Origin of the sequence: Fluviicola sp. (assembly GCF_029266855.1) — a bacterium.
GTDB lineage: Bacteria > Bacteroidota > Bacteroidia > Flavobacteriales_D > Crocinitomicaceae > Fluviicola.
The window spans coordinates 57,672-115,342 of the sequence record NZ_JAQSWB010000008.1; the positions used below are offsets into that span (position 1 = coordinate 57,672).

Sequence of the window (57,671 nt, forward strand, 5' to 3'; positions counted from 1 at the left end):
GTTCTACTACTTCAGCAGGAACTAAAATTCTTCCGCAATGTTCGCAAACGATTACTTTTCTGCGTGTATCGATATCCAATTGACGTTGAGGCGGGATCTTATTGAAACATCCTCCGCAAGAATCACGATCAACACCAACTACAGCTAATCCGTTTTTCGCATTTGTGCGTAAACGATCGTAAGCTGCAATTAATCGTGTATCGATCAATGCTTTTGCCTTTTCAGACTGAGCAATCAATGCCTCCTCTTCTTTTTGCGTTTCACCAACGATCTCGTTCAACTCATCTTGTTTCACTTTCAAATCGCCTTTACGCAATTCCAAACGCTCTTTTGCTTCGTCAAGTACTTCTTTTTTAGCAGTAATCTTGATTTTTGCTTCTTTCATGCGCTTGTCGTGCAACTTAATCTCTAACTCCTGGTATTCGATTTCTTTCGCCAACGATTCAAACTCACGATTATTTCGTACATTATTTTGTTGATCTTTGAACTTAACAATCGCAGCCTCAGCATCTTTTATTGCCATCTTGCGATCGGAAACTTCAGTATCCAATTCTTTCGCTTCGTCTTGCAGGTTCTTGATTCTAGTCTCTAGCCCTTCGATCTCATCCTCCAAATCCTGAACCTCTAAAGGCAATTCACCACGAACGGTTCTAATTTTATCGATTTGAGAATCAATCTTTTGCAACGCATATAATGCGTCCAACTTTTCAGCAACTGTTGTTTCTTTTGTACTTGCTTTTGCAGCCATACTTTAGAGATAATTTATCGGATTCGTATTTACACTCGTTAAACGAACCGCAAAATTAGTAAATTTTTTCTTCAATTGCGCTACTAACCACTCAGAAGTATATTGTTCTGACTCAAAATGACCGATATCAGCAATCATCAGGTGATTTTCAGCGTCGAAAAACTCGTGGTATTTGAAGTCACCAGTGATAAAAACGTCTGCTTTGGCCCGAATTGCATCTTTTAATAAAAAACTTCCGGCTCCGCCACAAACGGCAATTGTTTTTACAGGTGATTTGGTTGGATTGGTATAACGGATCGTTCCGCAATGAAATGTGAGCTTGACAAAATTCAGGAATTCCATGACTTCCATTCCTTCGGGCAGTGTTCCGATCATACCGCTTCCGATGTATTCATTGGTATTTGTCAGACCGATCAGATCGTACGCAATTTCTTCATACGGATGTGTTGCTTTCATTGCATGTAAAACAGCTGAGATTGCATGTTCGGAAACAATTACTTCGATCTTGATCTCTTCCACAACTTCCAGTTCACCTGGCTTTCCAAGAAAAGGACTTGCATCCTTATCCGGTTTGAATCTTCCTTCACCTTTTGAACTGAAGCTGCATGAATCATAAGAACCGATCATTCCCGCACCTGCTTTGGCCATGGCTTCTCTTAACAGATCTGCATGAGTTTGAGGCACAAAAACAGCCAGTTTATAATTGGTCGCCGCTTTCGGACTCAGTATTTTGAGATTGGTAAGTCCCAGCTTCTCTGAAATAATGTGGTTCACCCCAAAGTGTACATTATCCAGGTTGGTATGAATGGCAATCAGATTGATGTCGTTTTTGATAGCCTTCAAAACTGTTCGCTCCACATAATTTGAACCGGTGATTCGTTTCAAACCTTTGAAAATAATGGGATGATGGGTCAGGATGACGTTCGCCCCATGTAAAATTGCCTCATCAACAACTGTCTCAATACAATCCAAAGCAACCAGCACTCCCTTAACCGGAGCATTCGGGTCACCTACCAGTAATCCGGAATTATCATACGATTCCTGGTACGCAAATGGCGCAATGTGATTTAAATAAGATACGAGCTCTTTTACCTGCATTTTTCAAGGATTTGATGATCAAAGATACGAATTCTTAAGGGAAAGGCGAAGTGAGAATCCCTCATTATTGTTAATGAATTCATTACAAATCATAAAAAAACATTTTTGAGATGGTGGTTTTATAAAATCCCTTTAATTCTGATTCTGAAAAAAGAGTTGAATTTAAAATCTGTGCCTGATCGCAATTCGGTATCCTGTTCAATCCTGTCAGCGGATGCCCAAAAATACCATTAGGGAATTTTTCCGGTTCATGACTTACCCAAATAAACGGAATATTCTGCCCTATCAGCAATTTAGCGGTCAAACGTCCCTTCTGCCCGGTTCCGTTTACAACTAGCTGCTGTTTTGGATCCCAATCCAAAGCAATAAAACGATTGATCTTCAAAGAAAAAAATGCTTTCTGCTGATAGTTGGCACTTGTTTTTGAAGTCCGTAAATCGTGATCGCGCCACAAATGTGTTATCAAATCCAAGCCCTCAATAACATATCCTGCTTTATACCAGCGAAACAGCAGATCATAATCCTCCGGATAGTTCAATCCAGCAAAACCACCGCATTGTTCCAAATCCGATTTGAGTATCATCCAATTTCCGGAGGCAAGTGAACATTCACGGTAAATGTGAGAGTAAAAATCCTGGTGATCAACCCGGTCATTCAGCCATTTTTCATACGCCAGGTAACCCGGTGTAACAGATCCTGTCGCGGTGAAATACTTCACTTTTCCAGTTACAACATGAATCTTCTTATTTTCGAAAGCCTGAAGCATTTGTGCTAATTTAAATTCAGGCATTACATCATCGGCATCCATACGTGTGATGTATTTCCCGTTTGCCAGTTCAGAAGCCGTACACAATGCGTCCACAATTCCCTTTCCTTTGTTTTCAAGTAAAATGATTCTCGGATCCTTCAACAAATCGGCTAACGTTTCCTTTTCATTTTCCGCACTGTGATCATTTACCAGGATCCACTCCCAATCGGCATGTGTCTGAGCAAAAACAGACAAGGCCGTTTCCCGGATATAAGCTGAAGCATTGCGAAAAGGAGTCAAAATAGAAATGAGGGCCATGAGCGTAAATTTAAAAGATTCCCGAGTTTATCTCATACATCTTTCCCGATATAAATGAATATCAAAGAACTGATCCAGATCATATTTTATCCCGAAAGCCCCTCGTATTTTTGATTTATACGAATATCAGTAAAATTAAAAAACAATGGATGCAAGCAGGAATTGGTTTGAAAAACTGGACGGTTATAATTATGAAGTACTACTACTCCAAAATCATTTAGAAGAAGTTGCTGGCAGGAACAAACAAGAAGACGTTCAAATTGTAGTTGAAAAATTTCGAAGTCAACTAACCGGCTGCATAAAATCGATCAATGAGATCAAACATCAATTTACAGAAATTAATATTGTGCAGGACACAGTGGAAAATTCCCTTGCAGCACATCATCGAAGCGTTGAATTCCGGGAAGCTGAAGAGAAAGTTATAACTATTCTTGAGAAAGTTTTTCAGGAATTAAGCAGCGAATTCAGCCGTTTAATTTCCAAATAGACAGCATTCGGCAATTCCAGTAATTACCAGGTAACCGAAAAAGAATAATACCACTTCCCGTAACAGTTTGCATTAACTGAAATAAAGGATTTCCATTATCTTTACCTCCATGTATTCATGGCGGATTGTTTTACTCCCTTTCTCCTGGCTTTACGGCTTGGTTGTAAGTATTAGGAACTGGTTCTACAACATCGGGCTTTTTAAATCCCAGCCGATCCAGGGAGCATCCATCTGTATTGGAAATATTACCGTTGGCGGAACCGGTAAATCCCCGTTAACTGCTTACATTGCGAACTTATTCAAAGCAGAAAGACCGGTGATCCTATCACGCGGATACGGCAGAAAGACACAAGGTCTGCACATAGCAAACAGTCAAAGCACTGCCAGCGAGATCGGCGATGAGCCTATGATGTACTGGACAAACTTCAATCATCAAATTCCGGTGATAGTAGCTGAAAAACGGCAAATCGGGGTCGACTGGATCCGAAAAAACAACGAAGATTCTCTTATTCTATTGGATGACGCCTTTCAGCACAGAGCCGTAAAAGCAGGATTGAATATTTTACTCATGACCTATGACAGGCCTGTATTCTCGGACTTTGTTTTCCCAGCAGGAAATTTAAGAGAACCCAGAGCAGGGATGAAACGGGCAGATCTTGCACTTGTGACCAAATGTCCGGACGGATTAACTGAAAACGACAAACTGCCTTTTCGAAAAAAAATTCCCCTTGAACAGGATAGAATATTCTTTAGTGAGGTTGTTTACGGAACTTTAAAAGGCCTTTTCGGAGCAATTTGGGAACCCTTTGATCAAATTATATTGGTGACAGGAATTGCCCGGCCCGAACCGCTATATCGTTTTTTAGCTGAAAACCATCGGGTTGAAGCATTGAAATTCCCGGATCACCACAGCTTTACCCGTGAGGATATTCAACAAATTCAGCAAAAAGTTGCTACTTTTGCAAACCAACGTTGTGTGGTAGTTACAACCGAAAAAGATGCGGTGCGTTTTGCAGAGTGGAAAGAAGTGATTTTAGAAAGCAATATTCCATTTTTTGTACAAAGCATTTCGTTAAAAATAGACAGAGAAGAAGATTTTAAAGAATTACTCAAAAATTATGTTGTTAGAGCAAATGAAAGAAGCTGCTGATTATATCAACAGCAAAACACAGGTTAAACCAAGTATCGGGATCATCCTGGGAACCGGATTAGGCGGATTGGTTAAAGAAATTGAAGTGATTGATGAGATTTCCTACCAGGATATCCCACACTTCCCTGTTTCTACTGTGGAAAGTCATTCCGGGAAATTGATTTTCGGGAATTTAGGTGGAAAAAAAGTGGTTGCTATGCAGGGCCGTTTCCATTTTTACGAAGGTTACAACATGCAGCAGGTTACTTTTCCTGTTCGGGTAATGAAGTTATTGGGAATCGAACGTTTGTTCGTGAGTAATGCATCCGGTGGTGTAAACCCGGATTTCGTTGTTGGTGAGATCATGATTTTGAACGATCATATCAACCTGTTCCCTGCTCATCCTCTGATCGGTAAAAACATCGATGAATTAGGTCCCCGTTTCCCGGATATGAGCGAGCCTTATGATCATCAAATGATTGAAGTAGCCAAAAACATTGCTGCAGAAAACAATATTAAAGTTTCAGTAGGAACATACGCGGCTTTGACCGGACCAACATTGGAAACACCGGCTGAATATGGATACGTTCGTGCAATCGGAGCTGACGCTGTTGGAATGTCTACTATTCCTGAAGTCATTGTGGCCCGTCACATGGAAATTCCATGTTTTGCGATCTCGATTATTACAGATTTGGGGGTTCCCGGAAAAATTCAAAAGGTAAGTTTACAGGACGTAATCGATGTGGCAAGCAGACAAGAGCCGAAAATGACATTAATTATGCGTGAGTTGATTTCGAAAATATAAAAAGACTTAAGACTATAGACGCTAGACAAAAGACTTGATAAAAGCTTTGTCTAATGTCTTTGGTCTAATGTCTCAAGTCTATAAAAATGGATAAAGAAATAAGAGATAAATACGAAGTTGTCATTGGATTGGAAGTCCATGTGCAGTTGTTAACCAAAACAAAGGCCTATTCTTCCGACATCAATGAATACGGCTCACATCCGAACACCAATGTGAGTGTGATTACTTTGGGACATCCGGGAACATTGCCTGTGATGAACAAAAAAACCATTGAATTTGCAGTTAAACTTGGTTTAGCTTGCGGCAGTACCATTGCAGAACACCAGCATTTTGCACGCAAAAATTATTTCTACCCCGATCTTCCGAAAGGATACCAGATTACACAGGATACAACTCCTATCTGTACCGGTGGATCCATTGTGATTAAAACAGAAGATAACCAGGAGAAAACGATCGGTTTGACACGGATCCACATGGAAGAAGATGCAGGTAAATCGATTCACGATGTAGATTTGTATGACACATTGGTGGATTTGAACCGGGCCGGAACTCCCCTGCTGGAAATCGTTTCCGAACCGGAAATCCGTTCAAGCCAGGAAGCTTACAACTACGTGACTGAAGTCCGCAGATTGGTTCGTTACCTGGACATTTGTGATGGGAACATGGAGGAAGGCTCTATGCGCTGTGATGCGAATATTTCCGTTTGTCTGAAAGGTGCAGCGGAATTTGGCACAAAAGTCGAGGTGAAAAACATGAACTCAATCCGCAATGTACAGCGTGCCATCGAATTCGAAGTTGAGCGCCAGATAATTGCAGTGGAAAACGGTGAACGTATTTCACAGGAAACACGCAGTTTTGATGCTTTAAAAGGAATTACAATCTCCATGCGAAGCAAAGAAGCAGCGAATGATTACCGTTACTTCCCCGAACCGGATTTACAGCCATTGGTTGTTGATGCAACATATGTGAATCAGGTAAAAGCGAAAATGCCTGCTCTTCCAAGAGAATTGTATGCAAAATATACCCGCGATTTAAAGCTTTCCGATTACGATGCCGGAATTCTAACGGATTCCAAATCGATTGCCTTGTTCTTTGAGGAAGTTATCTCGAATACAAAAAATTACAAATCGGCTGCCAACTGGGTAATGGGTGAAGTAAAATCTTACCTGAACCAAAATGGTTTAGAAATCGAAGATTTACCTGTTTCCGCGAAGCAAATTGCCGGAATTATTAATCTGATCGAAAGCGGTAAAGTTTCCAACTCTGCTGCTGCACAGAAGCTTTTTCCTGCATTGATCGAAAATCCGGGTGCGGCTATCGATGAATTGGCGGTTTCTTTGAACATCATTCAGGAATCCAATGCTGACTCATTAAAAGAAGTTATTTTAGGAGTTTTCGAGCAACACCCTGGTGAAGTTTCCCGTTTTAAAGCAGGAGAGAATCAGTTAACCGGATTTTTTATGGGACAGATCATGAAAGCTTCCGGTGGCAAGGCAGATCCAAAAACAACAAACGCATTATTGCGCGAATTAATACAAACAGTTTGATGAATCGTTTTTCTTTTTTTAGTGTGCTTTTTTCGGGAATAGTTTTACTCGCTTCCTGCGGGGACAGTTCTGTGAACGAAGAAACCGGCCTGGTTAACAACTTTCATATCGAGGGTCAGATAAAAGGTGCCCCTAACCAGAAATTAAAAATAGAAGCACAATCCCAGCAAGGTGTTATTGAAGTTGCTCAAACTATGACGGATGCTTCCGGAAATTTTGAACTGGACGGAAATATTCCGGGAATGGGAATTTACTCTTTGTCTTTGGGCGAAAGCGGTAAAAATGCGGTTGTCATTCCAATGGATATCGATGACAAAGTGGTCTTGAATGCAACAAAGGAAACATTTGCGATCACCCCTTCTTTCTCCGGAACTAAATGGGCGAAGCCACTCACAAAATACATGGTGTTGTTCAGTGATTTTGCCAAAAAGCAAATGGAAGAGCTGCCTAAAATTAAGGACCAGGAAAAACAGCTGGCACGGTTTGCACAATTGAAAAAACCTATTGTGCGCTTTTCGCAACAACAAATCCGCAAGGATCCGGCGAACCCGGTAAACATTATTCTTGTCAATTTGATCATGCCGTCGCAGGAAACGGGATTTGCCGATTGGGACCCGGAGAACCTGGAAGATCTGAGAAAAATAGAAACTGCGTTTCAGCGAAATTATGCCGATTCACCCATTACCGGAATGTTATCGCAACAAGTGGCAGCAATAGATGCCCAGTATCAAAATTACCAGCAGTATAATTCCGGTACGATGGCTGCTCCTGAAATTGCGTTAAAAAATACCGGCGGAACAGAAATGCGTTTGTCCAATCTGAAAGGAAAAGTCGTTTTGATCGATTTTTGGGCATCCTGGTGCGCTCCTTGTCGCAAAGAAAACCCGAATGTGGTTCGTTTGTATAAAAAGTATAAAGGTCAGGGATTCGAGATATTCTCCGTTTCTCTTGACCAGGACCCGACTGCATGGAAAGCTGCCATCGACAAAGACGGACTACTTTGGCCGAATCATGTTTCCGATCTGATGGGCTGGCAAACACCGCTTGTTCAATCTTACGGGATTCAGGGCATTCCTCACACGGTTCTTTTAAACAGAGAAGGAAACATTGTGGGTGTCGGACTGAGAGGTCCACAATTGGAACAGAAATTGATAGAACAACTCGCAAAAAACTAAGAATCCGCAATAGTGGATGATCATTTATCTGCATTAACAAAAAGAATTAACTATGAAACACCTTATTCTTTGTTTAACACTTTTATCCGGCATTGCTTTCGGTCAAAATCCGGCTCAGGTTGAAGTCAGCGGAAATATATTCAATACCAATGGCGACAGTATTAAAATTTCTCAATACTACGGCTCACATTACATTGATTACATTAAAGGGAAACTCGATAAAAAAGGAAACTATACCTTAAAGGGTAAAGTTCCGGTTGCAGATTATTATGTTTTGCGTTTAGGACAGCAGCACATCAATATTATTTTGAAAGAAGGCTCTTCTATCCGTATCAATGCAGACGGTAACAACATTAACGCATTTCATACGATTAGCGGATCGGACGAAAGTATTGCCCTGAATGAATTTGTCGGTCAGATGCAGTATTTCAACCAGAAAAAAGATTCTGCAATCAATGCCATGAAAGCAACTCCTGAAAACCAGGAAGCGATCAATAAGTTTTACCAGACAGAATATTACAAGTTTTCAGCTTACAGGCAAAAATTCATTTCCGAACACGCGAATTCCGCTGCACTTTTACCGGTTATAAGCACATTGGACACAGACAAAGAAATTACCACTTACGAAGCTATTGTGAACCAGTTATTGGCTGCTTTCCCCTCTTCACCGAGTGTTCAAAATGCGAAAAACAGTTACGACCAGTTAAAAGCACAAAAAGACAAACAAAACTTCCTGGCTTCCGGTAAACCGGCTCCGAATTTCACTCAAAACGACGTGAACGGGAAACCCATTTCTTTAGCCGATCTGAAAGGAAAAGTTGTTCTGCTTGACTTCTGGGCTTCCTGGTGCGGACCTTGCAGAAAGGAAAATCCAAATGTGGTTGCATTATATAACAAATACAAAGATGCCGGATTTACAGTAATGAGTGTTTCTCTTGACAAAGACAAAGCTCCCTGGCTGGCAGCTATCGAAAAAGATAAACTAATCTGGCCAAATCATGTTTCCGACCTGAAATACTGGTCCAATGAAGTAGCGAAGCTTTACCAGGTTTCCTCGATTCCATTTACCGTATTAATTGATAAAGACGGAAACATTATCGACACAAAACTAAGAAGTGTAGAATTGGAGCAGGCACTTAAAACGATCTTCGGATTCTAATATGGAAGTTCCAAACGGAAAGAAAATATACTTTGCTTCTGATTTTCATTTAGGCGTACCGGTTGGAAAATCAAGTCTTGAGCGCGAAAAACGGATCATTGACTGGTTGAATCACATCCGGGAAGACGCTTTTGAGATCTACCTCGTTGGAGATATCTTTGATTTTTGGTTCGAATACAAGCACGCAATCCCGAAAGGTTTTGTCCGTATCCAGGGCAAAATAGCCGAACTGGTTGATTCCGGTATTCCCGTTTATTTCTTTACCGGCAACCACGACATGTGGATGTTTGATTACTTCGAGAAGGAACTGGGAGTGAAGATCTACCGTGAACCTATTTACAGGGTGTATAACGACAAAAAATTCGTAATCGGTCATGGAGATGGTTTAGGTCCCGGGGATCGCGGCTACAAGTTTATAAAGAAGGTTTTTGCGGCACGATGGTCACAATGGTTATTTGCGCGTTTGCATCCGAACTTTGGAATTGCTTTGGCAAATTATTTTTCTCGAAAAAGCAGAATTGCTACTGGAGATTCGGACAGTCAGTTTTTAGGAGAAGAAAAAGAATGGCTGGTTCAATACTGCAAAGAACAGGAAGCAATTGAAGCCCAGGATTATTACATCTTCGGTCACCGTCATCTTCCTATGACTATCCAGATCAATGAACGTGCAAGCTATATCAATTTGGGTGAATGGATCAACTACAACACCTATGCAGTATTTGACGGTTTTGAAACCAAATTGTTGGAATGGAAATAATAGTCCAAATTATATAAAAACGTAGGGGCGGAAAATTTTCCGCCCCTACGTTTTTATTCTCGATCATTCTCCCTCCTTCGGCTTTGTTTCCTCCGGTTTTGTTTCTTCTTTTTTCTTAGGCTCTTTCTTTTTCTTCTCTTTTTCCTTCTTGGTTGTTGGCATAGCATCGTCTTCTTTACCTGAAGTGGCAGCTCCGCCAAATGTCCGGATCTCTCTACCCTGTTCGTCAAACACGTGTTCTTCTATCAGGATGTCTTTTTTGTAGATTGCGCGGCTTTTTACTTTCCCATCCGGGAAACGGTCCTCAAATAAACCCTCACGCACTTCCGTTTTTGTCATTGATTTCAGTTCACTTACTACTGCGATATAATACAACTTCCCGGATTTAATGGGTTTGTTCACACCTTTTGCCAGGTTATTTCCTTTTAAAACCGCATGTTCACTAAGGGCTTCTCCTCTTAAATAGCTTACAACGATATTTGCATCCTTTAAGCTATCCAATGCCTCTGATTTCGGTTTTTTCTCATAAAGCATTTGTCCTAATGCCTCAGCTACTTCTTTGGTCGGGCAGGCATACAATTCAGCCGTTACATATTGATTTGGCTTCGGAGTAACTTTTTTGTAGTTCTCAATGGATTGCAGCGTCTGATCGTAGAACAGTGTTTTGAACTCTCCGTTCCGGGAATCCATATCCCAATTTTCAGTACGAAGCAATTTTCCATCATCGTAATAGTAATACTGAATCCCGTGTTTTTTACCTTCTTTATAATTCAATTCCTCAATAATATCTCCTTTTCGATTATACAGAAAAAACGGTCCTTCCAGCACACCTTTTACATAGTTTGCTTTTTTATTTCTAACTCCCTTGGAGTCGTAAGTAATTTTAGGTCCGTTTAAAACTCCCCCGGAATAATTTTCCAGTTTGACTGTATCTCCCCTCGAATTATAGGTCAACTGCGGACCTTCAAGCTGTCCCATTTCATAAGTTTTCTCCCAGGCAGGAATTTGTGTAGAATCGTTGAAATAAGTCCAGCGTCCGCTTTCAACTCCCTGAACATGAGAACGGATTACCATGATACATCCGGATTTGTAGTAAGTGGTATCGATTCCATTTGCAAATCCATCCACAAATGTGACTCTGCGCTCCAGAATCCCATTCATGTGGCAGGTTTCACATATTCCTGAGAAAGGCATTTTCTGGGAACTGGTTACCACTCTTTTTCCATCAGCACCCATTTCAAGTTTCTGATTACAATCCACCACCCCGGCAATCTTTCCGCATTCCCATTCGGTATAGCGTTGTTTCGAACGGTCTGCAGCTTTTTGATAACAAGGAACCGAATCTTTCCTTGAAACACCAAACTTCGGTTGAGCGGAAACCGCTAAGGAAAAAATACAAAATATTGCAAGTAGAATTCTCATTTTATTGGATTTTAAGATCTTAGGACTACAGGATTTTAGGACTTCGAATCGTTAAAACATTCAATCTAATCTTAAAATCTTAATACCTAAAGTCCTGATGTCTAATTTTTCAATCAATTATTGTTCCAGCTTTAGGGAAAGCTTACTCAAAGCCTCCCTCATCCTTTTGGGAATCGAAATGGAACATTGGTTAACACTATCGTAGCAAACCAACACGGAACTCCCGGTTGTTTTCACTTCGTTAAGCACTTTCACTTCGTAAGATAAAGTAAAACTTTTTTCTCCCACATGTTTCAGGTAAATAAAAATCTCAACAGGATCTGACAGGAAAACCGGTTTGAGGTACTCCAACTCATTTTTACGAAGTATTACACCTGTTTTTTTCCAATCCCAATCAGTGCCAAGCATTTGCCTGAAGTAATGAATCCGCGCTTCTTCAAAATAATGCAAATAAACAGCATTGTTTACATGTTGCATCATATCGCAATCAGAAAAACGAACTTGTAATCTATACGAATCTAACATGATCTATTTTTTATCTAACACACTGTATTCCGAGTTGTTTGAAATAAATTCGGGAACAACATCTTTCATTAACTGAACCAGGGCAAAGTTGTCCGCTTTACCGACTGCATCCAAAAGATCTTTAATGACCTGATAGACCTTTTCATCTATTTCTCTTTCAGACGCGATTAAAATCTTCGGGTGATGTGTTTCCTGGACATTTTCAGCATCGTTCAATAATTCTTCGTAAAGTTTCTCTCCGGGTCTGAGTCCTGAGAACTTGATTTCAATGTCTTTTCCCAGTTCCAATCCTGACAACTGGATCATTTTTTTGGCCAGGTCAACTATTCGCACGGATTTCCCCATGTCAAAAACATAAATCTCACCGCCGCTTCCCATGATTCCTGCCTCCAGAACCAATTGGCAAGCTTCGGGAATGGTCATAAAATAACGCGTAATGCGTTCATCTGTTACGGTAACCGGGCCTCCCTGTTCAATTTGCCTTCTGAATAAAGGAATAACGGAACCGTTTGATCCCAAAACATTTCCAAAGCGTGTGGTGATGAATTGTGTTTGTCCGTTATTTGCTGCCTGGGCAATAATTTCAGCGATCCGTTTACTGGCTCCCATCACATTGGTGGGATTTACAGCTTTATCCGTTGAGATCATAACAAATTTGTGAACGGCTTTTTTATTCGACAGGTCAACCAAAATCTTTGTCCCTTTTACGTTGTTCCTTACCGCTTCCGATGGATTCATCTCCATCATCGGCACATGCTTGTAAGCAGCTGCGTGAAAGATCCAGGAAGGTTTAAACGTATCGAACAGGACTTCCATTCGTTCTTCATTGCAAATGTCTCCGATCACAATTTCAAATGGCGGAATATCTTTTAGCTGCCTGAGTTCAAATTCCAAATCGTACAATGCAGATTCAGCCTGATCGAGCAACACTACCAATTTAGGACGGTATTCCAATACCTGGCGAACTATCCCTGAACCAATAGAACCCGCTGCTCCCGTAACGAGAATTACCTGATTTGCCAAGCCATCAGCCAATTTCTCCTGATTAAGGACAATAGGTGTTCTCCCTAAGAGATCTTCAATGTTTACCTGCGCTATCTGATTCGCGGTAAATGCTCCGTTGATCCAGCTTTTGGGGCTGGGAACCTTTTTCACCTCTACCCCGCTTTCAATACATTTCTCCACGATATTGCTTCTGCGCTCAGGATCTAAATTTTGTATCGCGATAATAACCTGGTAAATTTTATTCTTCTGAAGAATTTCTGCAAGCTTAGAACTATGAAACACTTCAACCCCTTCGATCCTGTTTCCGGAGATTCGGCTATTGTCATCCACAAAGCCAAAAACCTTTAAGTTGATCCGCACATCCTTCTCAATGATCCTTTTTGCAATCAACCCGGAAACTCCGGCACCATAAATCAGAACCAGTTTTTGTTCGCTGCTTGATTTTACGGATTCCAGGTATAACAACTTGACAACAAACCTTGAAACTGCAAGGAAAAAGAAACAAAAAACGTATTCGATCACAACAATAGAGATCGGAAAAAGATAATAGCCGTCAATCCAGTTAAAGCGAATAATACCAAGAATAACAAAAACAACGGAAGTCGTTGTAGTTGCTAAAAACAAACGCTTAAAATCAGATGTTGAGGTATGACGGACAATTCCTTTCTGAATTCCAAAGGACAGGAAAACGATCAGCCGTACAGCAAAAAAAACAATAAACGAGTACTTAACAATTTCCAACTCATTTCTCCACTCCGCATCACCTGCTTTGATATCAAAACGAATAAGATAAGCGATCACCAAAGAAAAGGCCGAAATGAATAAATCAATCAGAATTATAATCCACCGGGGAATATTTTTTTTTGGAAACATTGTTGATCGTGCTATTTGGTTTTGTTCAATACAAATTTAAGGGAATAAGTCAGGTAAACAACCCGCCATTCAAAGAAATCGATTGCCCGGTTACATAATCCGATTCGTCTTTCAAAAGCCAGTCAATCGCTGCCAAAACCGTTTCCACACCTCCGAGTTTGTTCTTCGGGATTTGCGAAATGATCTGTTCCTGCATTTCAGCCGAAACTTCAGAAATCATTCCCTGGTCGAAGTATCCCAGTGCTAACGCATTGCATGTAATCGGCTGACTAGCAAGTTCTTTTGCAATTGTTTTGGTTAAGCCCAAAATCCCGGCTTTACTTGCAGCATAGGCTGCAGTTCCCGGAACCCCGGTTTGTGCTACAACAGATGAAATATTGATGATCCGTCCAAAATTATTGCTGCGCATAGCCGGAATTAATCCGTGACACAATAAGAAAGGAGCAGTTAAATTTACAGCAATCACTTCGTTGAAATCTGCGGAAGAAAGCTTCCAGCTCATCCCGTTTTTCGAAATCCCTGCATTATTGATAAGCACATCTACTTTTCCGAAATTGGCAAGCACACTTGATACCAGATTTTTAACCTGGTTCTCATCCCGCAAATCAGCTTTAAACCAAGCGTGTTCGCAATCCACATCAAACGGATCCTGCTGGAATGTATGCAACGCCAATTTCACATCCTGCTTTTCAAAATGCTTCACCATTGCAGAACCTAATCCACCGGTTGCACCGGTAATCATGACTACTTTTTTATCCATTTATCTCGTATCGTTTTAAGCATTCTCCACCACAAAGGAGCATTATTCCAGCTCAATTGCGAATATACAACATCTTCCGCGCCGAAATTCAAATTAAATCTCCGGACAGATTCTACATTTGAACCTCCAAAATCAAAGACTTTTCCTTTGGAACCGGCATCTTCAATTGCAGTCAGCATCAGTTTGTACATTCCTCCTGATTTCTTTGCTTCCTCAGTTGTTGTTCCTTTCAAATAAAGCACCGTTGAATCCGATTCCAGCGTCCAAACTCCTCCAAGCCATTCATCGTTCCTATATAAATTGTATTGTTCCAGGCGCTTATCTTTATAAGCGGTAACAAGTTTCTCCAGGATCGGAAGGGTTTGCTCATTGATTCCATGAATGCGATTCAACAATTCATTTCTCAGCAAATTCAGCATCAGGGGAATATTCTCCTCTTTCTTCACAGCAAATTCAGCCGATTTATTTAAAGATCTTTTGGCCTGCTGATTTAACTTCAATTTCCCGGGGACCAGGTTTTGGTAAATACGTTGATCCAGACTAAACCCCTTTCCTACCTGGAGATCTGCAACCTGAAATTCACTTTTCAATGCTTTCAGAATCTGCTCTTCCGGAACAGGATCACCAATCCATTCCATAAAACGATTAAAAAACGGGGTTACCAAAATTTTCACTCCGCCTTTCACGACATACGGACAAGCCATCCCCGATTTAAAGTTGCCGGTATACAAAACCACCCAATTTTCAGCAGTTGCATCCAGGTAAGCTGACTCTGAGAATACAGAAGCACTACTCGATGAAACCAGTTCATCCCATCGTCTCTTTTCCTCTTCAGAATTTACGCTTACAAACTGCATGATTGATAATTAATGAATTTATAGACCGTTTTCGTCTTTGAAATGAACGATTCCAATTCCTTTAATGAATAATTGGTCATTCCTTTCGGGTGACCGATCACTACGAAAACCGGTACCTGCTTAGCCTGATAACACCTTGCCTGCTTTTTTAACTGTGAAGCATAATATCCGTCAGAACTTACGTGATTCCATGTTTTATGAAGTAAAACGGACTTTTTCCTTCCCGGCTGAGCCAAAAAAGAGCCATCTCCGATCATTTTATGATCACCAGGATTCAATCTTCCCAAAATGTACAAACGCCAATAGAATAAAGGAGAAAATTCCCAGGAAGAGATCGGAATTTCCAGGAAATATCCGTTTTCCTCTGCCTTCGTGACATCTGACTGGAACCTGTAAGGTTTACCAAAAGGCTGCACATTGGTAAAATCGAACTGATAGTGTTCGGATTCGAACTTCCCGCCAGGAAATACTGTTGAATCCTTCTCGATTTCAAGGTCCTGAAAAACCTTTTCAATTTGTTCAAAGGGCTGAATACACCAGCCTCCCGCACGATAAGTACTTGGCTTCTTTCCCGTCAGATCCGTTAAGAATCCATGGTATTTTCGCACAATCGCTTCAGCTTCTGCATCCGGAAAATCCGAAAGTTTATAGCAACCATCGGTTACCACCAGCCATTTTTTTCCATCGTAGCGGGATTTTTCCCAATGCGGATGAATATGCAATTGGATTTCACAGTTCAAATTTTGCATTTCCTGCAACTGAGCAACAATTTGCCTGAAATCAGTTTCCAGGTTTGGGTATTGATCTTTGTATTCCTGAAGCTTGATCAAAAATCCTACATCTACAAAAAACACCATCGGAACCTGGTGTTTCTTTGCTATTGCCAACAGTCGATCACTTGGTTCAATCATGCATTTTTGCACGCTTCCGGTGCTTGTTCCAAAAAACAATTCGTAATCAAATGTCAGAATCACCTGCATATTGCGAAGATAGCATAATCCGTTTGGTTTGCGAATTAGCCGGCTGTTTTTCCAAAATGTGTTGTATTTTAGTCGAAATTGGACAGTAAGATTCTTAAGATGTCAGGATATTAAGAATTGAATCCTGTAGTCCTGAAATATATCAAATGAAAGAAATCGAGCGGAAATATTTAGTTGGTGAGACAATACTTGATGTTGTCAAATACCTGCAATCGAAAAAAATAAGGCAAGGATATATTTCGGACTTGGATGGCAAAACAGTCCGGGTGCGTACAAAAGGTGATAAAGGATACCTGACGATCAAAGGAAAAACGATCGGTATTTCAAGAGATGAGTTTGAATATGAAATTCCTTTCGAGGATGCGAACCAGTTACTGGCAGATTTCTGTGCAAAAGTCCTGGAAAAAGAACGCTATGAACTGATCGTAGGTGAAAAGAAATGGGAAGTTGATATTTTCCACGGCAAGCTTGAAGGACTGATGATTGCTGAGATCGAACTGGAGTCAGAAGATGAAACTTTTGAACTTCCGAATTGGATTGAGAAAGAGGTCAGTTCCGATATTCAGTATTATAATTCAAAATTGATAGAAAAAGCATAAAAAAAAGGGGAGCGATGCATCGCTCCCCTTTTTTTCTTATTTATTCAATTCCTTCTCAATTTCACCGAAGAAGTAAATACATGTGCTTCTTCCCCACCAATATGGTTTATCTACATCCGTAGAAGTAACCAGATCGTATTTCACTTTGGCTTTTTCAAAATATGTTTTTGCATTTTTTGCACCTCCGCCAAACATTTTAGGAGTATAAAAAGTAGAAATACCTTTCAACAAATAGATATGCGGATTATTCTCATTGATCGCTTTTGCCGATTTCAGATTCTCATCAAAGATCTTTCCGTATTTCTGCCAGCGGTTTTCAGGATCGGCACCAATCCGTGCGTTTGCAATCAGCGCTTTCATGATATGAACCTCATCTGTTAAGGGACACGTTTCTATTTTCGCCATTTGCTCTTCCGCATTATCAACCAGCGCATCTTTGATTGCCAAGGTCGGTTCGAAGTACGACATCTGGATACACGAGTATGCATAGTAATAAGCCGGCATCCAATTTTCAGGATATTTTCCTTTTACCAGAGCTAACTGATCTGACTTTGCCTTCCAGCCTTCCAAGGTATAAGTGGAATCAAAGGTTGCACAAATAGGCTCCAATTCTTTTTTAATCTCATCTTGAGCATTTGCTTGTAGTGTAAATGCTAAAACCACCGCGAGGATTACTTGTTTCATAGTCTATAATTAAAGTTCGTCTTTGTTAAATTCTTTCAGTGACATATTGAATCCGAAGAAGATATTGAAATAAAACGGAGGTTTTACATCATATCTCTGGGTTCCGTCGTAGCTGTATCTGTATCCCAACACATTGTGTTGGTTGGTAATATTGTCTAAGCTAATATAAAAGACCGTAAACATCTTTTTAATTGTTGTTAAATATGCTGCTGTGAAAGCCAAATTGTGGTAATCCGGTGAGCGATCTCCAAGGAAACGCGTGCTCGTCGGATTGTAATACGGTCTTCCGCTGGCATAGCTGTACGTCATTGAGAAACTGGTTTGCAGTTTCATGGAGAAGTACTTCATTACTACATTCAAATTGTGGTCGGAAACATAATCCGGAGTGACTTTGCTGATGTAGTTCTGATACAAACGTTTAGTATCTATGTAACTGTAAGAAATCCAGTAATCAAAGTTTTTGATACTTTTCTTATCTCTCCAGAACACATCAATTCCCTGTGCATATCCTGAACCACTGTTATCCACCATTCCATAATTGAAACGGAAAGCATTTGGTGTATAAGCAACTCCCTGCTCCCTGATCAGCTGATCGTAAGACTTATAATATCCTTCGAGTCGGAAAATACGATTCTTGGCAAGAATCTGGTAATTTGCCATTAAGTGTAATGCCCTTTGAAAATCCGGCCGGTAGCCCTGCATCAGGTAATTTTGTGAAGCCAGCTGGTAAAAATAACCCGAGGCGAAAGAGATTTGGCTGGTTTTACCGGTTTTGACAGCCATTGCCAGACGTGGAGAAATATTTCCTTTGGCCAGCAGTTTGGAATATTCTGCCCGAACTCCCGGCTTGATCGCAAAATTTCGGAATGGAATAATATCCGCTTCAACATATCCAGCACTGAGCATTTCCGAAAACCCACCGATTAATGTGTCAAATGTCTGACCATATTGAAAATGTTGCAACTCCGTTCCGATCACCATTTTGAAGCGGTTTCCGGCTGTGTAAACCATTTCTCCGCGTCCCTGCACCCGTTTATCGGTTCTTGTAGAAACCAGTGTATCCCAGGTAATATCATCGTCATTGTTGCTTAATGAAAAACCTACATAATAAAGCCACTTATCGTTGATGAAGTTTTTGAAGGTCGTATTGACATATGTATTCTGGTTCTTCAGCCCGAATTTCATGCTTGCTCCTGCCACTTCCGGATTTGGAATTTCCAGACCGGAGCTATTATACGTTTGATTGAAGGTCGTTTTGAACATTCCTCTCGTAGATGTCTTTGCCACATAACGTCCGGAAAAACCGAATCCCTGAGGGGCTTCATAAAACTTTACGTTAGCCTTAGCCAATGCCAGGAAGGGAGATAAATTTTGATAATACCCGGTAAATTCCACTGCACTGCTCTCCATTAATTTGGTACCGCCCAAAAAGATTCCTGCAAAGTTTGCACCGATATTGATGTTGGTCTGATCCGGAAGGTCCAGGGTACTTAAATCCAAAACGGAAGACAATGCCTGTCCGTAACGAGCGGTATAACCACCTGTACTGAAAGCTGTCCCTTTGAATTGAAAGGGATTAAAGCGAGTTCGCTGAGCAACGCCGGGAACCGAACTTCCGAACGCATTTTGTGCAACCAATCCGTCTACAATGAAAGAGGTTTCACTTACATCTCCACCGCGAACCATTAAACCGGTCTGATCACCGCCATTTCTCTGAACACCGGGTAAGGTTTGAATTGCCCCGGCAATATCTCCCTGTCCGCCGGCAGTGGTCACAATATCCAAGGGATCCAGAATAGCCACCGAACGATCATTGGAAGCAGACATTGTTCCTGCTGAAATCACTACTTCTTCAATGGCTTTTGACTGACTCACTTTGATATTCTGAACAAGCGGTGTTCCATTCAGAGTCACCTCGATATTTTGCTCTTCCAATTCGTCTCCACGGATAACAAGCGTTTGTTTCCCGGTCATCGAGGTTGTTAATTTGTAAACTCCCTTTTCATTGGATTGTCCGCCATCGGTTGTTCCTTTGACAAAAATGGTAGCCATTGGAACAGGTTTTCCATTTTGGTTTACAACCGTTCCTTCAATCGTCGTTTGCGCCATCAGACAGGCCGGAATCAGGCCCATAAGCAATAGTAAATACTTCATAATAAAAAATTACGAGGCTAAATTAGATTGAAAAAACAGAAAACGGAGATTAAAATCGGTGAATTGATTTCACAAATCGGTCAACAGCCATTTATAACTTGTCACTTTCCAGATCGGTTTTTTGGGTATCAAAAACACTTGATCCAACACGAATGGTAAACCATTCAAGAAATAAATCGAGAGTTGGCTTGGGATAATCTTCATCAGAATCTACCACAGCCAGGCATTCATTTTTCATGATCTTTTTGAAATGCGATTCGATCAATGGCTCATATTCGAAGAAATCTTCTTCTATCAAATACAAATTGCCTTCCAAATCATCCGATTCATCGAAATCGAAATCTTCGTCGTGTTGTTTCGCCCAATCACAAAAGGCTTGTTTTGGTTCTACGTAAATGAATCCTCTGTTTACTACTTTCATCTTTTTATTGATATTAGGACATCCAGATTTTAGGATATTAGGACTTGAATTATTAGTCTTAATATCCTGATGTCTTGATGTCTTGAAGTCTTTTTATTTCCCCTTCTTTAATGGTCGACCAACGTGTTTTTTTTCTTCCGGGAATTTCCACCACATAGATCCAATTCTGATCTTCCTTTTCTTCGTTTAGTATTCCAACCAGTTTCGCTGCTGCAATTGGAAATTTGGATTCGATATAGACCAGGTGATTTTCTCCGATCAAAAACAAGGAATTTCTACTCTGCTTTCTGAATTGGGCTCTGACCTGGTAAGAAACACATTTCGGTCCGTAGCAGTCGAGCCAATTGAAAAATGCATTTTTAGTTCTCAGGCTGTCTTTAAACTCGTAATGAAGCGCAACGATGCTGTCCTTCTGATTTAAGAGGTACCATTTTTCCATTTTTGAGGGTCCGAAACGATCCGGGAAAAGCAGGCTGTCCAGCCTAAACCAGGATGCGTCTTTGTAGATTGAGTCAAAAGCTGTGAGGAAATACCCTTTCTTCGGCTTTTCATCTTTGATTTCAATTGTTCCTTTTGAATCATCAACGTGATCAAATTTGTCGGAGGTGTGCGAGATATCTTCCAGTGAGAGGGTCTCTTTTTCATTATCCGAACAGGAAACCATCGGCACCAACATACATACAATAACAGCGACTGTGAATAGCTTCATATCTTATTAAGTTGTTCTATCGTGTATTTTACATCATCCTGCGAAATATCCAAATGAGTAACCAAGCGGATCATTCCGGGACCAAATGCAGAAACTTTCACTCCTAATTCTCCGAATTTCTGAATGTAAAAGTCACGCTTTGTTTCCTCTTTCAAAATTACAACTAAAATGTTTGTTTCAACCGGCAAAGTGTTTTCAACCCAATCACATTTTAGAAAAGCACTTTCCAGTTCTTTTGCTTTTGCATGATCTTCAGTAAGCCGGTCAACATTATGCTTTAAGGCGTACAAACCGGCAGCAGCTAAAAATCCTGCCTGACGCATTCCTCCGCCCATTACTTTCCGTACTCTTCTCGCCTGGTGAATAAACTCCTTTGTTCCAATCAAAAGAGATCCAACCGGAGCGCCCAAACCTTTCGAAAGACAAATTGAAATGGAATCGAACTGTGAAGCGTATTTCTTTATTTCAATGTCATTAACCGCCAATGCATTAAAAACACGTGCTCCATCCAAGTGAAGCGGAATGTTTCTTGACTTTGCCAAGCGGGCAATTTCTTCAATATCCTGAAAATTATAAACAGCACCTCCACCCCGGTTTGCGGTATCTTCAAGTGAAATCAATTGTGTTACCGGGAAGTGAATGTCATCGGGCATAATCCATTTTTCAATTTCAGCCGCAGTTAAACGTCCGCGGTTTCCATGTAACAACCGAACAGAAGCACCTGAATTCTTGGCAATTCCTCCTCCTTCGTATTTATACACATGACTTTCTTCGTGGCAAATAACTTCTCCACCGGGTTTAACATGAATGTTGATCGCGATCTGATTGGTTTGTGTTCCGCTTGCGCAGAATAAAGCAGCTTCCTTACCAAAAAGTTGTGCTGCAAATATCTGTAATTCATTCACTGTCGGATCTTCCCCATAAACGTCATCTCCAACCGAAGCGTGAAACATCTTATCCAGCATTTCCGCAGACGGTTTTGTAACTGTATCAGAGCGAAAATCAACAAAATCCCGGTTCATATTTTTTTTGGAGCAAACTTATGGCAATTCCTTCTAAAAACGATCCGATTTATAGTTTTTTTCAAATTCCTCAAAAGGCATTGTGAAAAATTACTATTTTCGGGCCATAATAACTTAATAAATCTAAATTATGAAAACAATCGCTTTAATCGCCTGTGTAGCGGCCTTGGGTCTGGCATCATGTAAAAAAACGTATTCTTGTAACTGTACTGAAATTTATAACGATAACGGGATAAATTACAGTTCTGATGAAACGTATCCAGTTGTTGCCAAGAAAAAAGACAAGCAATCCGAGTGTGATAAATATGAAACCGGAGCTTATCAAACTTACGAAGGAAGTACACGTACATGTACAGTTAACTAAGATCTGTCAAATTTACACTAAAAACAAAGGGCTGGTTTTTCCGGCCTTTTTTGTTATCTGATTTTACCTCAGGACAAATATTTGGACACAAAAAAACCATCTCTCCGTAAAAACGAAAAGATGGTCGATATCTTAAATAAAGATTTACAGGCTATTAACGCTTGTGGAAACCTTCGTCAGAAACTGTCAATTTTTTACGGCCTTTACGACGACGTGCAGCTAAAACTTTACGTCCGTTCTTAGTTGCCATTCGGCTACGGAATCCGTGCTTGTTTCTTCTCTTTCTTACAGATGGTTGAAACGTTCTTTTCATGATCTATACTTTATTCGAATGTTCTTATTGCTTTCTAAAATTCCTGAAATGTCAGACATTTGTCAGAATGGGGTGCAAAGATAGGTAGATTTTCTAATTTTTCAAGTTTTAATAGAAAATAATCGAAAAAAAAGTTTGTTTAAGTCAATCACCGATTACTTTTGTGTTACAAAAATCGGGAAAAAGATGTTGCGACCAAAACAAGCTAAAAAAGAAAAGATCCATTTAACACGCGACAGTTACAAAAAGGCACGTAAACTTTTCCATTATTTGAAGCCTTACCGCTTTGAATATGGGATTGGCTGGATCTTCCTAGTCCTCTCTACCTCCGTAGGGTTGATCTTCCCCATTTTACTCGGGCAATTACTCGGATTAAGCAGCGGCTCCCAAACAAGTATGGCCGAAGCAATTCACGCCATTGATCTGTCAAACATAACCACTGTAGCAGTTACTTTATTCGCACTATTCGGCGGACAAGCTATATTCAGTTACTTCCGGGTTGTCTTGTTTACAAACGTTACCGAAAAGGCACTACGTGATTTGCGTTACGACGTTTTCCAGAAAATGCTGCACCTCCCGATGGATTTCTTTAACCGGAACACTGTGGGTGAATTAACCAGCAGACTTTCTGCCGACATTACACAAATTCAGGAGACACTCCGAACCACTGTAGCGGAATTCTTCAGACAAATTATAATGGTTATCGGAGGAATTGCTTATTTGACCTTTGTATCCTGGAAGCTTTCATTGATCATGCTGTCTACCGTTCCGGTGATTATGATCGTAGCTGTTTTATTCGGACGCTTTATTAAGCGCTTATCCAAAGAAGCACAGGATCAAACTGCAACTTCCAATGCAATTGCGGAAGAATCGCTTACCGGAATTGGAAATATCAAAGCATTTACAAATGAGAACTACCTCATCACGAAGTTTAAATCTTCCATTGAGGAAATTCGCAGGCTCAATATCAAAAGCGGAATGTGGAGAGGATTATTTATCTCTTTCATGGTATTCTGCATGTTCGGATCGATTGTCTTTATTGTTTGGCAAGGTTTGTTAATGACGCAGGGAACCAACCCCGAACTGAGTGACGGTGATTTGTATTCCTTCCTGATGGTGACTCTATTAATGGCAGCCAGTATCGGTTCCTTGCCGGATTTTTACAGCGGAATTCAAAAAACGATCGGGGGAACGGAAAAATTGATGGATATCATCAATGAAACAAGTGAATCTGATTTATTCAAGGGAAGTGACAAACCTGAAATCGACGGTTCCATCCGTTTTGAGAATGTTCACTTCTCCTATCCGCAACGCTCAGAAATTGAAGTTCTAAAGGGCATTTCATTTGAATTAAACAGGAATGAAACGCTCGCCCTGGTAGGAACTTCCGGTGGCGGAAAAACCACCATTTCTTCCCTGGTTTTAAACTACTACAAGGTCAACAAGGGAGCCATTTATTTTGGAGAAGCCAATGCTGATTCCATTGATATCAAATACTTAAGAGAGCACATCGCAATCGTTCCGCAGGATGTTTTGCTCTTTGCAGGAACTATTTTAGAGAACATTGCTTTTGGAAGCCCCAAGGCAAGTGAAGATGAGATTATAAGTGCTGCAAAACAGGCAAATGCTTATGATTTTATCATGAGTTTCCCGGATGGTTTCAAAACACAGGTCGGAGATCGCGGAATCCAGCTTTCCGGGGGGCAAAAACAGCGTATTGCCATTGCACGGGCGATTCTTAAAAACCCAACGATCCTGATTTTAGATGAGGCCACTTCCGCCTTGGATTCCGAATCAGAACGCGTGGTTCAGGACGCTTTGGAAAAACTAATGCATGGAAGAACTTGTATCGTTATCGCCCACCGATTAAGCACCATCCGCAATGCGGATAAGATCTTAGTTCTGCAACATGGAATGATCGTTGAAAGCGGGAATCATACTGACCTGATGGCTACCAGCGGAGCGTATTCGGATTTGGTGAAGATCCAGGTTAATTTGGGTTAAAACTCAGGTACGAGTGAGACATTCGCGCCTGCTTATGGGTAATTCCGAATTTACACTTTTGAGAAAAACAATTAGGTATTGAGATTTTAGAAGTCTATGATTTTAAGACTGATTTTTCTTCAAACAGATAGTAGATTAAGGCGAAAATGCAGTAAAATCACGTGTTAATTCCTTAACGAAAGTCACTTTATACTCGCTCTAAAGTCGCTCTACCTATGCTCTATCGTCACGCTATCTATTCTTCACCTATTTTTGAGCAGAAAAACAGGTCCATTTTCAGCTTATGAAATTTACACTTGTGGGAAATCTGTTCTGAAATTTAAAATTATTTATTTCCCACGGAATGCTTTCGCGTTAGCTCCAACGTTGGCGCAGGAACACAGGTGAACACAGAAGTTCACTAATTATTGACCGGACAAAAGACTTAAGATGCAGACTTATGGGGAGATTGTAAAAACCCCGAACTTACTAAACCTGGGTTAATCCTCTTACCTCAAATCACAATAGAACCAAACAGCATTTTTCATTTAATAAAAAGGCCCGTCCCGCTCCGACTGTTGTCAGAAACGAGACGAGCCTATCCTATCTTACGCAAATTTTAGATAGGCAACAATTATTGCAATGCGATTTTTGAATAACTCACTTTTCCGTTATTGGTAACTTTCAATGTGAAAACACCTGCAGATTCTTTAGAAAGATCAATTAATTGTTCGTTTCCATTAAATGCAACGGCAAATACTTTTTGACCTGTTGCGTTGTAAATTTCCAATTCCACCAAACCGGAAGCATCCGGAAGTTTCAAATTAAAAATACCATTTGACGGATTCGGCGCGATTTGAGCATCCATTTTCTCCTGTTCTTTTACGGATAATGGATCTGTGAAACAGGTAACACCTGAACTCGGGATCGTGATCGTCACCCCCATTGTAATATCATCCATTTCAGGAGCTCCGTAATAAGATGTTCCCAGGATGTAAGGAAATTCAGGAACACCGTTCCCGTCAATTGTAATGAAATAAGCGTATGTTCCTGACGGATAATCAGGAGTTATGCAAAAACGTCCGTTGTATTCATCCAAATCGCCGCCGTTTGATACAGACCAGGCATAATCTTCCACATAAGTACCAAGCGGGTAAGTTCCGCTAACAGCAGGGCCATACTGTCCGGAACTTAAAACTGTTCCATCGGGAAGCGTAGTTCTTGTGGTCATATTTCGCAAAGCATACCCGGTTTTCATTCGTGTAATGCCGCTACCTGTATCCATTGGAGTAGAATACCCGTAAGGTCCGTAAATCGGATAACCATCAAATGCATAACCAATGATCGGAGAATGTTCGTTTGACGGTATTCCCTCATACAAGCGCAGTGGATTCGCATGGCTGTGATAAGCTCCTTGTTGCTGCGGATGAGCTCCCAGGGTTGTATCCAGGACAAATCCTTCCGACAAGTAAACTTCCACGTTCCAGGTTCCTACCCCCATTCCGTTGTTGTTTGTTCCATTGTAATAATGTGCATTCGACAATCCATAAGCCGGGACACCATTATTCAATAAACCGATTGATCCTACCATCGGAACACCCGTTTTTGTGGCCGGAACGGAAGGAACCCGCGGGAAACGGTAAACATAATTTTGTGCTGTTGGAGCTCCCGGATTCAGGAATCTTCCCATCCCGGTTGTCATACCATCCGACTCAGTCCAGACATACGTATTGTTATAACAAACTTTCGTAACGTTTGCCAATACTGTTGAAGTGTAAAAAACATAAGTCGGCGGATTTCCCTGGGAAGCTGTATTTTCCCAGTAGCTGGCATATTCTCCCTGGTTCATAATCCAATTATCCAATCCGGATTGTGCCTGTGCTTTAAGACAGATTAAAGCCAAAACAAGTAAGGTTACTTTTTTCATGTATTTGTATTAAAATGTTCGTGGGTATTGAAATTGTTTATTGTTTAAAAAGGTATTATCTGTAAGTGTTTTAAGAAAAGCAATAAGGTTCCGTTTATCAGCTTCGGTTAAATTAATTCCACCCCGAAGTTCCGGAGCCAGAGTTACTGACGAATGAACGTCTGAAGAATAATGAAAAAGTACCATTTGAAGACTCCGGTATCTTCCGTCATGCATATAGGGAGCAGAACGTTCAATATTCCGAAGTGTCGGCACCTTAAATTTCAATGAATCCGAACTTTTCCGGGTTATATTCATTCTTCCTGCATCTTTCAAAAGCGAATCCGGAGCCAAACCGTTATTTTGAAATGTTTGATTCGTAAACAAGGGTTCAGTATGACATGAAGCACAATGTTCCTTAAACAGCAGGTAACCATTGCTTTCCTGTTCTGTGAAACTTATTCCCTTTTCACCGCGAATCACCTGATCGTATTTTGAATCGGCACTTACCAGTGTCAGCATAAACTGGGAAATAGCTTTAAGAAAACGCTCTCCGGTAATTGTTTCCGTACGAAACGCAGCTTTAAAAAGTCGTTTATATTTCGCTTGCAACTTGATTTTCTGAAGTACATGAGGAAGCGTTTCATCCATTTCCAGATGATTCTCCAATGGAGCGAGTGCCTGCATATCCAGGTGATTTACCGCACCGTCCCACATAAAACTTTTTCCCCAGGCCAAATTCACTAAAACCGGAGAATTGCGCGTTCCGATCCGGTCTTTGATTCCATGGCTCAGGGCATGGTCTACATGTGTAAATGCATTGTATGGAGAATGACAGGAAGCACAGGAAACAGTGCTGTCTGCAGACAAAACAGGGTCATAAAAAAGGACTCTTCCTAATTGAACAGTTGCAGAATCCAGAGGATTTTTCTTGAAGTTGTAAACCGGTTCCGGCCAATCTGATGGAGTTTTCCATAACTCCTCCGAGTATCGAAAAGAAACCATCAACAAAATCAAGGTCAAACAAAGTACTTCAAGTCGCTTCATGGTTTCAGATCAACAGATTTTACAAGTAATTGAGCATATTCAACCGCCCTGATGCAAGGTGACATTACATGCAGGTTCGCTTGCGGCCGGATTATTTCCTGCATCAACAAATCCAAATCAATTGTCACTTTTAGTTCACCGTCTGCGTTATTAGTTTTCAAACTAATTTGCTGTGCTCCTGAAAAAGGGAAAGCATATCCGCCCAAATGTAATTGGAATGCTTCGCGTTTTGGTTTGATGAAAGTTCCTTCCAGTTTACAATTGATATAACCACTTTGCCAGCTCCAATACATTCCATGCATCGGATCAAGAGCTCCGGACATTGCTCCGGAAGTATTTGTAATACTGTCAATCCCAAATAAAAAACGGATTCCATCAACTTTCTTCGGATCAATGTTCTGAAAAATCAATTTCCGGGTAGAATCAAGTTCCAAATCGACCAAATAAGCATTTACAGGATCAGCAGCAACTAAATGACCATTTTGATAAAATTCAAATTTTGACAAATAAAAACGAGCCTGTTCCAGCTGAAATGAACAATCCTTTAATTCAACCGGCTGATTCAAAATAAGCACCCGTTCACCAACAGCCAGGTTCACATCCAACGTAAGCTGACCCCAGCCCAAAAACGGAATCAAAAACAAACAATATTTAAGTTTATTCATCAATGTTTAGGTCCTTTTTTAGGTGAAAACAAGTGTGCAATTTCCCGGTTCAACTGCCTGAAATAGCCTTTTTGTTCTGGCTTACACAGTTTTTCAATATCTTTAAAATGATTGAAATGGATCCGTTCAATTCCCGCTTCGACTTTTAAAATTTCCTGCAGCAGGCTATCTGAAAGCGGTTCATTCAAATTCGAATACAATTTTTGTTTCTGCTGCTGAAGCTGCTGTTCGGCACTTTCAATTGCTTTCCGATGTCCGCGGATCAATTTATCATATTCAGCAACCTGTTTTTCATCGAAATGTAATTTCTCAATAATCTCATTTCTGGGTCCGTGATGTCTGCGCTCCGGCGCCATCCACCATTTGTAGATGAATAATGCATTGCTTAAGAGCAGCACTACGAGAAAACCGTTTCTTATCAGTGACTTTTTCATCGGTACAACTGATTGGTTGGTGCAAGATCCATTTCAGAAACAAGGTTCGAATCCTTTCCTGGTGAATTACCTGTTCTTAATACGATCAAGTTTAGGGCAATGATCAATGCCAATCCCGTGAGGTAAACAACTGTTTTTCCAGCCGACAAGCGATCAAGCAGCTGTTCCTGCACTTTCGCCTGAATGCGCGTAAAAAGAAATGGGGAAACTTCCACTGTTTCAATTTTTTCCAAAGCTTGTAACGGATCTCTTTTCATGTTGTTCTTTTGTTTTAGACGACACTTTTTAGTCTATCCTTCGCTGTCCTCTATTTTTTTTGAAAGATTTATTTTGGCCCGTTGGATCAGCGACTCTACTGCTTTCGCTGAAAGACCCATTATTCCAGCAATTTCCATAACCGGAAGCTGTTCGATTTTATTTAAAATCAATGCAGTTTTTTGATTATCGGGCAGTTGATCCATACAAGAAAAAATAAACGCTGTTTCCTCCTTGTTCTCGATCAAAACTCCCGGATGATTGAATTCAACGGAATCATTTTCCGTAAGTTCATTGGTAAACCAGAAGAAGCGTTTCTTTCGCCTTTTTGCTTTTAGAAAATCCAGTGATTTATTGATCGCAATCCGGTAAAGCCAGGTACTGTGATTGGATTCATTTCGGAATTTGTCCAATGATTTATAGGCCGCCAGGAAAACATCTTGTGTGATTTCTTCCGCATCATTCACATTTTGAACGTACTGCAATACCAGGTTATATACCTGTTTAGCATGTTTTTCATACAGTAGTTCAAGAGTCATTTAAGTTCTTCGGTAACCTTAAGAGCTCGCAATGATACCAAAAGTTTAACTTAAATCTTAGTATATTTTCACCTTAATACTAACATCTTTTGATAAGTAAAACTTCCTGTTCAAATTGAAACAATTCCATCTTAATACATACAACTTAATAATCATTTGATAACATCTTTTACTCAATGATTTAACTATTTAGGTCTATCTTTGCCGTGAAAATTGAATTTGTAATCCTTGAAGCACCAACTGTTGCCGAAACCAAATTCAATTAAGAGTTTATTTTTATTAAAACAATGCGTTCTCTTCACGTAATTGCCAGTTTAATAGTACTTATTTCATTCCGGTCTTATTCTCAACAATTAATCATCAATGAAGTTTCCCAGGGAAGCGGAACCGAAGAATATGTTGAATTACTTGTGATTGGAAATTCAAGCTGTCAAACCCCTGTTCCATGTTTGGATCTCAGAGGCTATGTTTTGGACGATAACAACGGTTATTTTGCTTCGGGAAGCGGAACCGGAATTGCCGCCGGAGCCATCCGTTTCGCCAATAATCCGTTCTGGAGTTGTATTCCACAAGGAACGTTGATCGTTGTTTACAGCAATACAGACCGTAACCCCGCTATTCCACCCGATGATCTAAGCATGAATGACGGAAACTGCCGTTTAATTATTCCAATAAATTCTAATTTAATTGAGGGACAAAGTACTAGCCCGACCAGTGCAAACACGAGTTATCCTGCCAATGGGAGCTGGATTGCTGGAGCCGGCAACTGGAGTCAGGTAGCTATGTCCAATACAAACGATTCTTTTCTTGTGCTACCGGGCATTTCTGCTACAAGCCCCTCTCATGCAGTAAGCTGGGGAAATAATTCAACAAACAGCATCATTTATTTCTCCGGATCAGCCGGAAGCAAGGTGTTTTCGATGACCAATAATACCAGTAACAATCATGCACTCCAGGCAAACTGGACTTCCGGGAATGTTGGTACCGATGAAACTCCCGGTGCTGCTAATAATGCTGCTAATGACAGCTGGATCGGTTCTATGAATCCACAATGCGGTATTACAACAGGTATCCAGGTTACTGCCAGTGCTACTCCAACAGGATGTGGTCCGTGCAGCGGAACAGCATCTGCAACCGTTTCCGGAGGAGCTGCTCCATACACGTATTCCTGGTCGAACGGTGCAACAACAGCAAGCCTTGCTAATTTATGTGCCGGAACATACACTGTTACAGTTACAGACAACGGAGGTTGTTCAATGACCGCCCAGGCAACGGTAACAGGTAATGGAAATACTATTGCAGTTCAAGCTAATTCAACAAATGAAACATGTCAAAATTTGTGTGACGGAACTGCATCAGCTACAATCTCAGGCGGAACCGCACCTTACACGATTCTTTGGTCAAACGGAGCATCCAATGCAACTATTTCAGGTCTTTGTCCGGCAATTTATACAGTGACCGTTACCGATAACGGAGGATGCTCTTCCAATACTTCCGTAACAATTTCAGCGGGAGCTCAAATACAGGATGCAACGATACAAACAACAGGTCCATTCTCCACTTCGGATTCACCGGTTCAATTTACAGCCAATTCTGCGGGAGGAAGCTGGTCGTCGAATTGCGGAAGCTGCATTTCCTCATCCGGATTATTTAACCCGCAAAATGCAGGAGCGGGAAATTATCAAATCTGTTATTCGGTGGGATCCGGAACATGTGCTTCCCAGGATTGTCAGGATATTCTTGTTACAGGATGTACTCCGCAGGAAACCAACGAATCCCACAGTATTTGTCCCGGAGACACCTATACATTTAACGGTCAGATATTTTCCGATGCGGGTTCATATCCTTTCGTATTTACAGGTCAAAACGGTTGTGACAGTACACATACATTGAACCTTTCCGTTTTCACAGTGAATCCCACAAGTCAATCTTTCACGGAATGTGCAGGTGATTCTCTTTTATTCCAGGGAACCTGGTATTATCAATCGGATAACGTGGTGACAAATATCCTGGATGGAAACGGCTGTCCTACCACGCATACGGCTCAAATTGTATTCGAAGATTGCAGCATCGAAGATTATGCGGTTTTTATTCCGAATGTATTCACTCCGAATAATGACAAGGTCAATGATTTCTTTTCGATCAGTATTATGGGTGGATTCCTTGCAGAAGGCTTTATTGTAAACCGTTGGGGAAATACCATCAAAGAATTCCACATGGATGATTTAAGCTGGGACGGAACAACAGGCAGTGGAATGCTCGTTCCGGACGGAGTTTACACCTATGTTTTTGTGGTGACCAGTAATTCTGGGGTGAATACCAAATACAATGGTTTTGTGACAATTATCCGGTAAATCAAAAACGGACGTAATTCCGCAATATTACGTCCAACTTTGAAATAAAGAAAATACGACTATTTATCAGATTTAGTTCTTCACCCTGATTCCAATCACATTCGGCAGGCGCCAGAACGTTTCATTTGTATCCTTTGCATAGGTTCCTGAAACATAACTTCCCACTTTCTGCAAACAAAAATCACCGATGTTCACATACAAACTGGTTTCCGGTCCTCCTTCCATGTAAATAGCATTGTGAAGCGGAGTTGGGAACTGCTTCATAAAATCGATCATCTGGTTCTGGGAGTAAGGTGAGCGATTGAAAATGATAATCAGGTTATTCTTGTCGTCGTGCGCACAAACCAGCATACTGCAAGATTGGTTTTTCTTCCAATTCATCGGGTTACCGGAGCAATCCAGCATACGTAATCCCTGGGCGAAACTGGCATATTGATCTTTGATTTGGGCAAATGGTGTACACTGCATATCATAAACAGCCGCATCCATTTCATTCAGTGAATCGAGCGGGTTTAAGGCGAACATGACGTTCCATCCTTCTTTAAATGTAAATTGGTTCTGATGGCTGCCGTTTTTTAATAGGCCCCTGCTGATCAATGGTTTTCCCAAATCATACATTCCCGCATTGAAAACGATATCCAGGTTCATCGTGTCGGCCCACACATTTACAGGTTTGGACAAACTATCCATTGCAGAAGCCGTAAACAAATCAAACTCTACCTGTTTCGGATCAATTTTCAGGAGTGTTAGTTTAGAATCTCCAATAAGAGATTTTAAAGGCGCATCTGTCTCACAAAACTGAACACCTTTACCGATTTGTTTCCACGACACAACCAAGTCCATCGTGTCTTTCGGACGCTTATAAAGTGTATCGGTACGATCCTGGGAAAAAGCACACCTGGTCCCGAACAAAACAAGAATACAGATTACAGCATTAAGCTTTCTCATTCCAGTCGAACTTCTTTTTTTCAAAAGGAAATAAGTCAAAAAGTTCACCGGAATAATAGAACTGATAAGCAATTGCGCCAAAGGAATACGGTTTTTCATAAATTTTGATCGTTGAACCACCTACTCTCGGATTCCGTTTGGGTTTCGACTGCGGATATCCAACATTGAACAAGGTAGCCAAAATTTCCGGTCGTTTATCTATCGGGAAGCCCTCTTTTTCCCATTGTACTTTCACTTGTTTCAAAAACAAAGCCGCATACATATAGGAATAATAGTGGTTATGAAAATCCGTCAGCCGATCAATGCGTTCTTTGTTGATCGTAGCTGTATCCTGGCCCACAAAATCCAATAGGCCTTCGTATTTCGATCCCAGGTAATAGATACTTTCCGGGTCCTTCAGGTTGTGCTCGATATTCATCGCGGTATGTTCCTTGATACCGGTAACACCAAATGAAAATTGGGATTCCACTGAAAGTACTTTAAGGGGTCCGATCCATTTTTTATAAGCCTCACGCGAGGAATTGAACAAACGAATCTGTTCACCAACCAAACAGGAAACAATCAATCGTCCTTCCACACCGGTTTGTTTCGCAACAGAGTCGATTATTTTTTTATCCTTCGAAACAGCCTCCTTGAACGTTTTCCATTCAGCGATATTCATCCATTCAAAAGCACTCAGGTTACTTACTTTTTTTGTTCGTCCGGCATTAAACTTAATTTTTGAAAGTGCCTTCCGATAACGCTTATTATCTATTAACTGCAAATCAACCGCATCCAGCATACGTAGCACTTCATACTCATCCGCTCCTCTCTGGAGAACCGAAAGAATATACTGTGCATTTTGAGGATAATATTCGTTCAACACAATGATCCGCTCCATTGCTTCATAGCGTTTTTGCACCATGGTTGCGCTGTCCACCTTAAAATCCTGATTGTATTTGTCCTGCATTTCCTGGAAATAGCGGTTGTTCGAATCAACAATGCCTCCTTCTTTTGTCCAGCCCATTTGGATGGCCATATAAGAAACTGTTAAAAAGAATCCAATTGCAGCAAATGCAAAGGTCAGGGTATAGAATGGAATTTTAAACCATTTACTTTTAAAGAATCGTTTCACGCAGCGTTTAATTTTCTGCAAAAGTACATCGTATTCAACTAAGTTCGTTCGAATTAGCAAATAATATCTTACTTTCAAATACAGAAAATCAATTTCTTAGATATTTACTCTTTCAGACGTACAAAATGACAATAATCCGGCATGTGGAAAGGTTGGATGCCATAACCTCCCGTGCTTGGATAAGAAGAATGCAACCACAATGTCAAATGAGATAGTTTAAATTTGGTAACTTTGTTGCATGGATAACAATTACATCTTTTACAAGCTGCGCAAAATCTATCAATGGGATGAAGAGAAAATCGGGAATCTCTTTAAATCAGTTGAATTCCTGGTATCGCCATTGGATATTTTTGCCTGGATGAAACAAGAACAATACGAGGGTTTCAAGGAAATGCCGGATCAGGCTTTAGCAGCTCTTCTAAACGGTTTCATTGTTGATAAAAGAGGATTGAAAGATGGACAAATTCCTGTAGCGGAAGAAAAACTGACCAACAATATCATTTTCAGAAAGCTGCGCATTGCATTGAATTTCAAGGATGATGATATTATTGAAACCTTAAAGACTGCAGATATTCGCATCGGAAAACCCGAACTGAATGCCTTTTTCAGGGATCCGAAACATGCACATTACCGCGTTTGCGGAGACCAGTTTTTACGCAATTTTTTAAGAGGATTGCAATTGGAGAGTTATAAGCATCAGAAGTAGTTAATACCTCGTCTTTCTGCACTAATAGTTGATTTTCAAAAGCAGTTCTTCACTTTTCAAGAAGTATACTGGCAACTAGCTTTACAAGTTTGCAGGGAACTTGTCCGAAAAACATTCAAAAAAGTTGATAGTTTTACACTTGTTTCTGCTACCTGTGAAAAATTTTTCAGTTACAAGCTTCTTATTTTTATTCCTTCCTGCTTTGGTACTTGCCTCAGGAGGAGAAATGCATTTGCAATCAGCCAAGAAGGTTTATGAACTAACATTGGCTAAGAATAAAGGCGATAAAACAAAAACCAGCCTAACACTTGTTTCAAAGTGGGGAAAAAAAGAGTTTTTTGCCGATCGGGAATGGATCGCATTCCTTGATTTTTGCGAGCAGCAAGCCAAAGCGGAAAAGCAGAACGGATACGCAGAAGTATGTTTCAGGATCGGAGAAAACCTGGATCTCAACGGTTTTCCCCACGAAGCTTTTGTTTACCTCATTAAGTCCGAAGACCTTTTAAAAAACAAATCGGCAAAACAGGTCCCTTTTTTCTATGAATTTCACAACCGGATCGGAATGGTTTATTTCAGTTTTCAGCGTTATTCAATGGCTGAAAAACATTTTCGTATCCTAATCGATGGCTCCTCACCGTATCCAATCGAGATTGGCGCCTGTAATTCAATCGGACTGATCTACCGGGAGAAGAACGACGCTCTTAGTAAACATTATTTTGAGCGAGCGATGAAACTTGCACGAAAGCACAACCGACAGGATTGGATTGGCATACTTTCCGGTAACCTGGGCAACTATTATTACAATAGGAATAACTTTAAACGAGCAAGGGAACTAGTCGGAATAGACTTTAAGATCAGCAGTGAAACAGGTCAGTGGGAAAGTGCCATCAATGCACTTGCACTATTGGCAGAATTGGATGTTCGTGCACATCTTAGGGATAGCGCCATACTAAAACTGAAGCAAACAAAAGAGCTCATGAAAGCACACTTTCATACCATGCACTCTGAGCTGAACTTTTACAAAGCAAAGACGATGCTCGGTGAAACAACGAATGATTACCGGATGGCCTATGACAATCAAAAGCTGTACCTCGCCTACCAGGATAGTATCAATGAGCAACAGAACCTTGAAAACTTTCACAATGCAGAATTCCAGATCCAGTTTCAGAAAAAGCAGGCACAGCTGAAACTACTGGATGCACAAAAAAAACGTGTAGAACAGCGATTTCTCCTGCTCGCAGTTATCGGATGCTTCGTCATTGTCGGATTAATTATCGTTCTGAGACAGATCGTACTCAGAAGAAGAAAAGAAAAAGAAGTGCTGGTGCTTCAAAAACTGAGAGCGGAAGACGAGCTAACAAACATTGAAAAACAAATGCACCAAGTGCTTTCGAATCTGAGCGAAAAAAACAAGCTTGTGTATGAACTACAGTCTGAAATCGAACAGTTCAACAAAGATTCAGGCAACCAGCTTACTGCAGCTGAGAGGGAAGCTTTATCCGATCGGCTACAAACCTTCAAACTACTTACGGAGGATGACTGGGATGTATTCCGGAAACTTTTTGAGAAATTGAACCCTGGTTTTTTCGACAATTTTCAGAAGTTGGCAGACACCTTGTCCAAAGCGGATCTACGCTTAGCTGCCCTCATACGCATGGACCTTTCCACCTTTGAGATAGCCAGATTACTTGGGATTTCTACCGATTCGGTCAAACGAACGGACCTACGGCTTCGCAAAAAACTTTCCATCGAACAATCCAAAGAACTGATCGCGCTTGTTAAATCAATCTGACAGTTTTTGATTCTGTAAGAATAAGTGTTGTAATCGTCAACGAAAATGCCTTTGTATCTTTTTCTTCTTCCTGTTAATTTGCCTTTAAAACGGTATTTCCAGTTCTTTAAACCAAGTGTAAATTAATCCTGTAAGCCTTATTAACAGAAGGTTCTTGTTATTTGTCGGGGTTTTGTCGGACTAAATAAGTAGGTTCTTTTCACCATTTGACTTTGTTTTGCCGGAAACTACAATTAACTCATGAAATTACAAGTCATTACTCTTGCGTTGGTTTCCCTTTTGGGGTTACCGGTTTTCGGACAGGTAAGTTCGAATACCTTTACTCAATCCAGTGGAACCTATACGAGTATAACAGGTGGTACCGTTCTTTGGAGCTCTACTTTTGATGAAAACATTTCAAGTGCGATTACTATTCCTGCCTTTTCCTTTAATTGCACCAGTTACACACAACTATATGTATCTGCCAACGGGTATATCAGCTTTGGATCAGCTCCGACAACAAATTACACTCCCATAACCGGTACGGATGGATCAGGTATCATTGCCGCTTTTGCTATTGATCTTGCGCAGTCAGGAGCAGGAGGCGCAAGCCCTGAAGTCCGTTATCAGAATATTCCAGCTTCCAACGAATTTGTAATTCAGTGGAAAGATGTGGGACGTTTTAATATTTCCGGAGATCGGATCAGTTTCCAGATTCGGTTAAATTATGCAACAAATGTTATCAAAATCATTTATGGCGGGACAATCAATGCAAACAATGCAACATCACCTACAGCACAGGTAGGTTTGCGTGGATTAACGAATACCGATTTCAATAACAGATCAACTACAACGAACTGGGCTGCCACAACTGCCGGCGGAGCAAATACCGCATCCTGCCAATTCTCAAACACTATCAAACCGGCAAGCGGACTGACATTTACCTATACACCGATTGCAATGACCTATGTTTCGTGTACGACCGCACAACCGAATACAGCAGGTGTCGAAAAATGCGTAACCGGCCAGGAAGTTATCCGGGTAGAAGTCGTGACTACAGGCTGCACCGGGCCACTATCATTAACACAGATCATATTCAATATGACCGGATCAACAATTCCGGGAACCAATACCAATGATGTTTCCCTTCTTCATGTTTACTTTACTGGAAATTCCAGCACCTTTTCCTCAAGTTCTCCATTTGATGGTGCTGGAACTACAGTAGCTTCCGGGGCAATAACGGTAAACGGAAGCCAGGTATTGAGTTCCGGGACCAATTATTTCTGGATTGCTTACGACATGAATAATGCCACTTCCACTATTGGCAACATCGTGGATGCCCAATGCACCGCTTTGACTGTTGGGATTTCAAGAACTCCAACCGTTACGAATCCTGCCGGTTCAAGATCTATCATTGCCTGTGCCGGTTCGCCAGGCGGCGTATCAGCCGGATTGAGCGTTTGGTATAAGTCGGACAACACGTCCACCATTACCATGGGAACAGGAGTTGCATCTTGGAACAGTTCTGCGGGTTCTGCGGGAACATGGCCGGTCACACAAGCCACAACAACACAACAACCGGGAGTCATTTCCGGTGCAACAAGCCCACGTTTATTCAATTATAATCCTAGAATAGATTTCATAGCAACATCCAATACTATGCTTGGAAATACTTCCACAGCAACCGACCTGATGACCTCTTCAGGTAGCTATTTTATTATCAGTGATAATAGTACAGACGATTTCACGGGTATGACCTACACTTCCAACTTGTCTGCTTACCGACATCAATTTAAGCCAGGTTTTCGGGCACAATCGTCTGACGCAAGTGTAAATGGCTGGACATTTGACTGGGTAGCACCTACTGAATACTCTGGTTCAAGTGCCTGTATGACTACTGTAACAGGTAGTGGAGCAACAATGATCACACGAAAAAATTCAATCCCATTAACAGCATCCAATTCCAATGATATTACTTATTCGCCGAGTATCAGTAATGGTCTTTACATGGGTCGTAACAACTCCGGAGGAGAGGATACAGACGCAAATATCGGAGAAGTGATTCTATATTCGTCAACACCTACAGCAGCAAACCTGAATAAAATAGAAAGTTACCTGGCTATCAAGTACGGGCTTACCCGAGGTGGTAATACAGGCACAGCCGCAACATACAACTACCTTTCCTCCAATGCTACCACTGTTTGGAACAAAACAACCAACACAGGGTTTAACAACGACATTGCAGGAATCGGAAGGGATGATGCTTCGGCATTGGTTCAAAAACAATCCATCAGTGTAAACAACAATGAACCGGTAACCGTTGGCCTCACTTCCATTGCAACAAGCAATGCACTGAACGCAAATGTATTCAGCTCAGACCAATCGTTTCTTATCTGGGGAAACAACGGTCTATTGAATCAAATTACAACAAATCCTGTCTGTTTTGCAAATTTACCGGCAGGTATTTACGGTCACATTGAACGCGTTTGGAAAGGACAGCTCACGAATTTTGCACAAAGCGTTACGGTAGGTTATGAAACAAGTATGCTCGTTGCCTATACTCCCGTTTCGAACCTTCGATTACTTGTTGACAATGATGGAGTTGACTGGACAAATGCGACCATTTATTCAGGCGCTGTAATCAATGGAAGCAGAGTGGAATTTTCAGGGGTGACGATCAGCAGTGCAACACCATTCTTCACGCTGGCTTCTATCACGGCGTTGACTCCTCTACCGGTTGAAATAGCAGAATTCAAAGCCGAACTGAATACGTCGCGTGCTGTAGATCTTACATGGGTAACGGAATCAGAATTCAACTGTGATTATTATACTATTGAAAAAAGCCAGAACGCATCTTCCTGGGTTTCCCTGGGATCAATGGATGGTGCAGGAACAACTACAGAAACAAATACCTATGAGCTGACTGATTTTTCTCCTTTTAACGGAGTTAATTATTACAGGCTGATACAAACAGATAATAACGGGGCGGTTAATTCTCTGGGAATCCGCTCCGTTAATCTGGACCAGGAAGATGATTTCGTAGCTTATCCCAATCCGGTAAACGGGGAACTTTACCTTTCGTTTGACAAAAAAGGTATGCACGTCATTGAATTTTTTGATATAGCAGGAAGAATGATACTTCACAAAGAAATAGGCCAGTTCTCAACCATTCAGATGGGTGATTTTGCAAAAGGTGTTTATACGATCAGAACAGAGCAAGGTAAAGAGATCAGAATCATTGTTCAATAAATTAATAGGTATAGTAAGAGCAATGAATCGATTAATTCTGAGAAGTTAAACGTAAGGGGGAGAAGAAGAAAATTTAGCTACAGACAAAGGTGTGCATGAAAAATCACTACCTCTGAATCTCCCCCCATTTTACTCTTTATTTGTTTTAAAAAACATGAATATCCTGGAAGATCCATCAGTCTTCACCCACCGCTGATTAGACTTAAAACCTCAACTTCGTCATTTCCAAACTCAGCAAATCGAAAATATGAAAGGTATTGAGGTTGATTTCGAGTTCGAGAATACATTTCAAAGCCTCATTCGCCATTAAGGTACCGATTACCCCGGGAACAACTCCCAAAACTCCGTTGTCGGAACAATTGGGAACATCCTCTGCGTTAGGTGGCTCCGGAAAAAGATCCCTCAGGTTTTTACTTCCCTGGTGGTTAAAAACAGCCAATTGACCCTGGAATCCTAAAATACTTCCATAAATCAAGGGTTTTTCAAGTTCCACACAAGCGTCGTTTACGATGTAGCGTGTTAAAAAATTATCACAACCATCGATCACCAAATCGAATTGAGATAAAATAAACTCCGCATTATCTTCATTTAAAGCACAATCAAAAATATCAATGATTACATCCGGATTTTGGGCCAATGCTCTCTCTTTGGCAATTTCCGCTTTCTTCTTTCCTACGTCCTGTGGCATATACAGAACCTGTCGGTGTAAATTAGAGTGCTCAATCACATCAAAATCCACGATACCGATTGTTCCTACTCCGCAAGCCGCCAGGTATTGAATCACCGGACAACCCAAGCCACCTGCTCCAATCACAACAATCCGGGAATTTTTAAGTTTCACTTGGCCAATGAGGCCAACCTCATCCAGGATGGTTTGTTTGGAATAGCGTTTTGCTTCGTTGGGATTAAACATGCTTGTCAGTTTCAATTGTCAAATCATCTATCCTCTGCTCCCCTCCAAAAGGGGAAGAAGAAATAAAGCTGCGGTCCCAATCTTTCCAAACCGCTTCGTAGCCCTGATCCTTAATTAATTTCGCTATTTCCTCTACAGAACGCTCATCAGAGATCTCGAACTGCTCTAATGATTCCGGTTCCACCACATATCCTCCAGGATTGGTCTTAGAACCGGCACTCATGGTTGTTACTCCTAACGGAATTACATGATTCCTGAAATACTCCGACTCACGTGTAGACACAGATAATTCCACGTCCTCATTAAACAAGCGATAGGCACAGATCAATTGCACCAATTCGCGGTCGCCCACAATGACATTGGGTTCAATGATTCCTTCTGCCGGCCGCATTCTGGGAAAAGAGATGGAATATTTTGTCTGCCAATACTTTTTTTGCAGGTAATCCAAATGTAAAGCGCAGAAAAACGAATCGGTTCTCCAATCTTCCAAGCCGAGCAAAACACCAAGACCAATTTTATGAATCCCTGCTTTTCCACAACGATCCGGAGTATCCAGACGGTATTCAAAATTAGATTTTTTTCCCTTCGGATGATAAGCCTTGTAAACGTCTTTGTGATAGGTCTCCTGGTAAACCAATACCGAATAAACTCCAGCTTCGTGCAATTCCCTGTATTCATCTTCGTCCAAGGGCTGTACTTCAATCGAAATATTTGCAAATTCATTCCGGATCAGATCCATCACCCGCTTAAAATAAGGAACGTGAACGGTCTGGTTTGCTTCTCCCGTAACCAATAAAATATGATTGAAGCCGCGTTCTTTCAAATAAGCGACCTCCTGCAGGATCTCTTCATCTGTCAATGTTTTCCGACGGATCTTATTATCGAAGCTAAATCCGCAATAAGTACAAATATTGTTGCATTCATTGCTCAAATACATCGGAGTATAAAGCTGAATGGTTTTTCCAAAACGTTTTTTGGTCAGTGCGTGACTTTCCTGGGCCATGCGCTCAATAAATGGTTCAGCAGCAGGTGAAATAAGTGCCTTGAAATCTTCCAGGGTTCTCTTCTTAGAAGACAAAGCACGTTCCACATCTTCAGCTGTTTTGCTGTAGATGGAAGATTTTATTTCATCCCAGTTGGTGTTGTGAAAAAGTGTTGTGAAACTCATCTTGTCCTCCCCCTTTCTCCCCCTCCAAAGGGGGAATCAAATTTCATATATTCAAAAATCCTGTTAGCGGACTTGAAGCATTTGCTGATCGTGAAATTGCTCCCAAACCTGCTTCATAAGCCATTCTTCCCGCTTCTACTGCCATTTTAAAGGCCAAAGCCATTTCTGCAGGATTCTGTGCCACTGCAATTGCAGTATTCACCAAAACAGCATCTGCACCCAGTTCCATTGCATGGGCTGCATGCGATGGTGATCCGATCCCGGCATCAACGATCACAGGTACGCGGCTTTGCTCAATAATAATTTCAAGGAAATCCAGTGTTTTCAAGCCTTTATTCGTTCCGATCGGCGCTCCCAATGGCATTACTGCAGCGGTTCCTACATCTTCCAGGCGTTTACACAAAACCGGATCAGCGTGGATGTACGGAAGAATAATAAAACCCAATTTGGCCAATTCTTCTGTTGCTTTTAAGGTTTCTATCGGATCGGGTAATAAATACTTTGGGTCGGGATGAATTTCCAGCTTCAGCCAATTCGTTTCCATTGCTTCACGTGCCAATTGAGCAGCAAACACTGCTTCTTTAGCGTTCCTTGCACCGGAAGTATTGGGTAACAGATTGATGTGTCCATGTTTTAAATGGGACAGTAAATCGTCGGTTTCCGTTTCCAGATCCACACGCTTAAGTGCCACCGTTACCAATTCTGATCCTGAAGCCAAAACTGCTTCCTCCATTTGTTTAGAAGAACCAAACTTTCCGGTCCCTAAAAACAAACGCGATTTAAATTCTTTATCTGCTATTTTAAGCATAACTCAATGTTTGTTCTATTTCACTTATTAAAGTTGTTTTGTCTGCCGAATTGGAGATCATTCCCGAAACAGCAATTCCATAAACACCTGTTTTTTTCAGTAATTCCACGTCATTCCGGACAATTCCGCCTATTGCGTAGATCGGAATGGAAAGTCCGGCCATCTCGAGTTCCTTGGCAACTCTCTGATATCCTTCAAATCCTAAAAGCGGACTCAGTTTTTCTTTTGTTGATGTGAAACGCAGCGGTCCAAGTCCCACGTAATCACATTTTTCACGGATACGTTGCAGTACATCTTCCAGGGTGTTGGCCGTTCCACCTATTATTTTCGCGGAACCTAAAATCTTTCGTGCCTCCACCACAGAAGAATCCGTTAACCCAAGGTGAACACCATCTGCATCCACTTCTTTGGCAATTTCTATCGAATCATTAATAATTAACTTTGCATTTCCGTAAGTACACCAAACACGTGCCTGTCTGGCCACGTCCAAAACAGCTTCCTTTGAACCATTCTTGAAACGAAGCTGGATCATTTTACATCCGGCTTCCAAAGCATTCAAAATGTTTTGTTTCTGCTCTTCAACTGTTTCTCCATGAGATATGTACTGGATTCTACTCAACATGATATGCTAATAAATATTCGTTACTTGAAAGTCTTTTTTCTATGTACTGTTTTGCTTCCCGGCATGCTTCAAACAAAGCTTCTCCCAAGGCCAAATTAGAGGCGATCGCGGCAGAAAGGATACATCCTGAGCCATGTTTTGGATAACAAGCTTCCGGATCCAATTTTGAAGGAAGTTCCCTGGGAACTCCACCTTCGAACAAAAGATCAAGGCCCAGACGTTCCGAACTATGTCCGCCTTTCAGCAATACACCTGTCACCTTTGCCAAATGAAAAGCCGCTTCAATTTCGTCTTCCATCTGAGTTATTTTTTTTATTTCAGGGACATTCGGAGTAATCAGATCGATCTGTTCCAATATGGAATTTAAAGACTCTTCGTTCCAGCTTGCATGCAATTCAAATCCGGATGATGCCGAGAGTACAGGATCCCAAACAACCGGAACGGATGGGAATTTCTTTTTTATCAGCTTTAACAACTCCGACAAAACTTCCAGATTCTCGATGATCCCGATCTTAACTGCTGCAACTTCGTACGTATCTAAAATTGGTTGCAATTGATCTATAATCGCCTGTTTGTCAAACCAATTAACCGAAATAAAGTTTGTTTCAGTTTGAATTGTGTTTGCTGTCAATACTCCCATACCCAAACATGCGTGCTGCTCACATGTTTTCACATCTGCCAGTACACCTGCTCCACCGCTTGGGTCGAAACCTGCAATGCTAAGAACTATGGGATGTTTGTATTTCATTGTTTTTCCTCCAAGTCTTTACTTTTGGAAAGTCCTCCCCATTGCTCCCCCTCCAAAGGAGGAAAAACGGAAATCGCGTCCCTACACTTATTCCATTCATTTATCGGATCTGAATTATTCCAAATTGCCCCGAGTAATGCAGCACCGTCGAAACCCATTTGGATCAACTGATTCACATTAGCTGCCTGGATTCCCCCTAAACCAATTAATTCCGTTTGGTTATTATCACGTTTCGACAGATCAAATTTCACCGCTTTGTAATCCGCTTTCGAAATACTATCAAAAACAGGACTTAAAAAGGCGTATGAAAAGTACTTCGGCAGTTCGTTGTATTCTTCCAGGCTATGTACTGAGGTCGAATAAACAAACTCCTTATTTATTCCTGTCCAGCCTGCCGTTTCCCATATTTTTCGATCCCTTTCAGAATAATGAAAGCGCTTCAATCCAATTTCCTTGCCCCATTCATGGTCATGATGTAAAACCAGCCTGGAATGGTTTTCGGGATGGATTTGGGCGATCAACTTCCACAACAATTCTTCGCTTGCACCATATTTTCGAATATGAAACAAGTCGAGACCGGAGAGAAACAATTCATTTATAATTCTTGCTTCACCGGGTTTAAAATCGCTGTCGGAAATGACGATAAGCATCAGGAATAAATTTGGCTTCCTTTAGTTTTGAATTCTTCCGATTTCTCAAACATACCTGATTCTGCAGCGTCGCGAATATCCTGTGTAATTTTCATCGAACAGAATTTTGGTCCGCACATGGAACAGAAATGAGCCACTTTTGCGCCTTCTGCAGGAAGTGTTTCATCGTGGAATTCACGAGCGGTATCCGGATCCAAAGACAAGTTAAACTGGTCTTCCCAACGGAATTCGAAACGCGCTTTACTCAATGCATTATCACGGTATTGTGCTCCAGGATGTCCTTTAGCCAAATCTGCTGCATGGGCAGCAAGTTTGTAAGTAATTACTCCGTCCTTTACGTCCTTACGATTCGGTAATCCCAAATGTTCTTTTGGTGTTACATAACACAACATTGCTGTTCCAAACCATCCGATCATTGCTGCTCCGATAGCAGAAGTAATGTGATCGTATCCCGGTGCAATATCCGTTGTCAATGGTCCTAATGTATAGAAAGGTGCCTCATGACATTCTTTCAGCTGCTTATCCATATTTTCTTTGATCATATGCATCGGAACGTGTCCGGGACCTTCGATCATTACCTGAACATCGTGTTTCCAGGCAACTTTAGTCAGTTCACCCAAGGTTTCCAACTCACCGAATTGTGCCGCATCATTTGCATCTGCCAAACACCCCGGACGCAATCCGTCACCCAATGAAAATGCGACATCGTATGCTTTCATGATCTCACAAATCTCTTCAAAGTGTGTATACAGGAAATTCTCCTTGTGATGTGCCAAACACCATTTCGCCATGATCGAACCACCTCGGGAAACAATTCCGGTAACGCGTTTTGCAGTTAATGGAATATAACGCAATAAAACTCCGGCATGAATAGTAAAATAAGAAACTCCCTGCTCTGCTTGTTCGATCAGTGTATCGCGGAAAATTTCCCAAGTCAGGTCTTCGGCAACTCCATTCACTTTTTCCAAGGCCTGGTAGATCGGAACTGTTCCGATCGGAACCGGGGAATTGCGAATGATCCATTCGCGGGTTTCGTGTATATTTTTACCTGTAGAAAGATCCATAATGGTATCTGCTCCCCAACGACAAGCCCAAACTGCTTTTTCTACTTCTTCTTCAATAGATGAAGTAACGGCACTGTTTCCAATATTCGCATTGATCTTCACCAGGAAGTTACGTCCGATGATCATCGGTTCCGATTCCGGGTGGTTAATATTATTCGGGATGATTGCACGTCCTGCAGCAATTTCATCGCGAACGAACTCCGGAGTAATAAATCCTTTCGGAGTATTTGCTCCAAAACTTTCTCCCGGATGCTGAGCTGTCATTGCTTCGTACTGACCGTTCAACTGGCTTTTCAATTCATCTACACGTTGGTTTTCACGAATGGCAATGTATTCCATTTCCGGAGTGATAATTCCCTGTTTTGCATAGTACAATTGAGAAACATTCATTCCCGGTTTTGCACGCAGCGGTTTACTGATGTGTTCAAAACGCAATTCATCCAGCTTTTCGTCGTTCTTACGCTCTTTTCCATAGTCAGAACTCACATCTGTCAACTCTTCTACATCTCCACGATCAAGAATCCATTGCTGACGAATACGCGGCAAGCCTTTTTTGACATCGATCACTGCATTGTTATCAGTATAAGCGCCACCGGTATCATAAACAGTCACCGGAGGATTCTCTTCAATCCTTCCGTTTGCATGTTTGGTGGGTGTTAGCGTAATTTCACGCATTGCTACTTTGATATCGTGGATTTTACCAGATACGTATACTTTTTGTGATCCTGAAATGGCACCTGTTGTGATACTTCCGGCTCCGGGTGTTTTATCTGCTTTTTTCATTTAAAAGATTTTAGGACTACAGGATTTCAGGATTTTAAGACTGAAATGCATCGTAATCAATTTAATTTGTATTTAATGTTCGTTTGAATGCACCTATTTTCTTTTGAAGGATAGTAAGTTGATCTATTATTGGTTCTGTTGAGATGTCATAAATTTCGCAAACAAGTATTAATTGGGTTTCTAATTCATAAGATGATGAAATTGCAATATCAAGAAATCGGATAAATTCTTTTTCTGACGAACGTCCCGAACCTTCCGCAATATTTGAAGGAATGGAAACTGCACAACGATTCATCTGAGAAGTCAAACCAAATTTTTCAGATGAATCCATAGATGATGTTAATTCGTAAATTGATTTAACAAAAGCTATTGACTCTTTCCAAATTTGCAATTCTCTAAAATTATGAGTCTTTACCATTATTTTATACTCCTTTAAAATTTTGAATTCCTGAAATCCTAATATCTGAACATCCTGAAGTCAAACTATCCGCCTTGTGTTGCTTTGATTATTAGTAATTCATCATTTTCATTCACAGGTGTTTCCATCCAGGAATCTTTCGGGATTACTTGTCCGTTTATGGCCACAGCAATTCCTTTGGAGTTTTCACCAATCTGCTGAAAAACCAGGTTTGAAAGCTTCGTCTGAGCTTCCACTTCAATTGTTTGATTGTTTAATGATATTGTCATTCCAACTGTAATTTACGCACTTTAGGAATGACTACAAAGAAAGTATCCATTTCACTTTTCCCTCCGTCAGTACCAACTGAATCAGGTTCAAAGGGTATTTCTCAGTCAGTCATAGCCGACACCCCTAAAGCAGGGTAAAGATACAAGAGTTAATTGAAAAAGTGAAAAATGAAAAGTTAAAATTGTCTCTTTGTTTCAACAATACATTTAGTTCCAGTAAATTAGCTGCAACTCAACTTTTTTTGTACATTCATCAAAAAATCACCATGAAAATCATATTCCTAAGCATACTTTTATTAGTTGCCTTATTTTCTGCTACTTCCTGCAAGAAGAAAGAAAGTCCAACAAAAAGTACCAATTCAAACAGTTTCACATTAAAGAAGGATGGCGTTCTTTATTCTCCCAATTACATTTTAGTGTCTCAGGTTGATGAAGATGCTCTGTCTGTTGAAACCCATATCGTTAATCAGTATCCATGGGATAATTCGTATGTGATATTCATCAAAAGATCAATAAGTCCCGGAACGTATCTTGGAGAAGATGGCGAATCAGACTATTTTTCGCTTATTCATAATCAGGATTCCACTAATATGTTTGGCTGGGAAACGAGTTCATTAACCGTACTCTCAAACGATACTCTTACCGGAGTTTTACACTGCACTTTTGAAGTGCTCCTTTACAATGATGACTGTGAAGGAAGTTGTCCGCAAATTACGGATGGTGAAATGACTATTCATTACTAAATCAGTTAAATGAAAAGCAAATTAATCCTGCTATTTGGTCTTACTCTTTTCTCGCTTTCAGCCTGTAAAAAAGATAATACCACCCCAGAAACAAGCACACCTGCTACCAGTAATCCTTTTAGTTTAAAACACGATGATATTCTTTTCACCACTTATAATCCTAACGTAACTCTCAATGAATTCATGATTGGCATAACAGCAGGTACCATAGGTGAAACAGGCAATTTCTATCAACTTGGAATTAAGAGAAATATTCAGCCCGGGACGTATGAATATACGGGAAGTACAGATGATCCCATTGTTTTCCTTATTATCTCCGATCAGTTGGTTTTTACGGAAGAGCACGGGAGTTTAACCGTTTTATCGAATGACACTATTTTAAAGAAGATCGTCTTCAATTTTGAATTTGAAATGTTGGAAAATAATTCCCATTCTGACACGATTCAAATCACAGAAGGTTTTGGCAATATTGATTATTAACTCACCCACATTCCGTAAGAATCAACGTAAATCCATTTTCCTTTTTCCAATTTATAGATGTTCGTTGAACCTTGACCCGATAAACCTCCACATTGAACGGACTGATAAAAAATACAGTAAGTTTTATTTGCGTTGAAAATTGGCATTGTAGCAGACCGATAACACCTTTTGGGATATTTTTTACAAAAGCGTTTCCAGCCCTTTTGGTAATTTCTAAAAATCCATTTCAATTTCAATCTTGAGATAGTTTTTACGTTTTGCAGTCGATTTTGATTCCATTTAAAATGATTCATTTCCTTCAATTGAACTCGAAAAAAGGCCAAATCATCATTCGAAAAGTAAGTTGTGTCGTGCAAAAAAACGCTCGTGTCTTTATAAAATCCCCATTGATCTGAGTTCTTTAACAGAAGTAATTCTACAGAGTCTGTTCCAAAAATAAATTGTTTAGAAAAATCATACATTTCCTCTCTTGATGGCAATGTTTGGGACAATACATCGAAGGAAGCTGCGAAAACCAAAACAAAAATTAAGGACTTCATTTGGTGTTAATTTAAGCGATTCTTTCTCAAAAACCTGAACGTAAAATACAGCATTGTCAGGAACAATCCCATGAAAACGGTTACGCCCCAGGTTCGGGTGTGATCAAAAGGATTGATGATCCGGTCTCCGATATCACCCATTAATTTGGTTGGATGATGCAGAATATCCCAGCTGTTCCAGCGAAGGTATCTCCCGATGTAAATTCCGAAACTGCTTATAAACAACAACACAACAGAAAGCAGTGTGATTGCCCGTCTGGATAAAAATTGTTCCATCAATTCTTCCAAGTTCCACAAACTCAGGAAACCATACAGTAAACCCGTCCAGGCAAAGGATAAGATCAATACCAGGTCGAACCAAATAGGCATAGATGAGCTGTGACTCAGATGAAACAGATCGGTTAGAATATACGATGCGTTCGGAAAGAACAAAAGCCAAACTCCCAGCATTCCAAAAACTGCCAGGCGGCTTTTCTGCAAATTCGGGCTCATTGCCAGAATAACAGTGAACGTCCATGGAACAAATGCCAGGAAGAGGTTCCAGTTTAAAAAGAGAAAATGCCGTGTTCCCGAAATTTCTACCCTAAAAAGGGATAAAGCAAAGCAGAAGAAGGATAAAACCCCCATAAACAGGGAGATTTGAAATTGGTTGGTTTTGACTAATTGTTTGAGCATAACGCAATAATTCTGGGTCCGAAAATGATGATTCCAACTAATAACGCAGAAACAGCACTAATTAGTACCGAAGCAGCTGCCAAATCTTTCACTTTTTTGATTTGGGGATGTTTTTCAGGCGATGCATAATCTGCCATTGCTTCCAACGAGGTATTGATCAGTTCACAAATAAAGACCAAAGCCATCACAACTATCAAAGAAATCCATTCGTTCAGAGTGATCTTAAATACAAAACCCAATACAATTACAATCACTGCTGCAAGCAAATGAATCCGGGCATTGTGTTCCTCAACGAAAAGTGTTTTCAAACCTGCAAAAGCGTACTTGAAACTTTTGAGGCGATCTGAGATAGAGAAGGGTTTTTGTTTGGACATTCAGTTTTATAAATAATTTCCTTAATCATAACGTAAGAAATGGAAGAATATTAGAATTAAAAGGGAAAACAACTAATTTCCAACCTTTTGGTTTTGTATACGTCAATGTCGCATATCAAAAAGGTCCACTATGAAAAAACTACTTTTATCATTTCTTCTTATTTCCAATTTGTTATTTGGGCAGGAAGCTGCTTATCGTCTAAATGGAATTTCTACTTCCAATTATGATTGTTTTCTTCCGGTAAACGAGGGTGTTTATATTACAAATCTGGTTTTAGACCAGGCTGATTTCTCTCCCATATATTCAATCAACTATTTTCCAAAGAATGGTGAATCAGGATGGAGTAAAAAAATAAGTGTCCCTAGCGGTTTCAATTCCGGTAAGTCGGCCATTGCAGCTTGCAATCTATCCAATCAATTTATCGTCTCAATACAAAACCTGGAATGCGATCTATGTTTGGTGATGAAAATCGATACAAACGGAACCATTATTTGGTCAAGGTTGCTGACGTATCCCGTTAACATGGGTGACTACGGATCGAATGCAACGCCTATATCCTTGAACGAGCAGGATGAAATTACACTTTCTTTGACTTCAGTAAATAATTTGACCTTATCGAAACTAGATACAGATGGTAACCTTATTTTTTCAAAACGATTCAATACCCCTGGACTTGAAGATTCAAAAAACCCAGGATTTTCTATTGTGTGCACCAATGACGGAGGCTATTTAGCTACTATGAAGGCAGGAGATAATCCAACCATCACCAAATTGAATTCAAATTTGCAGGTTACCTGGTCCAAAAAATGGAGTATTGATTCATACAGTCATCCAAAACTCGCTGTAACGCTTCCAAATGGTAATTACTGTATTATTGGAGAAGGTGATAATGGGACATATTTTGCCCGGGTAGATCCCAATGGAAATTTATTATCATATATCTACGGCGTTCCACTCAATCCTCCTTACCGATGCAAGGTAATTGATTCCGACTCAATTGCATTAGTCGATATGTCCGGGACCAGTTTCAAAATAAATTTATCAAACAATACCATGTCGTCAACTAGTACAAACGAATGGATATATGGTTTACCCAACTATACGAATCAAAAAATGAGCTTACTTGATTACAGCAACTCTATGATCTATCTTGATTTGGAGAGTACCCAGATGGGATGTTTCAGTTTTTCTATTTTAAATACTACCCTCTCTGACCAGGTTGTTTATCCGAGCAGCGTTGTGGACGAAACAATCGTTGTCGAAAATAGTGGTTCCATTACTGGTTATACTCCAACAATCAGCACCACTAACGATGTTTCCATGACACTAACCTGCGGTAGTCTTGGAGTAAATGAAACAGAAAAAACACAGTTGACGCTTTATCCCAATCCTGCTATACAAGGACAGAAGATTACTTTGGCAATAGAAAAATCATCCGGAAATAAGCTCCGAATTTTGACGCTTTCCGGGCAATTAATCGAAGTATTTGACCTGAACGGATCAGTTTTCACTGCTCCACAAGAATCAGGAATGTATTTTGTACAAATCCTGGATCAAAGCGGAAATATTATTTCTGTTGAGAAATTGGTAGTTGAGTAAATAGTTCCTCCATTTTGAACGCAACAAAAAATTAATCTATTTTTACGAAAACCTTTTCAATGAAAAAACTCCTATATCTCCCTTTTCTAATTCTTTTGCTTTTATCCGCTTGTCAAAAGAAAGAAGACAAAACTCCTGAATCAACTCCTGAAAATCAACTTTCAATGAAAGTTGACGGTAAACTTCAAGTACTCCCCGTATCGACTTCATGGCTCACACCACCGGATGAAACGATATTAATCATTGAAGCAGGATCCTCCACCTTAAATAGCGGACTATACCAAATGTATATTCAATCGGATATCTCTCCTGGATTTCACGAATACGGAGCCAGTGTGCAGCCTGTTATATCATTCGATTTTTACAAGGATAATAAAACCTACGATGCCTACGATGGAACTTTCCATATTTTATCCAATGATCCGGTTGCAAGACGTATCGAATTCCAATTTCAAATTAAATTATACAATGTCAATTTCCCTTCAGATCACTACGAAATCACGGAAGGGCATGTGATTGCTAACTATTAAAAAACAAAAAGCCCCGATACTAACTATCGGGGCTTTTCTATCCTGTTTTTAAATTACTCTGCTTTTGAAGCTTCAGATGATTCTGCAGCTGGCTTCTCCGGTCTTGGCAATAAAACTCTGCGAGATAATTTCCATTTTTTAGTTTTCGGATCTTTTCCAACAACTTTAAACTTCAATACGTCTCCTTCTTTTACTACGTCTTCCATTTTAGCCACTTTTTCCCAAGAGAACTCAGAAATGTGGATCAATCCGTCAGTTCCGGGAAGAATCTCAACAAATACCCCGAAATCTTTGATTGCTTTCACTTTTCCTTCGTATTCTCCGCCTTCATCAACTGTCGGAGGGAATGCGATCATTCTGATACGCGAATTAGCAGCATTCATATCCTCTGCATTGTTCGACATAATCTGAACACGACCTTCACCTGTTTCCAATTCTTCAATTGTAATGGTTGTATTCGTGTCTTTTTGGATTCCCTGGATGATTTTTCCTCCAGGTCCGATGATCGCTCCGATCATATCGTTAGGCACATTGAATGCTTCGATACGTGGAGTTTGAGGTTTGAAATCCGGATTCGGAATTGCAATTGTTTCAATGATCTTGTTCAGGATGTGTAAACGACCTGCACGTGCCTGATCCAAAGCCTGGATCAATACTTCGTATGGTAAACCATCTACTTTGATATCCATCTGACAAGCAGTGATTCCCTTAGAAGTTCCCGTTACTTTAAAGTCCATATCTCCTAAGTGATCTTCATCTCCTAAGATATCAGACAATACAGCAAATTTACCTTCGTCAGCAACCAATCCCATAGCAATACCGGAAACCGGTGCTTTTATTTGAACACCACCGTCCATCAATGCCAATGTACCTGCACAAACCGTTGCCATGGAAGACGAACCGTTTGATTCCAGGATATCCGACACCAAACGGATTGTGTATGCGTTATCTTCCGGAAGAACCGGTTTCAATGCACGCAATGCCAGGTTTCCATGTCCGATCTCACGACGGGAAGTTCCACGCAATGGTTTTGCTTCACCTGTTGAGAATGGAGGGAAATTATAATGCAATAAGAACTTCTCTGTTCCGTGGAAAGTAACTCCATCGATCAATTGCTCATCCATTTTACCACCAAGGGTTAATGTTGTCAACGATTGAGTTTCCCCACGTGTAAATACAGCAGATCCGTGAACCATTGGTAAATAGTCTACTTCAGCCCAAATCGGACGAATCTCATCAAACTGGCGACCATCCAAACGTTTTTTCTCGTTCAACATCACCCAACGAACCGCTTTCTTCTTCACTTCAGAGAAGTAAGTAGAAATAAAGCCACCTACCAATAACAATTCGTCTTCAGTAAATGCTGCTTTCACTTCCGTTTTAATCGCATCGAATAACTCTGTGCGTTTCGCTTTATTTGCAAGACCCTGACGAGCAACTTCCTTACATTTATCCATCGCCAATTCGTACACTTTCGCTTTCACAGCCTCATCATGAGTTTCGTGAGAGTAAACGCGTTTCGGGTTAGCTGTTGGAATTAATGCTGCAAGATCTAACTGGAACTGACACTGTTCTTTAATTGCAGCGTGAGCAATTTTAATTGCTTCAACCATTTCCAATTCGGAGATTTCTTTGAATTCTCCTTCGATCATATTCACATCCTTCATCGTACCGGCAACCATCATATCGATATCTGCCGATTTCATTTGTTCCATTGTTGGATTCAGAACCCATTCACCGTTAATACGACCTACGCGTACTTCAGACATCGGTCCGTTGAATGGAATATCAGAGACTGCAATTGCTGCAGAAGCTGCCAAACCACATAATGCATCCGGATTATTTACGCCGTCGTAAGCCAACAATTGAATCATCAATTGAACTTCCGCATGGTAATCATCCGGGAATAATGGACGCAATGCACGATCCACTAAACGCATCACTAAAATTTCACTTTCAGACGGGCGAGCTTCTCTTCGGAAGAATCCTCCTGGGAAACGACCTGCTGCCGCATATTTTTCACGGTAATCTACCGTTAACGGAAGGAAATCCACTCCGTCTTTTGCCTCTGGTGCCGCAACTACTGTTGCCAATAACACCGTGTTGCCCATTTGTAACACTACTGACCCGTCGGCTTGTTTTGCCAATTTTCCGGTCTCGATGGAAATTTCTTTCCCGCCAGTAACGATGGACTTTTTGATTCCTATATTCATATTTATACTTTACTTTTTTAAAGACTTCAAGATATTAGGACTTTAAGACATTAGGACTTGATTCGTCTTTACTGCTTAAATTCCTCATCTAAAAATCGTTTTATTATGGACTTTGAATTTTAAACCTTTGCAGGCAGGACTAAGTCCTGATATCTTAAAATCCCATAATCCTAATATCTTTTGCTGTCAGTTCGAGTATTCTGCCATATTCTCGATACGCTACGCACTCGAATTGACTTGGCAGAATTACCGGAAACTAAAGCAAAAAAGGGGACACCGGAATAATCCGACAAGCCCCCCTTTTTTAATAATTTATTTACAAAACAGGTACATCGACTTCTCTCAGCAACCTGTTTCTTTTCGAATTAACGACGTAAACCTAATTCTTTGATCAACGCACGGTATTTCTCGATATCCTTTTTCTTAAGGTAATCTAACATACTACGACGTTTACCAACCAACAACTGCAAAGATCTTTGTGTTCCGTAATCTTTACGGTTCTTTTTCAAATGCTCCGTTAAGTGAGCGATACGAAATGTGAACAAAGCAACTTGTGCTTCTGTTGAACCTGTGTTTGTTTCTGAACCTCCGTGTTTAGCGAAGATTTCTTTCTTTTTTGCTGAATCTAAATACATGCCAATATTACTTGAATGATTATTATGTAGAATCCCAACTCTTGGAATTACGGTGCAAATATAACAACTAATTGCGAATCTCGAATACCGAATTACGAATTATTCGATAATTATCAAGTTATTGGCAGATCTTATTACGCATTGGGCTATTATCATTTTTCGAAGTAGACTTCCAGGACTTCCTGGTACTTTTTCAACCGCTGGGGGAAATTGATCCATGCATAGTGGCTTGCCCAATAGCTTGTCAATTCTTTATCCTGGGTGTAGGAAGTAAACAAGACCGGCTTTTCAAAATCCACAAAAATATCCGAATCTTTCAAGCGATAACGAACAGTTTCCACTTCTTTGTTACTGGTTGTAATTCGGGAATTTAAAGTCGGGTCAAGAACCAAATCGACTTCAAGGGAGTCACTTATTTTCCAATCTGTCAAAATCTCTATTATCACATGAATTTCCCGGTTGGTGGAATCTTTTGGCATTACGCGTATATCGGAAACAATACGTTTACCATCCAAATTTCCCACTCCGACGTAATGGACCCATCCTCCATACGGAAATAAATGTTCTGCATTCTGAGAATAAGATTCAAAAGTGAAAATGAAAGAAATCGAAAGGAGTATGTTCCACACAACCGAATGAACAGCTGTTCTGTTACAACCCTCCATCGGAAACGTAAAGCCCATCTTTGAAGATACGAACTTTCAGCAAGACACCGTCACGGTCATAGACAAATACTTTCCCATCTTTCAACTGACCATTTTTAAACTGTCCGTCGATCCAGATTTCATCTGAGACGGTATACAATTTATTAAATCCATTCGGTTGGAAGGTAACACCTTTTGCAACCCGAGGAGTGTGAATAAACGGTGCATTCATCATTGAGTTCCGCACTTGAGAACTTGTATTTGAATCCTGAATCTTCTCAATTTTACTCACTACATTTTGAATCTCCGGATTTTCAACAGTTACTTTACGTGGTGTTCTGACACTCAAATAAGTTGAATACAATTGAGGGTAATTTTGTGATAACCAGGCAAAATTCACACGTGCATTCTTTGATTTATTTTGATTCAAGGATTCTTCTACCCAAAACTGGTAGGAGAATGGAACACTAAATGCGCGTTTTGCAAAGAAAACCTGACCTGCTACCATTTCACGGTTGTGAAACAACATGCGGCAATCAAACAATCCGTTGTGTACTTCTAAATTCTGAGATTGGGTAACTTTTCTGGGAACCGTGCTTGCCTGAAGTAATGCTCCCTTTCGATCAAAGCGGAAATAAGCTCCTCCGGGTCTGTTATCTAAATATTCACCTATCAGACGAGGAGTCTTTCCATCGGGATAATAACAAATCCAGGCTCCGAATTTACGCCCTTTGATATACCTTCCTTCTTTTCTTTTTGATTTACTTTCGAGTGATGTAGCATCATTTTCCTCATCGACAACCCAATACCCTGTTCTTTTCCCGTAAGCATCCAGTTTATTCAACGTATCTGCTTCGCTAAGTTTTGCAGTCCAACCATTACTGGTGAGCAAAAATAAAAAAGTGAATATGCCAATTAATTTGTTCAAGGTAATGCGCTTTAGTTCCTCTATTAGTTTTCAGTAGAACGAATATATACTTTTCAGGCATATCCGGAAGCTCCTGATGAAAATATTTTCCAGACAAATGAATATTCAAGCTATTTCAACGAATAATGAATTCAAGACGGAATTTCGCTTAAACTATGGCTTTATCAAGAAGTATTTCCAGGATTATTCTGTTAATCAGCCTACTAAACTCATTTCAACCAAAATCACCCGGGATTCCGCGAAATAAATAATTTCCGCTTCTTGGTGCTCACAATTAAATACTAAGGCCGGCGAATGAATGTGTTGATTATTTATCATTAGGGAACCGGATATCAGAAATAAGACGGATGTCATTTCTTCCAAATCCATTCGTGTTTTCTCCATATAATAAGAGATCTGAACTTTTGGATGGTAGCTGGATTTAAAGATCAGGTTAAAGTCCGTGAGCTTTCCTTTTCCTTTCGTTGGCCAGGAACCACTGAACCGAGCCAGTTCAAATTGATTCACATTCTGCTGAATGATTCCGTTAGGAGTTTGGTGTTCCATTTCCAGCTTTCCTTCCAATGGAATTAAAATCCGTTCGTAACCTTCAAAGGATGTGAAATCTGATTCTTCTGTTTCGATTACGGCTGAACTGATTCTCCAATCGAAATCGCGGCCGGATAAGGTTGTTCCTTCCGGGAAAATAAATAACTGTGTGGTTTTACCCCCACTCCAGTTTGAAACAAGAAAATCAGCTTCTGTTACTATTTTCATATCAAAAAAAATCCCGATTCGCTTTAGCGGACCGGGATAGTATAATTAAGATCTGAAAAGTTTCAAGGAATGTCCTAACTTTTCTTTCAATTCTGTTCGATTAACAATATAATCAAGGAAGCCATGCTCCAAAACGAATTCGGAAGTTTGAAATCCATCCGGAAGATCGCGGCCAATCGTTTCCTTTACCACCCGAGGTCCTGCAAATGCGATCAATGCTTCAGGTTCTGCAATATTGATATCACCCAACATCGCAAATGAAGCTGTGACTCCTCCTGTTGTAGGATCTGTCAAATAGGAAATATAAGGCAATTTATGTTTTGACAATTGTCCTAATTTGCCCGAAACTTTTGCCATTTGCATCAATGAGAAACCTGCTTCCATCATACGGGCACCACCGGATTTGGAGATAATCATAAAAGGTGCGTTTAATTCAATTGCTTTATCAATTGCACGGGCAATTTTCTCCCCCATTACTGAT

The 57,671-nt window shown here is 40.6% G+C and carries 59 protein-coding genes and 1 riboswitch (2 of these 60 cut by a window edge); of the genes, 18 read left to right on the forward strand and 41 right to left on the reverse strand.

Features of this window, described 5'->3' with window-relative positions; all coding sequences use genetic code 11:
• The 3 genes from K0S23_RS15235 to K0S23_RS15245 all read right to left on the reverse strand — a co-directional run.
• A protein-coding gene (locus tag K0S23_RS15235) for a C4-type zinc ribbon domain-containing protein (protein ID WP_300359159.1) crosses the window boundary here: on the reverse strand, window positions 1-748 show its 5' portion. 5 nt of this gene lie to the left of the window's left edge; only the first 748 of its 753 coding nucleotides appear in the window; it begins with the start codon at window positions 746-748; its stop codon lies off the left edge, out of view.
• Window positions 749-751: 3 nt separating this feature from the next.
• Window positions 752-1,846, reverse strand: a complete 1,095-nt coding sequence (locus tag K0S23_RS15240) for a Nif3-like dinuclear metal center hexameric protein (RefSeq protein WP_300359161.1) — start codon at window positions 1,844-1,846, stop codon at window positions 752-754.
• Between the two features lie 82 nt (window positions 1,847-1,928).
• Window positions 1,929-2,912, reverse strand: coding sequence for a glycosyltransferase family A protein (locus tag K0S23_RS15245; RefSeq protein ID WP_300359164.1), 984 nt, complete (start codon window positions 2,910-2,912; stop codon window positions 1,929-1,931).
• A gap of 145 nt (window positions 2,913-3,057) precedes the next feature.
• Between K0S23_RS15245 and K0S23_RS15250 the strand changes: the two genes are divergently transcribed.
• From K0S23_RS15250 to K0S23_RS15280, 7 genes are all read left to right on the forward strand, one after another.
• On the forward strand, window positions 3,058-3,399 hold the full coding sequence (locus K0S23_RS15250) for a hypothetical protein (RefSeq protein ID WP_300359167.1): 342 nt from the start codon (window positions 3,058-3,060) through the stop codon (window positions 3,397-3,399).
• Between the two features lie 109 nt (window positions 3,400-3,508).
• Entirely contained in the window at window positions 3,509-4,549 is a 1,041-nt protein-coding gene (gene lpxK, locus K0S23_RS15255) for a tetraacyldisaccharide 4'-kinase (protein ID WP_300359169.1), read from the forward strand.
• The gene (locus K0S23_RS15260; protein WP_300359573.1) at window positions 4,521-5,333 is read left to right on the forward strand and encodes a purine-nucleoside phosphorylase; all 813 of its coding nucleotides are present in this window, start codon (window positions 4,521-4,523) and stop codon (window positions 5,331-5,333) included. Before lpxK ends, K0S23_RS15260 begins: the two co-directional genes overlap by 29 nt.
• An 86-nt stretch (window positions 5,334-5,419) precedes the next feature.
• Window positions 5,420-6,880, forward strand: a complete 1,461-nt coding sequence (gene gatB / locus K0S23_RS15265) for an Asp-tRNA(Asn)/Glu-tRNA(Gln) amidotransferase subunit GatB (protein ID WP_300359171.1) — start codon at window positions 5,420-5,422, stop codon at window positions 6,878-6,880.
• Window positions 6,880-8,055, forward strand: coding sequence for a TlpA disulfide reductase family protein (locus K0S23_RS15270; RefSeq protein ID WP_300359174.1), 1,176 nt, complete (start codon window positions 6,880-6,882; stop codon window positions 8,053-8,055). Before gatB ends, K0S23_RS15270 begins: the two co-directional genes overlap by 1 nt.
• A 52-nt stretch (window positions 8,056-8,107) precedes the next feature.
• Window positions 8,108-9,214, forward strand: a complete 1,107-nt coding sequence (locus K0S23_RS15275) for a redoxin family protein (RefSeq protein ID WP_300359177.1) — start codon at window positions 8,108-8,110, stop codon at window positions 9,212-9,214.
• 1 nt (window position 9,215) lies between these two features.
• Entirely contained in the window at window positions 9,216-9,971 is a 756-nt protein-coding gene (locus tag K0S23_RS15280) for a UDP-2,3-diacylglucosamine diphosphatase (RefSeq protein ID WP_300359180.1), read from the forward strand.
• Between the two features lie 63 nt (window positions 9,972-10,034).
• Here K0S23_RS15280 and K0S23_RS15285 read toward each other — a convergent pair whose 3' ends face one another.
• The 6 genes from K0S23_RS15285 to K0S23_RS15310 form a co-directional block, all read right to left on the reverse strand.
• Window positions 10,035-11,393: a hypothetical protein gene (locus K0S23_RS15285; protein ID WP_300359182.1), complete on the reverse strand. Its 1,359-nt coding sequence runs from the start codon at window positions 11,391-11,393 to the stop codon at window positions 10,035-10,037.
• 117 nt (window positions 11,394-11,510) lie between these two features.
• On the reverse strand, window positions 11,511-11,918 hold the full coding sequence (locus K0S23_RS15290; RefSeq protein ID WP_300359185.1) for a thioesterase family protein: 408 nt from the start codon (window positions 11,916-11,918) through the stop codon (window positions 11,511-11,513).
• Between the two features lie 3 nt (window positions 11,919-11,921).
• On the reverse strand, window positions 11,922-13,796 hold the full coding sequence (locus K0S23_RS15295; RefSeq protein ID WP_300359188.1) for a nucleoside-diphosphate sugar epimerase/dehydratase: 1,875 nt from the start codon (window positions 13,794-13,796) through the stop codon (window positions 11,922-11,924).
• 49 nt (window positions 13,797-13,845) lie between these two features.
• A complete protein-coding gene (locus tag K0S23_RS15300; RefSeq protein WP_300359191.1) occupies window positions 13,846-14,556 on the reverse strand; it encodes an SDR family oxidoreductase in 711 nt (236 codons plus the stop codon).
• Entirely contained in the window at window positions 14,541-15,413 is an 873-nt protein-coding gene (locus K0S23_RS15305) for a GNAT family N-acetyltransferase (RefSeq protein ID WP_300359193.1), read from the reverse strand. Before K0S23_RS15305 ends, K0S23_RS15300 begins: the two co-directional genes overlap by 16 nt.
• On the reverse strand, window positions 15,401-16,393 hold the full coding sequence (locus K0S23_RS15310) for a hypothetical protein (protein ID WP_300359195.1): 993 nt from the start codon (window positions 16,391-16,393) through the stop codon (window positions 15,401-15,403). Before K0S23_RS15310 ends, K0S23_RS15305 begins: the two co-directional genes overlap by 13 nt.
• A 146-nt stretch (window positions 16,394-16,539) precedes the next feature.
• Between K0S23_RS15310 and K0S23_RS15315 the strand changes: the two genes are divergently transcribed.
• Window positions 16,540-16,992, forward strand: coding sequence for a CYTH domain-containing protein (locus K0S23_RS15315; RefSeq protein ID WP_300359198.1), 453 nt, complete (start codon window positions 16,540-16,542; stop codon window positions 16,990-16,992).
• Between the two features lie 36 nt (window positions 16,993-17,028).
• Here K0S23_RS15315 and K0S23_RS15320 read toward each other — a convergent pair whose 3' ends face one another.
• The 5 genes from K0S23_RS15320 to ltaE all read right to left on the reverse strand — a co-directional run bounded on the left by K0S23_RS15320 (window position 17,029) and on the right by ltaE (window position 21,982).
• Window positions 17,029-17,676 (reverse strand): hypothetical protein, encoded by a 648-nt coding sequence (locus K0S23_RS15320; RefSeq protein WP_300359200.1) that lies wholly within the window; start codon window positions 17,674-17,676, stop codon window positions 17,029-17,031.
• A gap of 9 nt (window positions 17,677-17,685) precedes the next feature.
• Window positions 17,686-19,830, reverse strand: coding sequence for a carboxypeptidase-like regulatory domain-containing protein (locus K0S23_RS15325; RefSeq protein WP_300359202.1), 2,145 nt, complete (start codon window positions 19,828-19,830; stop codon window positions 17,686-17,688).
• A 91-nt stretch (window positions 19,831-19,921) separates the two neighbouring features.
• On the reverse strand, window positions 19,922-20,251 hold the full coding sequence (locus tag K0S23_RS15330) for a hypothetical protein (protein WP_300359205.1): 330 nt from the start codon (window positions 20,249-20,251) through the stop codon (window positions 19,922-19,924).
• A gap of 58 nt (window positions 20,252-20,309) precedes the next feature.
• Window positions 20,310-20,960: a hypothetical protein gene (locus tag K0S23_RS15335; protein ID WP_300359208.1), complete on the reverse strand. Its 651-nt coding sequence runs from the start codon at window positions 20,958-20,960 to the stop codon at window positions 20,310-20,312.
• Complete coding sequence (gene ltaE / locus K0S23_RS15340; RefSeq protein WP_300359210.1) at window positions 20,957-21,982, reverse strand: low-specificity L-threonine aldolase; 1,026 nt, start codon at window positions 21,980-21,982, stop codon at window positions 20,957-20,959. Before ltaE ends, K0S23_RS15335 begins: the two co-directional genes overlap by 4 nt.
• Before the next feature lie 130 nt (window positions 21,983-22,112).
• Between ltaE and K0S23_RS15345 the strand changes: the two genes are divergently transcribed.
• A complete protein-coding gene (locus K0S23_RS15345; protein WP_300359212.1) occupies window positions 22,113-22,346 on the forward strand; it encodes a hypothetical protein in 234 nt (77 codons plus the stop codon).
• Window positions 22,347-22,500: 154 nt separating this feature from the next.
• On the opposite strand, the gene rpmH is transcribed toward K0S23_RS15345, so the two are convergent.
• Window positions 22,501-22,659, reverse strand: coding sequence for a 50S ribosomal protein L34 (rpmH, locus tag K0S23_RS15350; RefSeq protein ID WP_144333335.1), 159 nt, complete (start codon window positions 22,657-22,659; stop codon window positions 22,501-22,503).
• 186 nt (window positions 22,660-22,845) lie between these two features.
• Here rpmH and K0S23_RS15355 point away from each other — a divergent pair, with 186 nt between their 5' ends.
• Window positions 22,846-24,663, forward strand: coding sequence for an ABC transporter ATP-binding protein (locus K0S23_RS15355; protein ID WP_300359216.1), 1,818 nt, complete (start codon window positions 22,846-22,848; stop codon window positions 24,661-24,663).
• A 613-nt stretch (window positions 24,664-25,276) separates the two neighbouring features.
• On the opposite strand, the gene K0S23_RS15360 is transcribed toward K0S23_RS15355, so the two are convergent.
• Genes K0S23_RS15360 through K0S23_RS15385 form a run of 6 tightly spaced genes read right to left on the reverse strand, consistent with a single transcriptional unit; the run spans window position 25,277 to window position 29,488 of the window.
• Window positions 25,277-26,569, reverse strand: coding sequence for a YHYH protein (locus tag K0S23_RS15360; protein ID WP_300359219.1), 1,293 nt, complete (start codon window positions 26,567-26,569; stop codon window positions 25,277-25,279).
• Window positions 26,570-26,578: 9 nt separating this feature from the next.
• A complete protein-coding gene (locus K0S23_RS15365) occupies window positions 26,579-27,595 on the reverse strand; it encodes a cytochrome c peroxidase (protein WP_300359221.1) in 1,017 nt (338 codons plus the stop codon).
• Window positions 27,592-28,260, reverse strand: a complete 669-nt coding sequence (locus K0S23_RS15370) for an MbnP family protein (protein WP_300359223.1) — start codon at window positions 28,258-28,260, stop codon at window positions 27,592-27,594. The genes K0S23_RS15365 and K0S23_RS15370 overlap by 4 nt, the downstream gene beginning before the upstream one ends.
• Window positions 28,260-28,694 carry a hypothetical protein gene (locus K0S23_RS15375; RefSeq protein ID WP_300359225.1) on the reverse strand — a complete coding sequence of 145 codons (435 nt, stop codon included), beginning with the start codon at window positions 28,692-28,694 and terminating at the stop codon, window positions 28,260-28,262. The genes K0S23_RS15370 and K0S23_RS15375 overlap by 1 nt, the downstream gene beginning before the upstream one ends.
• Complete coding sequence (locus K0S23_RS15380) at window positions 28,691-28,951, reverse strand: hypothetical protein (RefSeq protein ID WP_300359227.1); 261 nt, start codon at window positions 28,949-28,951, stop codon at window positions 28,691-28,693. The genes K0S23_RS15375 and K0S23_RS15380 overlap by 4 nt, the downstream gene beginning before the upstream one ends.
• Before the next feature lie 33 nt (window positions 28,952-28,984).
• Entirely contained in the window at window positions 28,985-29,488 is a 504-nt protein-coding gene (locus tag K0S23_RS15385) for an RNA polymerase sigma factor (RefSeq protein ID WP_300359230.1), read from the reverse strand.
• A gap of 287 nt (window positions 29,489-29,775) precedes the next feature.
• On the opposite strand from K0S23_RS15385, the gene K0S23_RS15390 reads away from it, so the two are divergent.
• On the forward strand, window positions 29,776-31,842 hold the full coding sequence (locus K0S23_RS15390) for a gliding motility-associated C-terminal domain-containing protein (protein ID WP_300359233.1): 2,067 nt from the start codon (window positions 29,776-29,778) through the stop codon (window positions 31,840-31,842).
• A gap of 72 nt (window positions 31,843-31,914) precedes the next feature.
• Here the strand turns inward: K0S23_RS15390 and K0S23_RS15395 are convergent, their stop codons facing one another.
• The gene (locus tag K0S23_RS15395; protein WP_300359236.1) at window positions 31,915-32,790 is read right to left on the reverse strand and encodes a hypothetical protein; all 876 of its coding nucleotides are present in this window, start codon (window positions 32,788-32,790) and stop codon (window positions 31,915-31,917) included.
• Window positions 32,777-33,904: a hypothetical protein gene (locus tag K0S23_RS15400; protein ID WP_300359238.1), complete on the reverse strand. Its 1,128-nt coding sequence runs from the start codon at window positions 33,902-33,904 to the stop codon at window positions 32,777-32,779. The genes K0S23_RS15395 and K0S23_RS15400 overlap by 14 nt, the downstream gene beginning before the upstream one ends.
• A 238-nt stretch (window positions 33,905-34,142) precedes the next feature.
• Here K0S23_RS15400 and K0S23_RS15405 point away from each other — a divergent pair, with 238 nt between their 5' ends.
• From K0S23_RS15405 to K0S23_RS15415, 3 genes are all read left to right on the forward strand, one after another.
• Window positions 34,143-34,610: a DUF1456 family protein gene (locus K0S23_RS15405; protein WP_300359240.1), complete on the forward strand. Its 468-nt coding sequence runs from the start codon at window positions 34,143-34,145 to the stop codon at window positions 34,608-34,610.
• A 154-nt stretch (window positions 34,611-34,764) separates the two neighbouring features.
• Window positions 34,765-36,402: a hypothetical protein gene (locus K0S23_RS15410; protein WP_300359242.1), complete on the forward strand. Its 1,638-nt coding sequence runs from the start codon at window positions 34,765-34,767 to the stop codon at window positions 36,400-36,402.
• A gap of 240 nt (window positions 36,403-36,642) precedes the next feature.
• A complete protein-coding gene (locus tag K0S23_RS15415) occupies window positions 36,643-39,630 on the forward strand; it encodes a BNR-repeat neuraminidase N-terminal domain-containing protein (protein WP_300359244.1) in 2,988 nt (995 codons plus the stop codon).
• A 202-nt stretch (window positions 39,631-39,832) separates the two neighbouring features.
• Here the strand turns inward: K0S23_RS15415 and K0S23_RS15420 are convergent, their stop codons facing one another.
• The 9 genes from K0S23_RS15420 to thiS form a co-directional block, all read right to left on the reverse strand.
• Window positions 39,833-40,543, reverse strand: coding sequence for a HesA/MoeB/ThiF family protein (locus K0S23_RS15420; protein WP_300359246.1), 711 nt, complete (start codon window positions 40,541-40,543; stop codon window positions 39,833-39,835).
• Window positions 40,536-41,711, reverse strand: coding sequence for a 2-iminoacetate synthase ThiH (gene thiH / locus K0S23_RS15425; RefSeq protein ID WP_300359248.1), 1,176 nt, complete (start codon window positions 41,709-41,711; stop codon window positions 40,536-40,538). Before thiH ends, K0S23_RS15420 begins: the two co-directional genes overlap by 8 nt.
• 43 nt (window positions 41,712-41,754) lie before the next feature.
• A complete protein-coding gene (locus K0S23_RS15430; RefSeq protein ID WP_300359250.1) occupies window positions 41,755-42,519 on the reverse strand; it encodes a thiazole synthase in 765 nt (254 codons plus the stop codon).
• Window positions 42,512-43,141, reverse strand: a complete 630-nt coding sequence (gene thiE / locus K0S23_RS15435; RefSeq protein ID WP_300359253.1) for a thiamine phosphate synthase — start codon at window positions 43,139-43,141, stop codon at window positions 42,512-42,514. Before thiE ends, K0S23_RS15430 begins: the two co-directional genes overlap by 8 nt.
• Entirely contained in the window at window positions 43,131-43,889 is a 759-nt protein-coding gene (locus K0S23_RS15440; protein WP_300359256.1) for a hydroxymethylpyrimidine/phosphomethylpyrimidine kinase, read from the reverse strand. The genes thiE and K0S23_RS15440 overlap by 11 nt, the downstream gene beginning before the upstream one ends.
• Window positions 43,886-44,539, reverse strand: coding sequence for a thiamine phosphate synthase (locus K0S23_RS15445; RefSeq protein WP_300359259.1), 654 nt, complete (start codon window positions 44,537-44,539; stop codon window positions 43,886-43,888). The genes K0S23_RS15440 and K0S23_RS15445 overlap by 4 nt, the downstream gene beginning before the upstream one ends.
• Window positions 44,539-46,386: a phosphomethylpyrimidine synthase ThiC gene (gene thiC / locus K0S23_RS15450; protein WP_300359261.1), complete on the reverse strand. Its 1,848-nt coding sequence runs from the start codon at window positions 46,384-46,386 to the stop codon at window positions 44,539-44,541. Before thiC ends, K0S23_RS15445 begins: the two co-directional genes overlap by 1 nt.
• 61 nt (window positions 46,387-46,447) lie before the next feature.
• The gene (locus K0S23_RS15455; RefSeq protein WP_300359263.1) at window positions 46,448-46,804 is read right to left on the reverse strand and encodes a four helix bundle protein; all 357 of its coding nucleotides are present in this window, start codon (window positions 46,802-46,804) and stop codon (window positions 46,448-46,450) included.
• 65 nt (window positions 46,805-46,869) lie between these two features.
• Entirely contained in the window at window positions 46,870-47,073 is a 204-nt protein-coding gene (gene thiS / locus K0S23_RS15460; RefSeq protein WP_300359266.1) for a sulfur carrier protein ThiS, read from the reverse strand.
• Window positions 47,074-47,114: 41 nt separating this feature from the next.
• Window positions 47,115-47,209: riboswitch (TPP riboswitch) on the reverse strand.
• Window positions 47,210-47,339: 130 nt separating this feature from the next.
• Here thiS and K0S23_RS15465 point away from each other — a divergent pair.
• Window positions 47,340-47,816, forward strand: coding sequence for a hypothetical protein (locus tag K0S23_RS15465; protein WP_300359268.1), 477 nt, complete (start codon window positions 47,340-47,342; stop codon window positions 47,814-47,816).
• Between the two features lie 9 nt (window positions 47,817-47,825).
• Window positions 47,826-48,296 carry a hypothetical protein gene (locus K0S23_RS15470; protein WP_300359270.1) on the forward strand — a complete coding sequence of 157 codons (471 nt, stop codon included), beginning with the start codon at window positions 47,826-47,828 and terminating at the stop codon, window positions 48,294-48,296.
• Here the strand turns inward: K0S23_RS15470 and K0S23_RS15475 are convergent.
• The 3 genes from K0S23_RS15475 to K0S23_RS15485 are packed head-to-tail and all read right to left on the reverse strand — an operon-like array spanning window position 48,293 to window position 49,884.
• Complete coding sequence (locus K0S23_RS15475; protein ID WP_300359272.1) at window positions 48,293-48,835, reverse strand: hypothetical protein; 543 nt, start codon at window positions 48,833-48,835, stop codon at window positions 48,293-48,295. The genes K0S23_RS15470 and K0S23_RS15475 overlap by 4 nt on opposite strands.
• A gap of 6 nt (window positions 48,836-48,841) precedes the next feature.
• Entirely contained in the window at window positions 48,842-49,510 is a 669-nt protein-coding gene (locus K0S23_RS15480; RefSeq protein WP_300359275.1) for a DUF1361 domain-containing protein, read from the reverse strand.
• Window positions 49,495-49,884, reverse strand: coding sequence for a diacylglycerol kinase family protein (locus tag K0S23_RS15485; protein WP_300359278.1), 390 nt, complete (start codon window positions 49,882-49,884; stop codon window positions 49,495-49,497). Before K0S23_RS15485 ends, K0S23_RS15480 begins: the two co-directional genes overlap by 16 nt.
• 130 nt (window positions 49,885-50,014) lie before the next feature.
• Here K0S23_RS15485 and K0S23_RS15490 point away from each other — a divergent pair, with 130 nt between their 5' ends.
• Together K0S23_RS15490 and K0S23_RS15495 are read left to right on the forward strand one after the other, a co-directional pair.
• Entirely contained in the window at window positions 50,015-51,484 is a 1,470-nt protein-coding gene (locus K0S23_RS15490; RefSeq protein WP_300359281.1) for a T9SS type A sorting domain-containing protein, read from the forward strand.
• 59 nt (window positions 51,485-51,543) lie between these two features.
• A complete protein-coding gene (locus K0S23_RS15495; RefSeq protein ID WP_300359283.1) occupies window positions 51,544-52,014 on the forward strand; it encodes a hypothetical protein in 471 nt (156 codons plus the stop codon).
• A 53-nt stretch (window positions 52,015-52,067) separates the two neighbouring features.
• Here the strand turns inward: K0S23_RS15495 and K0S23_RS15500 are convergent, their stop codons facing one another.
• The 6 genes from K0S23_RS15500 to accD all read right to left on the reverse strand — a co-directional run.
• Complete coding sequence (locus tag K0S23_RS15500) at window positions 52,068-54,227, reverse strand: polyribonucleotide nucleotidyltransferase (RefSeq protein WP_300359285.1); 2,160 nt, start codon at window positions 54,225-54,227, stop codon at window positions 52,068-52,070.
• 365 nt (window positions 54,228-54,592) lie between these two features.
• Window positions 54,593-54,862 carry a 30S ribosomal protein S15 gene (gene rpsO / locus K0S23_RS15505; RefSeq protein WP_144333364.1) on the reverse strand — a complete coding sequence of 90 codons (270 nt, stop codon included), beginning with the start codon at window positions 54,860-54,862 and terminating at the stop codon, window positions 54,593-54,595.
• A 152-nt stretch (window positions 54,863-55,014) separates the two neighbouring features.
• Window positions 55,015-55,545: a hypothetical protein gene (locus tag K0S23_RS15510; RefSeq protein WP_300359290.1), complete on the reverse strand. Its 531-nt coding sequence runs from the start codon at window positions 55,543-55,545 to the stop codon at window positions 55,015-55,017.
• Window positions 55,514-56,434: a hypothetical protein gene (locus tag K0S23_RS15515; RefSeq protein ID WP_300359292.1), complete on the reverse strand. Its 921-nt coding sequence runs from the start codon at window positions 56,432-56,434 to the stop codon at window positions 55,514-55,516. Before K0S23_RS15515 ends, K0S23_RS15510 begins: the two co-directional genes overlap by 32 nt.
• A gap of 195 nt (window positions 56,435-56,629) precedes the next feature.
• Window positions 56,630-57,190, reverse strand: coding sequence for a HutD family protein (locus K0S23_RS15520; RefSeq protein WP_300359295.1), 561 nt, complete (start codon window positions 57,188-57,190; stop codon window positions 56,630-56,632).
• A 45-nt stretch (window positions 57,191-57,235) separates the two neighbouring features.
• Window positions 57,236-57,671, reverse strand: the 3' portion of a protein-coding gene (accD, locus tag K0S23_RS15525) for an acetyl-CoA carboxylase, carboxyltransferase subunit beta (protein ID WP_300359298.1). 410 nt of this gene lie beyond the right edge of the window; only the last 436 of its 846 coding nucleotides appear in the window; its start codon lies beyond the right edge, outside the window; its stop codon occupies window positions 57,236-57,238.

Bases quoted from the DNA above. Each gene is read 5' to 3' on its own strand.
- K0S23_RS15315 (WP_300359198.1), top strand. From the start codon at position 16,540: ATGAAAGAAATCGAGCGGAAATATTTAGTTGGTGAGACAATACTTGAT.
- K0S23_RS15395 (WP_300359236.1), bottom strand. From the start codon at position 32,790: ATGAGAAAGCTTAATGCTGTAATCTGTATTCTTGTTTTGTTCGGGACC.
- K0S23_RS15390 (WP_300359233.1), top strand. From the start codon at position 29,776: ATGCGTTCTCTTCACGTAATTGCCAGTTTAATAGTACTTATTTCATTC.
- lpxK (WP_300359169.1), top strand. From the start codon at position 3,509: ATGTATTCATGGCGGATTGTTTTACTCCCTTTCTCCTGGCTTTACGGC.
- gatB (WP_300359171.1), top strand. From the start codon at position 5,420: ATGGATAAAGAAATAAGAGATAAATACGAAGTTGTCATTGGATTGGAA.
- K0S23_RS15430 (WP_300359250.1), bottom strand. From the start codon at position 42,519: ATGCTTAAAATAGCAGATAAAGAATTTAAATCGCGTTTGTTTTTAGGG.
- K0S23_RS15310 (WP_300359195.1), bottom strand. From the start codon at position 16,393: ATGCAGGTGATTCTGACATTTGATTACGAATTGTTTTTTGGAACAAGC.
- K0S23_RS15285 (WP_300359182.1), bottom strand. From the start codon at position 11,393: ATGAGAATTCTACTTGCAATATTTTGTATTTTTTCCTTAGCGGTTTCC.
- thiH (WP_300359248.1), bottom strand. From the start codon at position 41,711: ATGAGTTTCACAACACTTTTTCACAACACCAACTGGGATGAAATAAAA.
- K0S23_RS15465 (WP_300359268.1), top strand. From the start codon at position 47,340: ATGAAAATCATATTCCTAAGCATACTTTTATTAGTTGCCTTATTTTCT.
- ltaE (WP_300359210.1), bottom strand. From the start codon at position 21,982: ATGAACCGGGATTTTGTTGATTTTCGCTCTGATACAGTTACAAAACCG.
- K0S23_RS15415 (WP_300359244.1), top strand. From the start codon at position 36,643: ATGAAATTACAAGTCATTACTCTTGCGTTGGTTTCCCTTTTGGGGTTA.
- K0S23_RS15325 (WP_300359202.1), bottom strand. From the start codon at position 19,830: ATGAAGTATTTACTATTGCTTATGGGCCTGATTCCGGCCTGTCTGATG.
- K0S23_RS15280 (WP_300359180.1), top strand. From the start codon at position 9,216: ATGGAAGTTCCAAACGGAAAGAAAATATACTTTGCTTCTGATTTTCAT.
- K0S23_RS15245 (WP_300359164.1), bottom strand. From the start codon at position 2,912: ATGGCCCTCATTTCTATTTTGACTCCTTTTCGCAATGCTTCAGCTTAT.
- K0S23_RS15300 (WP_300359191.1), bottom strand. From the start codon at position 14,556: ATGGATAAAAAAGTAGTCATGATTACCGGTGCAACCGGTGGATTAGGT.
- K0S23_RS15270 (WP_300359174.1), top strand. From the start codon at position 6,880: ATGAATCGTTTTTCTTTTTTTAGTGTGCTTTTTTCGGGAATAGTTTTA.
- K0S23_RS15405 (WP_300359240.1), top strand. From the start codon at position 34,143: ATGGATAACAATTACATCTTTTACAAGCTGCGCAAAATCTATCAATGG.
- K0S23_RS15455 (WP_300359263.1), bottom strand. From the start codon at position 46,804: ATGGTAAAGACTCATAATTTTAGAGAATTGCAAATTTGGAAAGAGTCA.
- rpmH (WP_144333335.1), bottom strand. From the start codon at position 22,659: ATGAAAAGAACGTTTCAACCATCTGTAAGAAAGAGAAGAAACAAGCAC.
- K0S23_RS15470 (WP_300359270.1), top strand. From the start codon at position 47,826: ATGAAAAGCAAATTAATCCTGCTATTTGGTCTTACTCTTTTCTCGCTT.
- thiC (WP_300359261.1), bottom strand. From the start codon at position 46,386: ATGAAAAAAGCAGATAAAACACCCGGAGCCGGAAGTATCACAACAGGT.
- K0S23_RS15490 (WP_300359281.1), top strand. From the start codon at position 50,015: ATGAAAAAACTACTTTTATCATTTCTTCTTATTTCCAATTTGTTATTT.
- rpsO (WP_144333364.1), bottom strand. From the start codon at position 54,862: ATGTATTTAGATTCAGCAAAAAAGAAAGAAATCTTCGCTAAACACGGA.
- K0S23_RS15275 (WP_300359177.1), top strand. From the start codon at position 8,108: ATGAAACACCTTATTCTTTGTTTAACACTTTTATCCGGCATTGCTTTC.
- K0S23_RS15485 (WP_300359278.1), bottom strand. From the start codon at position 49,884: ATGTCCAAACAAAAACCCTTCTCTATCTCAGATCGCCTCAAAAGTTTC.
- K0S23_RS15440 (WP_300359256.1), bottom strand. From the start codon at position 43,889: ATGAAATACAAACATCCCATAGTTCTTAGCATTGCAGGTTTCGACCCA.
- K0S23_RS15380 (WP_300359227.1), bottom strand. From the start codon at position 28,951: ATGAAAAGAGATCCGTTACAAGCTTTGGAAAAAATTGAAACAGTGGAA.
- K0S23_RS15475 (WP_300359272.1), bottom strand. From the start codon at position 48,835: ATGAAGTCCTTAATTTTTGTTTTGGTTTTCGCAGCTTCCTTCGATGTA.
- K0S23_RS15305 (WP_300359193.1), bottom strand. From the start codon at position 15,413: ATGCAGTTTGTAAGCGTAAATTCTGAAGAGGAAAAGAGACGATGGGAT.
- K0S23_RS15385 (WP_300359230.1), bottom strand. From the start codon at position 29,488: ATGACTCTTGAACTACTGTATGAAAAACATGCTAAACAGGTATATAAC.
- K0S23_RS15360 (WP_300359219.1), bottom strand. From the start codon at position 26,569: ATGAAAAAAGTAACCTTACTTGTTTTGGCTTTAATCTGTCTTAAAGCA.
- K0S23_RS15370 (WP_300359223.1), bottom strand. From the start codon at position 28,260: ATGAATAAACTTAAATATTGTTTGTTTTTGATTCCGTTTTTGGGCTGG.
- K0S23_RS15520 (WP_300359295.1), bottom strand. From the start codon at position 57,190: ATGAAAATAGTAACAGAAGCTGATTTTCTTGTTTCAAACTGGAGTGGG.
- K0S23_RS15355 (WP_300359216.1), top strand. From the start codon at position 22,846: ATGTTGCGACCAAAACAAGCTAAAAAAGAAAAGATCCATTTAACACGC.
- K0S23_RS15290 (WP_300359185.1), bottom strand. From the start codon at position 11,918: ATGTTAGATTCGTATAGATTACAAGTTCGTTTTTCTGATTGCGATATG.
- thiE (WP_300359253.1), bottom strand. From the start codon at position 43,141: ATGTTGAGTAGAATCCAGTACATATCTCATGGAGAAACAGTTGAAGAG.
- K0S23_RS15345 (WP_300359212.1), top strand. From the start codon at position 22,113: ATGAAAACAATCGCTTTAATCGCCTGTGTAGCGGCCTTGGGTCTGGCA.
- K0S23_RS15445 (WP_300359259.1), bottom strand. From the start codon at position 44,539: ATGCTTATCGTCATTTCCGACAGCGATTTTAAACCCGGTGAAGCAAGA.
- K0S23_RS15500 (WP_300359285.1), bottom strand. From the start codon at position 54,227: ATGAATATAGGAATCAAAAAGTCCATCGTTACTGGCGGGAAAGAAATT.
- K0S23_RS15510 (WP_300359290.1), bottom strand. From the start codon at position 55,545: ATGGGCTTTACGTTTCCGATGGAGGGTTGTAACAGAACAGCTGTTCAT.
- K0S23_RS15240 (WP_300359161.1), bottom strand. From the start codon at position 1,846: ATGCAGGTAAAAGAGCTCGTATCTTATTTAAATCACATTGCGCCATTT.
- K0S23_RS15375 (WP_300359225.1), bottom strand. From the start codon at position 28,694: ATGAAAAAGTCACTGATAAGAAACGGTTTTCTCGTAGTGCTGCTCTTA.
- thiS (WP_300359266.1), bottom strand. From the start codon at position 47,073: ATGACAATATCATTAAACAATCAAACAATTGAAGTGGAAGCTCAGACG.
- K0S23_RS15365 (WP_300359221.1), bottom strand. From the start codon at position 27,595: ATGAAGCGACTTGAAGTACTTTGTTTGACCTTGATTTTGTTGATGGTT.
- K0S23_RS15335 (WP_300359208.1), bottom strand. From the start codon at position 20,960: ATGAAGCTATTCACAGTCGCTGTTATTGTATGTATGTTGGTGCCGATG.
- K0S23_RS15250 (WP_300359167.1), top strand. From the start codon at position 3,058: ATGGATGCAAGCAGGAATTGGTTTGAAAAACTGGACGGTTATAATTAT.
- K0S23_RS15420 (WP_300359246.1), bottom strand. From the start codon at position 40,543: ATGTTTAATCCCAACGAAGCAAAACGCTATTCCAAACAAACCATCCTG.
- K0S23_RS15295 (WP_300359188.1), bottom strand. From the start codon at position 13,796: ATGTTTCCAAAAAAAAATATTCCCCGGTGGATTATAATTCTGATTGAT.
- K0S23_RS15330 (WP_300359205.1), bottom strand. From the start codon at position 20,251: ATGAAAGTAGTAAACAGAGGATTCATTTACGTAGAACCAAAACAAGCC.
- K0S23_RS15480 (WP_300359275.1), bottom strand. From the start codon at position 49,510: ATGCTCAAACAATTAGTCAAAACCAACCAATTTCAAATCTCCCTGTTT.
- K0S23_RS15495 (WP_300359283.1), top strand. From the start codon at position 51,544: ATGAAAAAACTCCTATATCTCCCTTTTCTAATTCTTTTGCTTTTATCC.
- K0S23_RS15320 (WP_300359200.1), bottom strand. From the start codon at position 17,676: ATGAAACAAGTAATCCTCGCGGTGGTTTTAGCATTTACACTACAAGCA.